The sequence below is a fragment of the Afipia clevelandensis ATCC 49720 genome (assembly GCF_000336555.1).
GTDB classification, from domain to species: Bacteria; Pseudomonadota; Alphaproteobacteria; order Rhizobiales; family Xanthobacteraceae; genus Afipia; species Afipia clevelandensis.
Window position 1 is genome coordinate 3005071 of the sequence record NZ_KB375281.1, and the last position, 56101, is coordinate 3061171.

The following is a 56101-nucleotide window of genomic DNA, read 5'->3' on the forward strand; positions in this document are numbered from 1 at the left end:
CGATGGCGCGGGCATACGCCTCGTCCCGCTGATCTACAAGAATATCGGACGAAGTATTCCGGACAAGGATGTTGCGGGCCGCCTGAAAGGCATCAGCCGCTATACCTGGATCAGAAACAGCTACCGGGTCGATCTCTGCGCGCGTCTGCTCGGTCAGTTGAACAGCAGGGGCGTCTCCTCCGTTCTGCTCAAAGGGAGTGCCCTCATGGCCGGGATCACCGACGATCTCAGCACACGGCAGATGGGCGATTGCGATCTTCTCGTTGCAGACCGGGATAAACACGTCGCCTTTGAAGCGATTGAGCGGGAAGGCATGCGTACGGTTCCGGCAAACTGGGCCGCGTTGAGTGAACCCGAGCGGGAATCGTTTCACGGGCTGACGTTTGAGATTCCCGACAAGCTACAGGACGCTATCGACCTGCACTGGCGCCCGCTGCGTGAAGTCACGAGCCTCGAACTGACGGACCGCTTTTTCAAGCATGCCCGTCCTGTTGTGGTCTATGGCCAGCAGACCCACATTCCCTGCGCCGAGCACATGCTGCTTCACTGCCTGGTTCATGGCGGCGAGGCGGATACTCGTGTGTCTTACGATTGGATCGCCGACGCTTTCCTGATCAGCAAATTTGCCGGTAATAATCTCGACTGGCGCCTGTTCGCAAGAACCGCACTTGACTTCCGGCTTGGCGCACTTGCCCGGCATGCGCTCGAAACCCTTCAGAAAGAAACCACGATCGACGTTCCACAAACTGCATGGGACGAACTTAAGTCCGCCCCGATGACGTTTTCCGACCGGCTGGAAGCAAGGTATCGCGGAAAGCAAGACAAGCAGCACACCGCCGTTACGGAGACGGTTCGGCTGCTGCAATCTGTCCGACGTTCCAGCCCTCAGAATGCCGAGTTGCCGTTCACGCGCGCGCTCGGAAAAATGTGGCGGCTTTTCGCGACCGGATTTGTGGACGCGAGAACCAGCGGCCCGCGCAGCCGGGACGATGAAGTCTCGTATCCGACCGGATGGCACTATCAGGAAAGCACAGGCCGCTGGACTGCGGCCCGGCTGTCATCCGTTTGCCTTTCCAGAAGCCCGGAAAAGGAGTTCGGCGACGTTCTCCGCGTCACGGTCCGGTCGCCGCGATGGCAAGTCTTCGCCATCGCCAGCGGCTGGAGACTTTTAGTTCTGAGGCCGACATTCTCCGGCGGAGAAATTGCCGTCAGCGCGCATCTGCCGCCAACCTTGCGCCGCAAGACCGCCCTCAGCCTGCAATTTTTCGTTCTGCGACTCTGGTCTCCCGCCCGCCGCAGCAGCTCTCGCGATTTACGCTGGCTGGGCATTTTCGTCGGAAACATTCGCACGGCATCTTCCAAACATACTGCTGACTGAAGCATCGTCTCGCGAAGACCGCTACGACGCCTTTTTATCCTTGGCTTTCTTGTCCTTCGCCTCGGCCTTGTCGGCTTTCTTGCGGTTGGTGAAGCGCGCGTTGCCAAGACCGGTGCCGATGGTCAACACGCCCCAGCGCGCGTAATCCTGCATGAAGGGAATTTCGCTCAATCCCTGCACCACGCCATCGTTGTGCATGAGCACCGCCGTATCGTGATCGCCGATGGTGGGGATCAGCTCGATCAGACTTGCCGGCAGATTGAATTTACTGCTCTCCCAGTTTCCCGGCAGATTCTGCGCGCCCTTTTCGATGGAGCCGTCCGCGTTGATCGCGCCGGGACATGACAAGCCAATAAACGGCGCAAGTTTCAGGCCCTCCTCCTCCGCTTCCTTCAGCAATCCCTTCAGCATGTTCGCCAGCTTCTTCACCGCGCCTTCGCGGGTCGGCTCATCGTCCGCGTGGCGCCAGAGCTCGGACTTCCACACCGACGCCTTCGACAAGTCCGGTGTTTTCTTCTGGCGCGTCTCAACCACGCCGCAGCGAATGTTGGTACCGCCGATATCGACGCTAAGGATGCTGTCGTGGCCCTCGAAAATCCACGACGGCGCCAGATGGGCGCATCCGATCAGCGCCGCCTCATCGGGATGAAAGCGGATCGGGATCAGGCTGACCTTCGCGCCATCGGCCTTGAGGATGATGTCGGCCCGGGCAATCGCCAGCTCGCCGATCCGGCTTTGCCGGAAACCACCGCCGACAATGATCGCCTCGGTCTTGTCCCACGCCTTGGTCTTGAGAAAGCGGGACGTGACATAGGCCAGTTCCTGAGCGAATTCCTCGATCGCGCTATGGACCAGCGCCGCCGCCTCGACGTCGTCGCCCACAAGGATGCTGTCCAGGGTCTTCTTGCTGATGTCCTCGGTCGATTTCGCACCGAACGGGTCTTCGTCATTTTTCTTTAATGGTTTCCGCCACTTATCGAGAATATTCTGAAACGCGCCCTTGCTGGCGCGGTCACCCAGGAAGCCGTCCTCGTCCTTGAGCTCGATATTGTAGCTGTCGATATCCACGGACGGCAGCCGCGCCGCCCCATGCTTGCCAATCCCGGCGGTTGCCAGCGTGTCCTCAGCCATCCAGAAAGCCCCTTGTCTGTTGCCGGGGATAACGGCGAGGGAACAGGAAGGTTTCGGGCACCGGATGACCCGGCGGCGCGCCAGCGCTCAAACGCCCGGAAAATCGGCCCAAACCACGCGAAAATGGCCGGTTTTCCGGGCACTTTTCCTTGACTCACCGGTCGCCCCGGCTATAACACCCGCAACCCGGCGCGGGAGTTTCTCGCGCCGTTTGTTTTTGCGTGGCATGGCCTCGACGCCGTAGCGACGCAGATCATTGAACCCTTAGCGACTGAACAAGAAGCCGGCCCGGATCAATCCGAGCGCCGGGATTGAACACGAAGGATAAAAACGATGTTCGCAGTCATCAAAACCGGCGGCCGGCAGTTCCGCGTCGTTCCGGATGATGTCCTTGAGATTGGCAAGATCGCCGGCGATGTCGGCACGATCGTGCAGCTTGGTGAAGTGTTGGTGGTGGGCGGCGACACGCCGGTCCTCGGTGCTCCGTTCGTCAGCGGCGCGTCGGTGGCGGCTGAAGTGCTCGACCACAAGCGTGGCGCGAAGGTCATCGCCTTCAAGAAGCGCCGCCGCAAGAATTCAAAGCGCAAGCGCGGCTATCGCGACGAAATCACGGTGATCCGCGTCACCGAGATTCTGACCGACGGCAAGGCCCCGAGCGTGGGTCCGCGCCCGAAGAAGGCAAAGGCCGAAGCACCAGCCGCTGAGGGTGATGCTCCTGCCAAGGCTGCGAAGAAGGCTCCGGCCAAGAAAGCCGCAGCTCCGAAGGCTGCAGCGAAGGCTCCCGCCAAGAAGGCTGCGCCGAAGGCAAAGAGCGACAAAAAGTGAAATGATTCCGTCAAGGAATCGGTCTATAGACTAGACACAAGTTTGGAGACGGAGCGATGGCTCACAAAAAAGCAGGCGGTTCTTCGCGCAACGGGCGCGACTCGGCTGGCAAGCGCCTCGGTGTGAAGGCGTTCGGCGGTCAGCATGTGATTCCGGGCAATATCATTGCCCGCCAGCGCGGCACGACCTGGCACCCTGGCCAGAACGTCGGCATGGGCACCGATCACACCATCTTCGCCAAGGTCGAAGGCCGCGTGGAATTCCGCGCCAAAGCCAACGGCCGCACGTACATCTCGGTTCTTCCGATGGTGGACGCGGCTGAATAAACGGTAGACACATCGCGTCTGCCGGATCTCGTTGAACCGGCAGAGCGCCAGAAGGCTCGAAAGGGGAGACGGGTAAACCGGCCTCCCCTTTTCGTTTGCGCTCGTGGGGGGCGAGCACATCAAGGAGCCTGACCATGCTGCTGGAAAAGCCGACACCCACCTTGCGGGAATCAAGAGCCGTCGTCCTCGAGACCGATCGGCTGGTCCTTCGTCAGCCGACACTCGCGGACGTAAAAGCCATTGCGCATGTCGTGGGTGACAAGCGCGTGTCGATCAATCTGCGCCGCGTGCCGCATCCCTATACGGCCGAGGATGCCATCAGCTTCGTCACTACCATCGCCGCCACCATCGACACGGTGTTTCTGGTCGAGCGCGAACGCACGGTGGTCGGGCTGGTCGGCGTGAGCTGGGAAGACGAAAGCGCGCCGGAACTCGGCTACTGCTTCGGTGTCGAGCACTGGGGCAAGGGCTATGCCACGGAAGCCGCGCGTGCCGTCATCGACTACGCTTTCGAGGAATTCGCCATCGACCAGTTGCTGGCAGGCGCCCGCGTGCTGAACCCTGCGTCACGCCATGTGCTGGAGAAGTGCGGCTTCCAGTGGACCGGCGTCGAACTGCACCGATTTCTCGCGCTTGGATCGTCGACACCGGTCGACCGCTTCAAGCTGGAGCGCGGCGTGTGGTCGTCGATCAAGAGCTGGCACAACTCGACCAGGCGGTGACATTCGTTTCGTCATCCCGAGTGACGGACTGTAGCTAAGGTTCGTCATGGCCGGATTTATTCCGGCCATCCACGTCTTTTGGCTGCTTTCACAAGGCGTGGATGCCCGGGACAAGCCCGGGCATGACGGAAAAGATATCTTGCCTCCACTCATCGAACAAATTCGTCGCCTTTTGAGTCATATTCTGAGGTGCGAGCGGCGAGAGTGACCGCTAGGGTCACACCACCGTGGGCGGATTGGGCTCCGGCTCGCGGCGGGTCACCTTCTGCTCGCGGATGAAAATATAGATTCCCGCGCAGGCAACGATTCCCGCGCCGAGCATGGTGTTCGCCGATGGCACATCGCCGAACACCAGAAAGCCGAGCACAATGGCCCAGACGATCATCGTGTACTGAAACGGCGCGACCACGCTGGCCGGGGCGAGAATCAGCGAGCGATTGAGACAGAGCACGGCGGCGACGTTGACCACGCCGCTGATCAGCAGCGCCACCACCAGAATCCATGTCGGCTGGACAAAGATGAAGGCCGAAACGATCCCTCCGAACGCGAATGAACCGACCACCTGCGTGGTCGCGAGGAAGATGTTGGAGGTGCCGCGCACATAGCGTGTCACGATCATGAAGATCGACTGGCACAGGCACCCCGCCAGCGCGATCAGCGCTGGCCAGGAGATCGCAGCCCCGGTCGGGCGCAGCGCGATCAGAACGCCGACAAAGCCCGCGGCGACGGCGCTCCAGCGCCGCCAGCCGACATGCTCGCGCAGGAAGATCGCCGAAAACGCCGTGACGAAAATCGGCGCGGCCAGATAGCAAGTGGTGGCGTCGGCGAGCGGAATATATTTGATCGCAGTGAAGAACAGCATGCCGTCCGAAACCGACAGCATCATGCGCAACACCTGCAAGCCGGGTCTCGGCACGTTGCGCACAGCGGCAAAATTCTCTCGCGCGAGAAACGGCAGCAACGTCGCAATCGCCCCGAACCCGCGAATGAAAAAGAGCTGCGCCGGCGGATAGGCCGCCACCATCATCTTGCTGAAGACATTGACCAGCGAAAAGATTGTCATCGCCGCCAGCATGAACAAAATGCCGGAGAGCGCGGACGACAGCGGCGTCGTGCGGCGAAAAAAGCGAGGCGGAAAATTCATCGGCAATGGCAGGCGCTGGACAGGATGAAAGACAACGCAATGACCGCACAACGCAATCGGTCCTGATTAGAAAGCAACCGGTCCGCGCGCAACCGCCAGAAACGCAGCCCGTTTCGCGCGGCCATGCTTTGAAGCAGAGCCTTGCGAGTTTGCCTTGAAAGTTCGCCCTGGGAGTCAGCCCGGCGGCGGCACCACCACCGGCTCCTCCCGCACGAGATCGCGCTCGCGCAGGAAAATATAGAGGCCGGCGAGAATGATGACCGCGGCGCCCACCAGCATCGCCGCTGAGGGCACGTCGCCGAAGACGACATAGCCGAAGATCACCGCCCAGATGATCATGGTGTACTGGTAAGGCGTCACAACGCTGGCGGGCGCCAGCTTGAGCGAGCGGTTGACGCACATCGCCGCTCCGATGGAGATACAGCCCGCGACGGCGAACAATCCGAAGTCCGGCAGGCTCGGCGTGATCCAGCCGAACGGCGCAACCACGATGCCGAACAGCAGCGTTCCGCAGAATTGCGCCGTGGTCAGAACCACGTCCGGCGTACCGCGCAACGAACGGGTGATGATCATCAGCGCGGCGAATGACGCGCTGCCGGCCAGCGCGATCATCGCCGGCCAGCTAAACGCCTGTGTGGACGGACGCAACGCGATCATCACGCCGGCGAAACCGACCATGATCGCACTCCAGCGCCGCCAGCCGACCTTCTCGCCGAGGAAGATCGCCGACGCCGCGGTAACGAAAATCGGGGCTGCAAGATAGTAGGTGATGACGTCCGCGAGAGGCAGATAAACCGACGCCGCGAAAAATGCTGCGACCTCCAGTGTCGACAGCACCACACGAACCACCTGCAGTCCGGGGCGCTGGATGGTCCGGAACGCGGCGCGATTCTGCCAGATCGCCGGCGACAGCAGGACGAGGCTGGCGGCGGCGCGCAGCAGAAGCAACTGGCCGACCGAATAGGTCGCGACGATGAATTTCCCCAGCGCATCGCCGAACGAAAACATCCAGACCGCAAGCAGCATCAGCGCGATGCCCGCAAGCGTGGCGGACCGGTTCCCGGCGTCGGCGGAGATCTTTGCAAGCACGGACATGGGGGCGTTGCCGGATAGCGTTAATTCGTCAAAAAAGCGCGCGGAGGACGTCGTTTAGAAGGCGAATGGCGGTTCGGCAACCGTTACAAATGCAGGCTTTGTCGCCATATCCTGCATGAATGGGTTGCCGCTCGCCCACCCATGGCGCATACACTGGCCTGACACAAAAGCGCGATCTGCCGGAAAAGCCGGGCTTTTGCCGGTCGCGGCATAACGGACACCCGATGAAATTTCTCGACGAAGCCAAGGTCTATATCCGCTCCGGCGACGGCGGAAACGGCTGCGTGGCATTTCGCCGCGAGAAGTTCATCGAGTTCGGCGGCCCCTCCGGCGGCAATGGCGGGCGCGGCGGCGACGTGATCATCGAGGTCGCCGACGGCCTCAACACCCTCATCGACTACCGCTACCAGCAGCACTTCAAGGCGCAGAAGGGCGGCAACGGCATGGGCTCCGACCGCCATGGCGCGGGCGGCAAGGACATCGTCCTCAAGGTGCCGCTCGGCACCCAGATTTTCGACGAAGACCGCGAAACCCTGATCCACGACTTTACCAAGGTAGGCGAGAAATTCGTGCTGGCGACCGGCGGCAATGGCGGCTTCGGCAATGCGCACTTCAAGAGCTCGACCAACCGCGCGCCGCGCAATGCCAATCCCGGGCAACCGGGCGAAGAGCGCTGGATCTGGCTGCGGCTGAAACTGATCGCAGATGCCGGCCTTGTCGGATTGCCGAACGCGGGCAAGTCGACCTTCCTGTCGGTGGTCAGCGCGGCAAAGCCGAAGATCGCGGACTATCCGTTCACAACGCTCCATCCGCAACTCGGCGTGGTGCGCACCGACGGGCGCGAATTCGTGCTCGCCGACATTCCCGGCCTGATCGAAGGCGCGCATGAAGGCGCAGGACTTGGCGACCGCTTCCTCGGCCATGTCGAGCGCTGCCGCGTGCTGCTGCATCTTGTCGATGCGACATCCGAACATGCGGGCAAGGACTACAAGACCATCCGTGCCGAACTCGAAGCCTATGACGCCGATCTCGCCGACAAGACCGAGATCGTGGCATTGAGCAAGATCGACGCAGTCTCACCCGAGCATCTGAAAGACCAGAAGGCCAGGCTGAAGCGCGCGGCGAAAAAGACGCCGCTGCTGCTCTCGAGCGTCTCGCGCGAGGGCGTGCCCGAAGCCTTGCGCGCGTTGCTGGCCTTGATCGGGGAAGCCCCGGTTTCGGCGAACGCAAAGAAGGCGACCGAGTCCGCACAGGAACCAGAACCGGAACAGCCGTCGGGCTGGTCGCCACTTGGCCGCTGAAACTTTCGCACGCATTTTATCACGATCACGTCACGCTGTTGTCCGATGTCGAATCCCAAACTTCAGAATTTCCGCCGCATCGTCGTCAAGGTCGGATCGTCGCTGCTGATTGATTCCGCAGCCGGTGAAGTCCGCGCAAGCTGGCTCGCCGCGCTCGCCGCCGATATCGCCAAGCTTCACAAAGCAGGCAAGGATGTGCTCGTGGTGTCGTCCGGCTCGATCGCGCTCGGTCGCAGCCGCCTCAAGCTACCGGGCGGCGCACTCAAGCTGGAAGAAAGTCAGGCCGCCGCCGCGGTGGGCCAGATCGAGCTCGCGCGCATCTGGTCCGGCGTGCTTGGCGATCACGGCATTGGCGCGGGACAGATTCTGGTCACGTTGCAGGACACCGAGGAGCGCCGCCGTTATCTCAACGCACGCTCGACCATCGCCAAACTTCTCGAATGGCGCGCGGTGCCGGTGATCAACGAGAACGACACCGTCGCCACCAACGAAATCCGCTACGGCGACAACGACCGTCTCGCGGCGCGCGTCGCCACCATGACCAGTTCGGATCTTCTGATCCTGCTGTCGGACATCAACGGCCTCTACACCGCGCCGCCCTCCGCCAATCCGAACGCGAAGCTCATCCCGGTTGTCGAAGCCGTCACCGCCGACATCGAAGCCATGGCGGGCGCGGCGGAATCCGAACTATCGCGCGGCGGCATGCGCACCAAGATCGAGGCTGCGAAGATCGCAACCAGCGCGGGCACGCATATGCTCATTGCGTCGGGCAAGATCGAGCACCCGCTGCAGGCCATCGCCGATGGCGGACCCTGCACATGGTTTCTCACGCCCGCCAATCCGGTCACCGCGCGCAAGCGCTGGATCGCAGGATCGCTGGAGCCGAAGGGCACGCTCACCATCGACGCGGGCGCCGTCGCGGCGCTGCGCGCCGGCAAGAGCCTGCTCCCCGCCGGGGTGATCCGGGTGGATGGCCAGTTCGCGCGCGGTGATGCCGTGATCGTGCGCGGCCCGGACACCCATGAAATCGGGCGCGGCCTTGTGGCTTACGACGCGGAGAACGCCGAACTGATCAAGGGCCGGTCATCTTCCGATGCTGCGCAGATCCTCGGGATCAGCGGCCGGGCCGAGATGATTCATCGCGACGATCTGGTGGTGGGTGGCCCGCGCGGCGGGACCGAGAGCGCGAAATAACAACCCGGCCAATGACCTAGCAGCGCCCTCGGCCATTGGCCGAGCCGCGAATCCCGGTGTTTGGCAGCCATGTTCCCGACGCCTCGCCCGGCCAAAATTTCTGTGCTAGAGCATGGCCTTACGGAAATTGAACCTTACGTAGTGCGACATGTCCGCTCCGCTCAAAGCTCTCGATAGCGCTTCAGACCCGGCCGCCTCCGACCTGGCACGGCTGATGACCGAACTCGGCGCCGGCGCCCGCCGCGCGGCGCGCATGCTGGCGCTGGCCTCGAGCGAGCAGAAGGACGCGGCGCTGTCCGCCATGGCTCAGGCAATCCGCGCCCATGCGGCGCAGATTCTGGCTGCCAATGCTGAAGACGTCACTGAAGCCAAAGCCGGCGGTATGAGCAGCGCCTTCGTGGACCGGCTTGCACTCACGCAGGCGCGCGTCAACGCGATGGCCGACGGCATCGACGTGGTGCGCGCGATTCCCGATCCCGTCGGCAAGGTCACCGAAACCTGGACGCGCCCGAACGGCATGACCATCGAGCGCGTGCGCGTGCCGCTCGGTGTGGTCGGCGTGATCTTCGAGAGCCGCCCCAATGTCGCAGCGGACGCCGGCGCGCTGTGCCTGAAGTCCGGCAACGCCGTGATCCTGCGTGGCGGTTCGGACAGTTTCCGCTCGTGCCGCGCGATACATCAATGTCTGACCGAAGGCCTGCGCAAGGCCGGATTGCCTGAAGAGTCCATTGCGCTGGTCCCGACTCGCGACCGTGCGGCGGTGGGCCTGATGCTCGGCGGCCTCGATGGCGCGATCGACATCATCGTGCCGCGCGGCGGCAAGGGGCTTGTGGCCCGCGTGCAGGATGAAGCGCGTGTGCCGGTGTTCGCCCATCTCGACGGCGTCAATCATGTCTACATCGACAAGGCTGCATCGCTCGACATGGCCAAGACCATTGTACTCAATGCGAAGATGCGCCGTCCCGGCGTCTGCGGCGCGGCGGAAACGCTGCTGGTCGACAAGGCGGCGGCGGAGGCGCAACTCAAGCCGCTGGTGACCATGTTGCTCGATGCCGGCTGCGAAGTGCGTGGCGGCGACGACATCCGCAAGGTCGACGCGCGCGTGAAGCCTGTCACGGAAGACGACTGGGGAACCGAATACGAAGACGCGATCATTTCGGCCAAGGTCGTCAACGGCGTCGACGACGCGCTGGCGCATATCGCACGCTACGGCTCGCACCACACCGATGCCATCGTCACCGAGGACGCGAATGTCGCGCAGAAATTCCTCAACGAGGTGGACTCAGCCATCGTGCTGCATAACGCCTCGACGCAGTTCGCCGATGGCGGCGAATTCGGCTTCGGCGCGGAAATCGGAATTGCCACCGGCAAATTCCATGCGCGCGGCCCGGTCGGCGCGGAGCAGTTGACGAGCTTCAAATACCGCGTGCACGGCACCGGACAAACACGTCCGTGACTTGCGCGCCCGTGAGCGAAGCACGTCTGCCGCGCGCGTTGCCGATTCATGCCGACGGCATGCGGATCGGGCTGCTGGGCGGATCGTTCAATCCGCCGCATGAAGCACACCGCGCCATCAGCCTGTTTGCACTCAAGCGCCTCAATCTCGACCGCATCTGGTGGCTGGTGTCGCCGGGCAATCCGCTCAAGAACAACGGCGCGCTGCATGACCTGCGCGAGCGCATGGCCGCAGCAGCGAAGGTCGCGCACGATCCGCGCATCGACATCAGTTGTCTCGAAACCGTCATCGGCACCCGCTACACTGCAGATACGATTTCCTACTTGCGGCGCCGGTGTCCCGGCGTGCGCTTTGTCTGGATCATGGGCGCTGACAATCTCGCGCAGTTCAATCGCTGGGAGCGCTGGCAGAACATCGCCAGCATGGTGCCGATTGCGGTGGTCGACCGTCCGCCCGACAGCTTCCGCGCCCTCGCCTCTGTTGCCGCGCAGACGCTGATGCCCTATCGGGTCGATGAACGGAATGCGGGCCTGCTCGCGAGCCGCCGTGCGCCGGCCTGGGCATTCCTGACCGGCCTGAAATCGAGCCTGTCCTCCACGCGCCTGCGGAACCCGGACGGGAGTTGGAAGGACACCGGCCCGCAATGACGTTTTCCGGCAACAGCACAGCGCAAATCATCGCGGCCATGTCTGGAACATTGAAACCGTTAACCCCACATGCGTATGATCACAGTGGGCGCCAAGATTCGGCGCTCGCGATACAGTGAAAGGAATGGTCCCTGACCACATCTGTATTGTCCAAAACCGCCTCGTCCAAGCCTCGTGCCAAAGCGATGCCTGTGTCCGCCGACCCGGCCCCCGCCCTCAAGGCGCGGCCTGATGCCGACGAAACACTCAGCCTGATCCTCTCCCGCCTCGACGACATGAAAGCGGAAGAAACGGTCACCATCGACCTTCGCGGCAAATCCTCCATCACCGACTACATGATCGTGACTTCGGGACGGGCCAACCGTCACGTCGGCGCGATCGCGGAGAATGTCGCCAAGGGCCTCAAGGAAAGCGGCGCCCCGGCCCCTCATATCGAGGGACTGCCCAATTGCGACTGGGTGCTGATCGATTCCGGCGATGTGATCGTTCATGTGTTCAGGCCGGAAGTCCGCGAGTTCTACAATCTCGAAAAGATGTGGGACTCCGACAAGCCGGTGAAGAGGGCGCGCTAGGAGCGTTGAAGCGGTGCGTGTTCATGCGTTTGCGCGCATGCTAGTTTGCGCGCCATGCGCATTGTCGTCATCGCCATCGGCCGTCTGAAGCAAGGTCCGGAACGGGAGCTTGCCGAACGATATCGCGACCGGTTCGACGATATCGGCCGCAAGCTCGGTTTTCGCTCTCTCGAAATCCATGAAATTCCGGAAAGCCGGGCGCGCGAGGCTGCAGCCCGCATGACCGATGAAGCCGCCGCGATCTCGGCGCTGATCCCTGACAAATCGTCCATCATTGCCCTCGACGAGCGCGGCGAAACCATCGACAGCGCCGCCTTCGCGCGGCATCTTGGGCGTTGGCGCGACGAATCGGTTCCCACTGCTGTTTTTCTGATCGGCGGGGCGGACGGACTTTCGCCTGAATTGCGGCGCAAGGTGAACCTGAGCGTTGCATTTGGCAAGGCGACGTGGCCGCATCAGATGGTGCGGGTCATGCTGCTGGAACAGATTTACCGGGCCGCGACCATATTATCCGGCCATCCGTACCATCGCGCGTAGGACAAGCTCCCGAAATGCAATCTGTGGTTTTCGGAAGCCTGAGGCCCATCATCCGATCTCGAAAGATCAAACTGCCCGTGGTCAAAGCGACGGTTTCCGAAGCGACTAATCCCGCAGGTCTGCGGCGGCTGACGCGTGGCGCGGCATTGCCGCTGTCCGTGATGCTGGCGGCGTTGCATGTTGCAGGAATTGACGCCGCGAATGCGCAGACCGCGAGCAAACAGGTTGCGGCTCCCGATCCCGAAGCGATCAGGCAGCGCACGCAGGAACTGGAAGCAGCCCGCGAACAGCAGAAGAAAGCTGCGGAGCTTGAACAGAAACTCAAGGCCGATATCGCCGCCATCGGCCAGGATCGCACCAAGCTCAATCAGCAATTGATCGGCATTGCCGCGCAGGTGCGCGATGTCGAAGGCAAGATGGCCGACACCGAGGGCCGTTTGCGTCCGCTGGATGCGCGCGAGTTGCAGATTCGCGCCGCCTTGGAATCGCGCCGCGATGAAATCGCCGAAGTGCTCGCAGCATTGCAGCGCGCCGGGCGCCGCGCGCCGCCTGCGCTGTTCGTCCGGCCGGAAGACGCGCTGAAGTCGCTGCGCACCGCGATGCTGCTTGGCGCGGTCGTGCCCGACATGCGCGCGCGCGCCGCGAAGCTCGCCAGTGACCTCGGCGAACTCGTCAGCCTGCGCAAGAATATCGCGCAAGAGCGCGACCGGCTGGCGGCGGATCGCGACAGGCTCAATGAGGATCGCACCCGCCTCGCCGCACTGGTGCAGGAGCGCCAGAAACAGCAGTCCGACACCGAGAAAAACATGGAGGCGGAGCGCCAGCGCGCCGTCGCGCTTTCCAAACAGACCGAGACGCTGCAGGACCTGATCGCCAAGATGGAGCAGGAGGTTAAGGCGGCGGCCAAGGCTGCCGCGGCTGCCGAATTAAAGGGCACTCCGAGCACGCCGAACGGCAAGCCTAATCTGGCCGCGCTGAAAGACCCCGCCCGCCTCAGCCCCGCCGTCGCCTTCAGTTCGGCCAAGGGGCTTTTGCCGATTCCGGTTAACGGCACCCGGATCCGCGGTTTTGGCGGTTCCGACGGCGCCGGAGGCCAGGAAAAGGGCATTTCCATCGCGACAAGACCCGGGGCGCAGGTCACAACACCTTGTGATGGTTGGGTTGTTTACTCGGGCCCGTTCCGCAGCTACGGACAACTCTTGATCCTCAATGCGGGCGGCGGGTATCATGTCCTGATCGCCGGGATGGAACGTATTTCGGTCACGATCGGGCAGTTTGTTCTGACTGGAGAACCGGTCGCGACCATGGGGACCACGTCTCAGGTCGCGTCAATTCTGGCAGCTTCGTCTAGCCAGCCTGTGCTCTATATCGAGTTCCGTAAGGACGGCACTCCAATCGATTCTGGTCCATGGTGGGCCGCAAGTGAAGGCCAAAAGGTTCGCGGATGATGCGCAAGACTTCCCTGGTTCTCCTCAGCGCCGCAGCAGGCGCCGCGGCTACTCTCTTCCTCACACAGCCGCGTGCGACCCTGATGGGATCGACCGCGCGGGCTGCGTCGTCTGACACGTACCGTCAGCTCAATCTGTTCGGCGACGTGTTCGAGCGGGTGCGCAGCGACTATGTCGAGAAGCCTGACGACAGCAAGCTGGTCGAGACCGCGATCAGCGGCATGCTCACCGGCCTCGATCCGCATTCCAGCTACATGGACGCGAAGAGCTTCCGCGACATGCAGGTGCAGACCCGCGGCGAGTTCGGCGGCCTCGGCATCGAAGTCACGATGGAAGACGGCCTGATCAAGGTGGTCTCGCCGATCGACGAAACCCCGGCCTCCAAGGCCGGCATCATGGCCAATGACATCATCACCAATCTCGACGATGAAGCGGTGCAGGGTCTGACCCTGAATCAGGCCGTCGAGAAAATGCGCGGCCCTGTCAACACCAAGATCAAGCTCAAGATCATCCGTAAGGGTCAGGATAAGCCGCTCGAGATCACGCTGACGCGCGACAACATTCGCGTCCGCTCGGTGCGGGCGCGCGTCGAAAGCGATGACATCGCCTATATCCGCATCACGACCTTCAACGAGCAGACCACCGAAGGCCTCAAGCGCGAGATGGCCAACCTGACCAACCAGATCGGTCCGGACAAGATCAAGGGTTACATCCTTGACCTGCGCAACAATCCGGGCGGCCTGCTCGAGGAAGCCGTGTCGGTTTCCGACGCATTCCTGGATCGCGGCGAGATCGTCTCGACCCGCGGCCGCAACGCCGAGGAAACCCAGCGCCGCACCGCCAAGCCCGGCGATCTCGCCAAGGGCAAGCCGGTGATCGTACTGATCAACGGCGGTTCGGCGTCGGCATCGGAAATCGTCGCCGGCGCGCTGCAAGATCACAAGCGCGCCACGCTGCTCGGCACCCGCTCGTTCGGCAAGGGGTCGGTGCAGACCATTATCCCGCTCGGATCGGGCAACGGCGCGCTGCGCCTGACCACCGCGCGTTACTTCACGCCATCGGGCAAGTCGATCCAGGCCAAGGGCATCACCCCGGATATCGAGGTGCTGCAGGACGTGCCTGACGACCTGAAGGCGAAGACGGACACCAAGGGCGAAGCCTCGCTGCGCGGCCATCTCAAGGCCGAGGGCCAGGAAGAGACCGGCTCGCAGTCCTACGTGCCGCCGGATGCCAAGGACGACAAGGCGCTCAAGATGGCCGCCGACCTCCTCCATGGCATCAAGCAGACCACGTCGGCTCCGGCGCCGACCGAGAAGGCCAACAACAAGGCCGCGAACTGACACCGCGACACAGGAACTGACTGGATCGGGGCGGCTTTCGGGCCGCCCTTTTTCGTGGCCGCAGGCACGAGCGCGAACCGGAACCGCCAGCCTTGACGACCGGCTCCGCCTGACCGTGGTAGGATTCGCGAATTGATTCGCGAGGTTGAACGCCGTGACAACCGACGATCTGAGCGCTCCGCTCGGGCAAGATCGGCCGCGCAAGCGGCGATACAGACTGCCGTTCAGCGCCCCACAGGCCGTCGTGGGCGCGTGCGGGTTGTTTCTCGTGACCTTCCTCGGCTTCGCGATCTTCAATCACAATCCGCTGGGCGGCGAGCCTCTGGCGCGGGTGTCCTACGATCCCGCCACCCTGCCCGGCGAGAAGACAGCAAAATCCGCGAGCCCCGCGCCAGCCACGACAAAGGAGGCCGCAGCGCCGGTCAAGGAACCTCCCGCCGGCCAACAGACCATCACCATCATTGATGGCTCGAGCGGCGCGCGGCAGGACGTCGTTGTCGGCGGGGGTGCGGCCGATATGTCCGAAAAGGCCCCATCACAGACCCCGCTGATGGCCGGCATCAATCCGAAACTGCTGGAGCCGTCGCGCTACGGCATGATTCCGGTGTCCGCTGGCGGCCTGAAATCATTCCGGGCCTACGCCGCCGGCAACGATGCCGACCGGGCCGCCATCGCCAAAAAGCCCGTGATCGCCATCGTCATCACGGGGCTTGGTGTCGGCGCTGCAAAAACCACCGACGCGATCGCCAAGCTCCCCGGCGCGGTGACGCTGGCCTTCACACCGTATGGCGCCGATCCCGGCAAGCTGGTCGAACGCGCCCGCGCGCAAAAACACGAAGTGCTGCTCCAGGTTCCGATGGAGCCGTTCGACTATCCGGACAACGATCCCGGCCCGCAGACATTGCTGACCACGCTCTCCGCGGAGCAGAACGCCGACCGGCTTGCGTGGCATATGAGCCGGTTTCAGGGCTATGTCGGCATCGCCAATTTCATGGGCGGCCGCTTCGTTGCGACAGAGGCTGCGATGCAGCCGCTGGTGAAGGAAGCAGCCCGGCGCGGCCTCGCCTGGCTCGACGACGGCACCGCTCCCCGCAGCATCGCCGGCGTGATCGCGGAAGGTCAGGCCATGCCGTTCGCGCGCGCCGATGTCAGCATCGACACCGTGCCGACACCTGCCGAAATCGACCGGGCGCTGGGCAAGCTCGAAAACCTTGCGAAGGAGCGCGGAACCGCCGTCGGCGTTGCCTCGGCGCTGCCGATTTCCATCGAGCGGATCGCAGGGTGGGCGCGTCAGCTCGAGGCAAGAGGTATCGTCCTTGTGCCGTTGACAACAGCGATGCTCAAACCAAAATCAAGCTAGATGCGCTGCTGGCCGGAACCGGCCGATGAGCGCATGGAGCGGCGGCATGGAAGTGACTCACACGCCTCGTGAGTCGGGGGATCAGAGGTTTTAGCAGGATGACTCGTTACGACGATCTGCCCTATCGGACCTGCGTCGGGATTACCCTGATCAACCCAGAGGGACTTGTGTTCATCGGCCGCCGGGTCGGCGGACCCGAACATGTCGATCAAGCCCATGTCTGGCAGATGCCGCAAGGCGGCGTCGATGCGGGTGAGGACACCTGGGCGGCGGCCAAGCGCGAGCTTTACGAAGAGACCAATGCGCGCTCGGTCGAGAAGCTGGGCGAAGTCTCCGACTGGCTGACCTACGATATTCCGCGCACGGTCGCGGGACGCGCATGGAAAGGCCGGTTCCGCGACCAGAAGCAGAAATGGTACGCGATGCGCTTCACCGGCAAGGACAGCGAGATCAATGTCGCCGCGCCCGCCGGTCACAAGGCCGAGTTCATCGACTGGCGCTGGGAGCCGATGCAGAATCTTCCCGAACTCATCGTGCCGTTCAAGCGCCCGGTCTATGAGCGCGTGGTTCAGGAATTCACGAAGTTTTCCGGCAAGTAAAACCCGGAAGTTCTCCGGATACAAAAAAGCCCCGCGATTGCGGGGCTTTTCCAATTCATCTGGATGGCTCCAGTCAATGCATCGCGGTCGAATTGACGATCTGCCGCTGGATGGTCTTGAAGTGGTCAAGCCGCTCGATCGCCTGATCGAGAACCGAACCTTCCTTTTCCTTCAAATCTTCTTCCATCTGCGCGATCTTGTCGGCGAACGCCACCGCGTCGAGTTCTGCCATCGAGGTCGCGGTATCGGCGAGAACGGTCAGGCCCTTGTCGGAGATTTCGGCGAGGCCGCCGAGCACGATGATCTTCTCGTGCTTGCCGCCAACAGTCACCGTCATGATGCCGGGACGAATGGTCGCGACCAGCGGCGCATGCCCGGCCATCACGCCGAGATCGCCATCGACGCCGGGAATATCGACCTGCTCGACTTCACCCGAGAAGGCGATCTTTTCCGGAGAAACGAGATCGAAGTGAAAGGTGGCCATCGTGATTACGCCGCTTCCGCTGCGAGCTTCTTGCCCTTCTCGACGGCTTCTTCGATCGTGCCGACCATGTAGAAGGCCGCTTCCGGCAGGTGGTCGTACTTGCCTTCCACGAGGCCCTTGAAGCCCTTGATGGTGTCGGCGAGGTCGACGAACTTGCCCGGCGAACCGGTGAAGATTTCAGCGACGTGGAACGGCTGCGACATGAAGCGCTCGACCTTGCGGGCGCGGGCCACGGTCAGCTTGTCCTCTTCCGACAGTTCGTCCATGCCGAGAATCGCGATGATGTCCTGCAGAGCCTTGTAGCGCTGAAGCACCTGCTGCACCTGACGGGCGACAGCGTAGTGTTCTTCACCGACGACCAGCGGCGAGAGCATGCGCGAGGTCGAGTCGAGCGGATCGACCGCCGGATAGATGCCCTTTTCAGCGATCGAGCGCGACAGCGTGGTGGTCGCGTCCAAGTGGGCGAACGAGGTCGCCGGCGCCGGGTCGGTCAAGTCGTCCGCAGGCACGTAAATCGCCTGCACCGAAGTGATCGAGCCCTTGGTGGTGGTGGTGATGCGCTCCTGCAGCGCGCCCATGTCGGTCGCGAGCGTCGGCTGATAACCCACCGCCGAAGGAATACGGCCGAGCAGCGCCGACACTTCCGAACCGGCCTGGGTGAAGCGGAAGATGTTGTCCACGAAGAACAGCACGTCCTGGCCCTTGTCGCGGAAATCTTCCGCGATGGTCAGACCTGTGAGCGCGACGCGGGCGCGGGCGCCCGGCGGTTCGTTCATCTGGCCGAACACGAGGGCGCACTTCGAGCCTTCGCCGCCGCCCTTCTTGTTGACGTTGGATTCGATGAACTCGTGATAGAGGTCGTTGCCTTCACGGGTGCGCTCGCCGACGCCGGCGAACACGGAGTAACCGCCGTGGGCCTTCGCGACGTTGTTGATGAGTTCCTGAATGAGCACGGTCTTGCCGACGCCGGCGCCGCCGAACAGGCCGATCTTGCCGCCCTTGGCATACGGGGCGAGAAGGTCGACGACCTTGATGCCGGTCACAAGGATCTCGGCTTCCGTCGACTGCTCGGTGTACTCGGGAGCGGGCGCGTGGATCGGGCGCTTGCCTTCCGCCTTGACCGGGCCGGCTTCGTCGATCGGCTCGCCGATGACGTTGATGATGCGGCCGAGCGTACCCTCGCCGACGGGCACCTCGATCGGCGATCCGGTGTCCCTGACTTCCTGACCGCGGACCAGGCCTTCGGTGGTGTCCATGGCGATCGCGCGCACGGTGGATTCACCGAGATGCTGCGCAACTTCGAGCACCAGGCGATTGCCGTTGTTGGTGGTCTCGATCGCGTTGAGAATGGCTGGCAGGTGGCCGTCGAACTTCACGTCGACGACGGCGCCGATAACCTGTTCGATGCGTCCGGTCTGGTTGGCTGATGCCATGAGAGTATCTCCTTAAAAGCTCGGTCTGGTCGGCGGTCGGCTCAGAGGGCCTCGGCGCCGGAGATGATTTCGATCAGTTCCTTGGTAATCATCGCCTGACGCGTGCGGTTGTAGACCAGCGTCTGCCTGCGGATCATGTCGCCGGCGTTGCGTGTAGCGTTATCCATCGCGCTCATTTGCGCGCCGTAGAACGACGCGTTGTTTTCGAGCAGTGCGCGGAAAATCTGCACCGCGAGGTTGCGCGGCAGCAGGCTCGAAAGGATTTCGTCTTCGGCAGGTTCGTAGTCGTACACCGCCGACGCGCCGGCCTTGTCGTCCTTCGCCTCGATCACCAGCGGAATGATCTGCTGCGCGGTCGGCACCTGCGAAATCACTGACTTGAAGCGCGAGTAGAACAGCGTGCAGACATCGAAGTCGCCCGCCTCGAACATCGCAATGATCTTCTTGGCGATGTCTTCGGCATTCTTGAAGCCAAGCACCTTGACCGAGCGCAGTTCGACGTTTCCGACAATGTTGCGCTCGAACTGGCGGCGGAGCTGCTCGTAGCCCTTCTTGCCGACGCAGAAAATCTTGACCTCTTTGCCCTGATTGAGCAGCGACAGCGCGCGCTCGCGCGCCAGACGCACGATGGACGAGTTGAACGCACCCGAGAGACCGCGCTCGCCGGTGCAAACCAGCAGCAGGTGAACCTTGTCGCTGCCCGTGCCGGCCAGCAACGCCGGAGCGGAGCCCGAGCCGGAGGCCGCGCCTGCGATATTGCTGATCACGGCGTCCATGCGCTCGGCATAGGGACGCGCCGCTTCGGCCGCGGTCTGGGCACGGCGCAATTTCGACGCCGCAACCATCTGCATGGCCTTGGTGATCTTCTGCGTCGCCTTGGTGGAGGCGATGCGGACACGCATGTCCTTGAGAGACGCCATTCTTTATCTCACCCTGCCGATCCAGCCTGACACCGGATCGCAACCCCGAATTCGCCGCGCACGATCAAGGATCGGCGCGGCGATGATGTTTATGCGAACGTCTTGGCGAAGCCTTCGACAACGCCCTTGAGCTTGGCGGCGTTGTCGTCGGACAGATCCTTCGAGTCGCGGATCGCATTGAGAATGTCGGCGTGCTTGCCGCGCAACAGCGACAACAGGCCGTCCTCGAACGCGCGGACCTTGCTGACAGGCAGCGCATCGAGATAGCCGTTGGTGCCGGCCCAGATCACGGCAACCTGCTCTTCCATCTTCAGCGGCGAGAACTGCGGCTGCTTCAGGAGCTCGGTCAGCCGCGAGCCGCGGTTCAGCAGGCGCTGGGTCGCAGCGTCGAGGTCGGAGCCGAACTGTGCGAAGGCCGCCATTTCGCGGTACTGCGCCAGCTCGCCCTTGATCTTGCCGGCGACCTTCTTCATCGCCTTGGTCTGCGCCGACGATCCGACGCGCGACACCGACAGACCGACGTTCACCGCGGGGCGGATGCCCTGGAAGAACAGATCGGTTTCGAGGAAAATCTGGCCGTCGGTGATCGAAATCACGTTGGTCGGGATGTAGGCCGACACGTCGTTGGCCTGGGTTTCGATGACCGGCAGCGCGGTCAGCGAGCCGTTGCCCTGCTCGTCATTGAGCTTCGCGGCGCGCTCCAGCAGGCGGGAATGCAGATAGAACACGTCACCCGGATATGCTTCGCGGCCCGGCGGACGGCGCAGCAGCAGCGACATCTGGCGATAGGCGACGGCCTGCTTGGACAAGTCGTCGTAAATGATCACGGCGTGCATGCCGTTGTCACGGAAATACTCGCCCATGGTGCAGCCGGTGAACGGCGCAAGGTACTGCATCGGCGCGGGGTCCGACGCGGTGGCGGCGACGACGATGGAGTATTCCAGCGCGCCCTGTTCTTCGAGCACCTTCACGAACTGCGCGACGGTCGAACGCTTCTGACCGACCGCGACGTAGACGCAGTACAGCTTCTGGCCTTCCGGAGCGCCCGCAACGTTGAGCGGCTTCTGGTTCAGAATGGTGTCGAGCGCGATCGCGGTCTTGCCGGTCTGACGGTCGCCGATGATCAGCTCGCGCTGGCCGCGGCCGACGGGGATCAGGGCGTCGATCGCCTTGAGGCCGGTCGCCATCGGCTCGTGCACCGACTTGCGCGGAATGATGCCGGGTGCCTTGACGTCGACGCGCTTGCGTTCGGTCGCCTGGATCGGGCCCTTGCCGTCGATCGGATTGCCCAGCGCGTCGACGACGCGGCCGAGCAGACCCTTGCCGACCGGCGCGTCCACGATGGCGCGGGTGCGCTTGACGGTCTGGCCTTCCTTGATCTCGCGGTCGGCACCGAAAATAACGATACCGACGTTGTCGCTTTCGAGGTTCAGCGCCATGCCGCGCGTACCGTTCTCGAACTCGACCATTTCGCCGGCCTGGACGTTGTCGAGGCCATAGACGCGGGCAATGCCGTCGCCGACCGAGAGAACCTGACCGACTTCAGAGACCTCGGCTTCCTGGCCGAAATTCTTGATCTGGTCCTTGAGGATTGCGGAAATTTCCGCGGCGCGGATGTCCATCAGCCTGCCTCTTTCATCGCGTGCTTGATCGAATTGAGTTTGGTGCGAAGCGAGCTGTCGACCATGCGGCTGCCGAGCTTGACGACAAGCCCGCCGATGATCGACGGATCGACCTTCACGTTGAGATCGACATCCTTGCCCGACACTGATTTCAGCGCGGACTTGAGGGCATCGAGATTGGCGTCGCTGAGGGGCTCGGCGACAGTGACTTCCGCGGTGGCTTCGCCCTTGAATTTGGCGACCAGCGCACGGAACGCCCGGATCAAATCGGCAACGGCGAACAGCCGGCGATTCTTGGTCAGGACCTTCAGGAAATTCGCGGCAATGCCGCCGATGCCGGCCTTGGCGAGAACCGCATCGAGCGCCTTGGCCTGCGCGTCGGCGGTGAACACCGGGCTGCGCACAAGGCGGAGGAGGTCGGGGCTTTCGGTCAGGAGGGCAGAGAACTTGTCGAGGTCCGCCTTGACGGAATCGACGGATTTCTGGTCGCGCGCCAGTTCAAACAGGGCCGTCGCATAGCGGCCGGACACGCCAGTTACGGAAGGATCTTCAGTTGCCACAAAAATCTCTTCTAGCTGTCGAATGCCCAAGAAAAAGACCATCGCTGCGGGGTCGGTGTCAGGGACGACACCAAGCGATCCAAGTCCTTGGAATTCAAGCGGGACTTCGATTTATGGCCGGAGCAACGAACCCAGCAGCCTAAAATCGCGGTTTTGCTATCATAGGGCGCGCGCAGGTGCAACATGACGCCGATTGCGAACGCACTTTTGCTGGCACCGGTTTGTCGCAGACGGCGAGCGGATGCCAGCCGCGCAATCAAGGGACGGCTTCCGCACAACCTCCGGGGCGAATCCCGAGCGCCTTGATTGCTTACAGGCCGAATCGGCCCTTGCTTCCGCAGCCAGGTCCAGAACTGTTTGCTGTAGAAGCTCCCAACAACGCTTCGCAGATTCCATCCGGAAGTAATGCCAAGCTACCCGTATACCGCATGCAGCATTGCAGTATGCGCATGATTGAAACCAATTGGGCGATATTGCGTTTACTTAGCGGAGCCAATAGTTGCGCCAACTATTCAGTATATAAACGTATATACTGCCACCGAAAACTTTGTGAACTGATTACTGTCAAGTAATCACAGTCATCTCTCAAATTCTGAACGAATATGTGACGGCACATGGAACGATTCTTCGTGCCGTGCTTATGCCTCATTATGGAAACATCCATCCGCCCACGCAAGCGGCGGCTCGATTTAGCCAGCCGCTGGATGAATATACCAATTTGAGGGACAACTATATGATTGCCGCTATCAAGCGCATGCCGGGGCGACCCGCGAAGAATCGGAATGCCTCTGTCGCTTTGATCGCCATCGGCCTGCTGGCGCTGGGCGCCACCGCAAGCGAAGCCGGCCACCGCAAAGCTTCTCATGAAAGGTCTTGGCGCGACGCCAATGCCTCTATCGGCCGCAGCTTTTCGGGCAAGGCTTCGTACTACGGCAACGAATCCGGCAGCCGCACCGCGTCGGGCCAGCGCTTCAATCAGGAAGCCATGACCGCCGCCCACCGGACCCTGCCGTTTGGCACCCGCGTCAAGGTCACCCATGCCGGCCGCAGCGTGGTCGTCACCATCAACGACCGTGGCCCGTTCATCAAAGGCCGCGTGCTCGATCTGTCGAAGGGCGCAGCCCGCGCCGTCGGCCTGACCGGTCGTGGCGTCGGCCACGTGGTCGCGGAAGTTCAGTAAGCGTTGCGTTGAGTCAAGTTGCGTAACATGTCGCGTTGAAAAGGCCGATGCCAGTCGCACCGGCCTTTTTCATGGGTACGCTCTCCACTTCGTCATTGCGAGCGAAGCGAAGCAATCCATGGCTCACATGGATTGCTTCGTCGCCATAGACGCGCTTGAACGCGCTAATGGCTCCTCGCAATGACGATCTACAGAAAACTCTGCGGATCGATATCGACCTCGAGCTTGAGATTGCCCTTGGTTGTCGGGCCGGCCGAGAGCCAGTCGCGCATGTAAGCCGACAGGTCGATGCTGCGCACCGATTTCACCAGAATGCGAAAGCGATAGCGGCCCTTGATAACCGCAAGCGGCGCTTCCGCCGGTCCCAGCACCTGAACCCGCTCGTCGAGCGGCGCTGCCGCCGCGAGCTTGCGCGCAAAACCCTCCGCAGTCGGACGATCGCCCGCCGAAATAATCAGCGACGCCAGCCGCCCGAACGGCGGATACAGCGTTCGTTCGCGCGCCTCGATCTCGCTGGCATAGAAAGCCTCGCGATCCGACGCGACCAGCGCCTTCATCACCGGATGCTCGGGCTGATGGGTTTGCAGGAAACCGACGCCGCGGCCCTGCTCGCGTCCGGCGCGGCCGATCACCTGATTGAGCAATTGGAATGTGCGCTCGGCGGCGCGCGGATCGCCGTTGCCAAGACCCAGATCCGCATCGACGACGCCAACGAGATTGAGGCGCGGAAAATTATGCCCCTTCGCCACGAGCTGCGTGCCGATGATGATATCGACGCGGCCTTCCGCGATCTCGTTCAGTTCGGATCGCATGGTCTCGATGTCGGTGATGAGATCGCTCGACAGGACCATGGTGCGCGCATCAGGGAAAAGATTCGCAGCTTCCTCCTGCAGACGCTCGACACCGGGGCCGATGGCGGCGAGCGATTCCTCCGCGCCGCAATGCGGGCACTGATGCGGGCGCGGTGTCGAGAAGCCGCAATGATGACAGACCAGCCGCTGGCGGAAGCGATGATCCACCAGCCACGCATCGCAGATGGTGCAGGCGAAGCGATGCCCGCAGGCACGGCATAGCGTCAGCGGCGCATAGCCGCGGCGATTGAGAAACAGCAGCGCCTGCTCCTTGCGTTCGATCGCGATTCTGATCTCTTCCGCAAGACGCGGCGAAATGAAACGCCCGCGCGCCGGTCCTTCGCGCTTGAGGTCGATGGCTTCGATCTGCGGCATGTGCTGGCCGCCGAAACGCGAGGGCAGCGCCACGCGGCGATAGCGTCCCTTGCGCGCATTGACTTCGGATTCGACGGACGGCGTCGCAGAACACAGCACCACAGGTATCTTCGCAATCGATCCGCGGACCACCGCCATGTCGCGGGCGTGATAATGCGCGCCCTCGTCCTGCTTATAGGCCTGGTCGTGCTCCTCATCGACAATGATGAGGCCGAGATCGGCATAAGGCAAAAAAAGCGCCGAGCGCGCGCCGACAACCACCGGCGCGTCGCCTGCTGCGACAGCCGCCCAGTTGCGCGCGCGGGTGCGCGGCGTCAATTCCGAATGCCACTCAATCGGCCGCACGCCGAAACGCGATGCAAAGCGATCCAGAAACTGTCCGGTCAGCGCAATTTCCGGCATCAGGATCATGGTTTGCCGGCCGCGCCTGATGTTCTCCGCCACCGCCTCGAAATACACTTCCGTCTTGCCGGAGCCTGTCACGCCGTCGAGCAGCGCGACCTGAAACTCGGTCTTTGCAACGAGATCCTTCATTGCGTCCGCTGCGATGCGCTGCTCCGGTGAAAAATCCGGTTCCGCAAATGACGGATCGGGCGCGGGCGGAGCGAGGTCGCGCGGCATCGGCTCGGTGGCGAGCGTGCCTTCATCGACGAGGCCGTCGATCACGCCGGGACTGACGCCCGCTTCCTTCGCTGTTTCGGATTTCGCGTGCAGCAGCCTGTCCGACAGCACCTCGATCACGCGATGACGCGCCGGCGTCATCCGCTGCGGCGGCGTGCCGACCAGCCGCACGCCCATGCGTACGCGCTCGGGTCCCAGGTGCTCGCCCATGCGCAATGTCATGCGCAGCACCATGCCCCGCGCCGACAGCGTATAGTTGGCGACCCAATCGACGAAGCTGCGCAGTTCCGGCTTCAACGGCGGCACGTCCAGCTTGTCGCCGGTGTCCTTGAGGCGGTTGTGCAGCCGGGGATCGGGATTTGGATTCTCGGCCCAGACCACGGCGGTGACCTCGCGCGGCCCGAGCGGCACGCTCACCACATCGCCGGGATTCAGCTCGACGCCATCGGGCACGCGATAGGAATAGGTCTGGTTCAGGGCCACCGGGACAAGAACGTCGACAACTCGTCTTGCCATGGTGAGAGGGGCCCGGATTAAGGAGGATATAAGGAAAAGGGTGCGATAAACCGATTCCTGTCAAGGATCGAACGCATCCGGCATATGATGGTCAAAGCCGCCAAAGCAACCATTTCCAGCGACAGCGATGCGCAGATCACCTGCGCCGCGCCGGACCTCTTGGCCGAAATCGCAAGATGGCAATCCCATCTGCGCGCCGAGCGGCGCCTGTCGCCGAAAACGCTGGAAGCCTATTCGCGCGACCTGCGCCAATGCCTCGTGTTCCTGAGCGGGCACTGGGGCGATCTTGTCACCCTGAAGCAGTTCGCCGCCATCGAGGCGACCGACGTGCGGGCCTTCATGTCGTCGCGGCGCGCGGACGACATCGGCGGGCGCTCGCTGATGCGGGCGCTGGCGGGATTGCGTTCATTCGGCCGTTTTCTGGAACGCGAGGGCAAGGGCAAGGTCGGCGCACTGTCCGCGATCCGCGCGCCCAAGATCGGCAAGAGCTTGCCGAAGCCGATCCAGATGACCGCCGCACGGCAGATGACCGATGCGGATATTCGCGCTGGCGAAAACCGCGAACCATGGATCTGGGCGCGCGATGCCGCCGTGATGGCGCTGCTGTACGGATCGGGCCTGCGCATCTCCGAAGCCCTCGGCCTGAAGCGGCGCGACGTCCCGCTGCCTGGCAAGGGCGACGTGATCACCGTGACCGGCAAGGGTAACAAAACGCGCATGGTGCCGGTGCTGCAAAACGTCCTGTCGCTCGTTCAGGATTATGTCGCGGCCTGCCCGCACACGATTGCGCCGGACGCCCCGATTTTTGTCGGCGCGCGCGGCGGCCCGTTGTCGCCGCGCATCATCCAGCTCACAATGGAGCGTCTGCGCGGCGCGCTCGGCCTGCCCGACAGCGCAACCCCTCACGCACTGCGCCATTCCTTCGCCACACACCTGCTGACGCGCGGCGGCGATCTGCGCGCCATTCAGGAATTGCTCGGCCACTCCTCACTGTCGACGACGCAGATTTATACAGGCGTCGATGCCGACCGGCTGCTTGACGTCTACAAGACGGCCCACCCCCGCGCGTGACATAAATAAGTCGTGTCCTGAATAAGTCGTGCGTTGCCGCCGCCTCGCCCCTTGCGCGCGGACGGCAGTTCGGTCAATCGTGGCGCACATTTCGATCCGGAGGGGATATTCGACATGGGCGCACACGAAAGCATGGAGCATGCGGAGCACGCCGAGCACGCTTCCAGCTCCAACAAGAGCATTGCCTTGCTGATCGCGGTGATCGCGCTGTTCCTGGCGTTCTCCGAAACCCTCGGCAAGGGCGCCCAGACCGAATCCATCAGCAAGAACGTCGAGGCCTCGAATCTGTGGGCCTTCTTCCAGGCCAAGAGCATCCGGCGCACCACGGTTCAGGCCGTCGCCGAACACGCCAAACTCAGCCTTGGCGCGGCAACCGACGAGGCGCAAAAGGCGGCGCTGGCCAAGCAGATCGACGACTGGACCAAGACCGCGGCGCGCTATCGCTCCGAGCCGGAAACCGGCGAAGGCTCCGAACAACTGGCGGCCCGCGCCAAGGAAGCCGAGCACGCCCGCGATCTCGCGATGGCGCGCTATCATCACTATGAAGTCGCCTCGGCCGCATTCCAGATCGGGATTGTGCTGGCGTCCGCGACCATCATCACCGGCATGGTGGCACTGGCGTGGATTTCAGGCGCGCTGGCGCTGGCCGGTCTCGCCTTCACCGCGATCGGCCTGTTTGCCCCGCACGCCGTGCATTTGATGTAGCTAGCGCGACGCCTGTATCCGCCGCCGCAAACGCCGGACAAATCCGGGCGACGCGCGGCGGCGAAGACGATTGACCCAATGCAGAATCCGGATTTTCAGCGGCGCGACAATCGCCAGCGCGCGTACGCGCAGATCGAGCACGAAGTCGTAGAGCGCGCGGAACCAGCCCATCTGCAGCAGCTTCTCGCGCGTCACATCGAACACGAATGCGACGATGCCGACGCCGAGAACCTTCTGAAACACGATCAGCGTCGTTCCGCCGACGAAATACTTGTGCGCCAGCAGCCACGCCGCGACGAAGTTGAGCGGAAACAGAATGATGACCGGCACTGCGAACACCATCAGCGTGAGCGCCGGTGAGAGATGTTCGATCCGGTCCGCCAGCCACGCCTTGAGGCGCGGCAGCGGAATCAGCGCGACAACGCGCGCAATGATCGGCTCGACGCGGTCCCAAAGCCACGCTTCGAGCAGAAAGAGCAGCGCAAGCAGGACCCAGAGCGGGCGAAGCAACCGGCGCATGACGGATTCTCATCCAGCATGACCGGCTGAATGCCGGCCTGTGCTCACATATGGATAGCGCGCTTTGCGACCGCAAGCGCGGCTTCCTTGACCGCTTCCGACCGGGTCGGATGGGCGTGGCAGGTGCGGGCGAGATCTTCCGCCGACCCGCCGAACTCCATCAGCACGCAGCCTTCGTGAATCATCTCGCCGGCTTCCGCGCCGATGATGTGGACACCGAGAACGCGATCGGTCTTTGCATCCGCGAGGATTTTCACGAAACCATCGGTGGTCTGATTGACCTTGGTGCGGCCGTTGGCGGTGAACGGAAACTTTCCGACATTGTACGCGATGCCAGCCTGCTTCAGCTCTTCTTCCGTCTTGCCCACGGATGCGACTTCCGGGAAGGTGTAGATCACCGACGGAATGACATCGTAGTTGGTATGTCCGGCCTGACCGGCAAGAATCTCTGCGACCGCGATGCCCTCGTCTTCCGCCTTGTGCGCCAGCATCGGGCCTGCGATCACGTCGCCGATGGCGTAGATGCCCTTCACGTTGGTGGCGAAGTGACCGTCGGTCTTCACGCGCCCGCGCTGATCGAGTTCGACACCGGCTTCTTTCAGGCCGAGGCCTTCGATGTAAGGCACGCGCCCGATCGCTACCAGCACCACATCGGTGTCGATTATCTCGGATGCGCCGCCGGCCGCAGGTTCGAGCGTCGCCTTCAGCTTCTTGCCGGACGTATCGACGGACGTGACCTTGGTGCCGAGCTTGAAGGTCATGCCCTGCTTCTCAAGGATGCGCTGGAACGAACGCGCGACCTCGCCGTCCATGCCGGGCAGAATCCGATCCAGGAATTCAACCACGGTGACCTCAGCGCCGAGCCGGCGCCACACCGAACCAAGCTCAAGGCCGATCACACCGGCGCCAATCACCAGCATCTTCTCCGGCACCTTTTCGAGCGAGAGAGCGCCGGTGGACGACACGATACGCTTCTCGTCGATCTCGACGCCCTTGAGCCTGGCCACGTCGGAGCCCGTGGCGATCACGATATTCTTGGTCTCGAGAATCTGGGTCTTGCCGTCGGCGCCCTTCACCTCGACCTTGCCCGCACCGAGAATTTTGCCGGTGCCGACATAGGGGTCGATCTTGTTCTTCTTGAACAGGAACGACACGCCCTTGACGTTGCCGTCCACGCCGTCGTCCTTGAACTTCAGCATGGTCGGCAGATCGAGCTTCGGCTTTGCAACGACGACACCCATCTTGGGCAGCATGTGCGAGGCTTCCTCGAAACGTTCGGAGGCCTGCAGCAGCGCCTTGGACGGAATGCAGCCGATGTTGAGACAGGTGCCGCCGAAGGTGGGCCATTTCTCGACCACTGCGACCTTCATGCCAAGCTGCGCCGCGCGGATCGCGCATACATAGCCGCCGGGACCGGTGCCGATAACGATGAGATCATAAGAAGCCATGGGATTTATCCTGTACGCACAGAGAAATGAGAATTAACGGCCGCCCGAAACGTCGATGATGGTTCCGGTGACATAGGATGCGTCATCCGACACCAGCCAGACGACAGCATTGGCGATTTCATCCGCGGTGCCGACACGTTTCATCGGTACCATGTGCGCCAGCCGGTGCGCGCGATCGGGTTCGCCGCCGCTGGCGTGAATTTCCGTGTCGATCAAGCCGGGCCGAATCCCGACAACGCGGATACCTTCGGTGCTGACTTCGCGGGCCAGCCCGACTGTGAATGTGTCGATCGCGCCTTTCGAGGCGGCATAGTCCACATACTGGGCCGGAGAGCCCAGTGTCGCCGCCACCGACGACAGATTGACGATGACCCCGCCTGTGCCGCCATGCTTGCTCGACATGCGCTTGACCGCTTCGCGCGCGCACAGGATGCTGCCGACAATGTTGATGTTCATCATGCGGGCGAGTCGTGCGGCGGACATCTCGTCGACGCGGGCGGTGGCATCGACCACGCCGGCATTGTTAACGAGCGCACCGAGCTTGCCGAAGGCGTCGGCCTTCTTGAACAGATCGAGGATGTCGGCCTCGACGCCGACATCGCATTTCACCGCGATGGCCTTGCCGTTGCTGGCTTCGATCGTCCCGACAACGTCGTCAGCCGCTGCCTTGTTGCTGGCATAGCCGACAACAACCTTGTAACCGCGCTTCGCCAGGGCCAGCGAAGTCGCGCGGCCGATGCCACGGCTTCCTCCGGTGACAATGGCGACGCTGCTCATTCCGGCCCCCGCGATCAGAGGTCGAGAACCAGCCGCGCCGGATCTTCGAGATTTTCCTTGATGCGGACGAGGAAAGTCACAGCTTCCTTGCCGTCGATGACGCGGTGATCGTAGGACACCGCCAGATACATCATCGGGCGGATTTCGACCTTGCCGCCGATGGCGACCGGTCGCTCCTGGATCTTGTGCATGCCGAGAATGCCGGACTGCGGCGCGTTCAGGATCGGCGTCGACATCAGCGAGCCATACACACCGCCATTCGAGATGGTGAAGGTGCCGCCCTGCATTTCCTCGATCTTGAGCTGGCCGTCGCGGGCGCGCTTGCCGAACTCCGCGATGTTCTTCTCGATCTGGGCGATCGACTTGTGATCGCAGTCACGCACCACCGGCACGACAAGGCCCTTGTCGGTGCCGACCGCGACGCCGATGTGGTAGTAGTTCTTGTAAACCAGATCGGTGCCGTCGATCTCGGCATTGACCGCCGGCACATCCTTCAGCGCCTGCACCACGGCCTTCACGAAGAAGCCCATGAAGCCGAGCTTCACGCCGTGCTTCTTCTCGAACACGTCCTTGTAGTGCGTGCGCAGCGCCATCAGCTCGCTCATGTCGACCTCGTTGAAGGTCGTCAGCATGGCGGCGGTGTTCTGCACTTCCTTGAGGCGGCGGGCGATGGTCTGGCGCAGGCGCGTCATCTTCACGCGCTCTTCACGCGCCGCATCGTCGGCGGGCGACGGCGCGCGCACCTGCACGGCGGCGGCGGGCTGGTTGAGCGGCGTCGCCAGCGAGGCGGCCTTTTCGATAGCGGCCAGCATGTCGCCCTTGGTCACACGGCCATCCTTGCCGGAGCCGGGAACGGTGGAGGCATCGACGCCGGATTCGGCGGAGAGCTTGCGCACCGACGGCGCCTGCGGCGCATCGGCGGGCGGCGATTTCTGTGCGGGTGCAGGCGCTGCAGCAGCAGGCGCAGCCGCCTTCGCCGGCTCGGCAGCCTTGGCGGGAGCAGCGGCAGGCTTGGCACCGCCCGCGCCTTCGGTGATCTGACCGAGCAGCGCGCCGACCGCGACCGTCTCGCCATCCTTGGCGACGATTTCCGCGAGCGTTCCCGCAGACGGCGCCGGCACCTCGATGGTCACCTTGTCGGTTTCGAGTTCAACCAAAGGCTCGTCAACGGCGACGGCCTCGCCGGCCTTCTTGAACCAGCGGCCGATGGTGGCCTCGGTGACGGACTCGCCCAGTGTCGGAACGCGAATTTCAGCCATGTCTTAAGTCCCCTTGCGTCATGAGCGGCGGCTTTTGCCGTCAGCGCCTCAAACAAATTGAAATGGAAGAAAATGCCCGCAAGAGGCGGGCATTTTCGATTGATCAGCCGAGAGCTTCTTCGAGGAACGCTTTCAGTTGCTGGAGATGCTTCGACATCAAACCGGTCGCGGTGGCAGCAGCAGCAGCACGGCCCGCATAACGCGGACGCTTGTGCGCGGAGCCGACCTGATTCAGCACCCACTCGAGATAAGGCTCAATGAAGTGCCATGCGCCCATGTTGCGCGGCTCTTCCTGACACCAGACCACCTCGGCCTGCTTGAAGCGTTCGAGCACCTGCACCAGCGTCTTGAGCGGCACAGGATAAAGCTGCTCGACACGCAGCAGATAGATGTCGTTGGTGCCGCGCTTCTCGCGCTCCTCGAACAGGTCGTAATAGACCTTGCCCGAGCAGATCACGACACGGCGAATCTTGTTGTCCTCGACGAGCTTGAACTCGCCTCCGGCTTCCACGTCGTCCATCAGGATGCGATGGAACGAGGTCTCCGGCCCGAATTCGTCGAGCTTCGACACCGCACGCTTGTTGCGCAGCAGGGATTTCGGCGTCATCTGGATCAGCGGCTTGCGGAACTCGCGCTTGAGCTGACGGCGCAGCGCGTGGAAGTAATTCGCCGGCGTCGTAAGATTGACCACCTGCATGTTGTCTTCCGCGCACATCTGCAGGAAGCGCTCGAGGCGCGCCGAGGAATGCTCAGGCCCCTGTCCCTCATAGCCATGCGGCAGCAGGCAGACGAGGCCCGACATGCGCAGCCACTTGCGTTCCGCCGAGGAGATGAACTGGTCGAACACCACCTGCGCGCCATTGGCGAAGTCGCCGAACTGCGCTTCCCACACGGTCAGCGCATTCGGCTCGGCGAGCGAATAGCCGTATTCAAAACCGAGCACCGCTTCTTCGGACAGCAGCGAGTTGATCACCTCGTAGTGACCCTGCTTGTCGCCGAGATGGTTGAACGGCGTATAGCGGCTTTCGTCTTCCTGGTCGAACAGCACCGAATGACGCTGCGAGAAGGTGCCGCGCTCGGAATCCTGTCCCGACAGGCGGACGCGGTGGCCGTCCTTGAGAAGCGTGGAGAACGCCAGCGCCTCGCCGGTCGCCCAGTCGATGCCTTCTCCGTTCTCGATCGACTTCAAACGGTTCTCAAGGAACCGCTGCACGGTGCGGTGAACGCGGAAGCCATCCGGCACCTTGGTGATCTTGCGGCCGATGTCCTTGAGTTCGTCGATGGGCACACCGGTATTGCCGCGGCGCGGATCTTCGCCCATCTCCGCCGACTTGAAGCCGGCCCACTTGCCGTCGAGCCAGTCGGCCTTGTTCGGCTTGTAGCCTGATCCGGCCTCGAGCTCGGCGTCGAGGCGCGCGCGCCAGTCGGCCTTGGCCTTGTCGACTTCGCCCTCGGTGATGACACCGTCAGCGATCAGCCGCTTGGCATAAAGATCGAGCGTGGTCGGATGGGTCGCGATCTTCTTGTACATCACCGGGTTGGTGAAGCCCGGCTCGTCGCCTTCGTTGTGACCGTGGCGGCGATAGCAGAACATGTCGATGACGACAGGCTTGTGGAACTTCTGCCGGAATTCGATGGCGATCTTCGCGGCGAACACCACCGCTTCCGGATCGTCGCCGTTCACATGGAAGATCGGTGCATCGATCATCTTCGCCACATCCGACGGATACGGCGACGAGCGCGAGTAACGCGGATAGGTGGTGAAGCCGATCTGGTTGTTGACGATGAAGTGGATCGAACCGCCGGTGCGATAGCCCTTCAGGTCCGAGAGCGCGAAGCACTCCGCCACCACGCCCTGACCCGCGAACGCCGCGTCGCCATGCATCAGCAGCGGCAGCACGGAAATACGGTTGTCCGGCGCATCGCCGTTCTGGTCTTCCTTGGCGCGGGCCTTGCCGAGCACCACCGGATCGACGATTTCGAGATGCGAGGGATTGGCCGTCAGCGACAGATGGATCTTGTTGCCGTCGAACTCGCGGTCGCTTGACGCGCCGAGATGGTACTTCACGTCGCCCGAACCCTCGACCTCGTCGGGGTTGGCCGAGCCGCCCTTGAACTCATGGAACAGCGCGCGATGCGGCTTGCCCATCACCTGCGTCAGCACGTTGAGGCGGCCACGATGCGGCATGCCGACCACGATGTCGCGCACGCCGAGATTGCCGCCGCGCTTGATGATCTGCTCCAGCGCCGGGATCAGCGATTCGCCGCCGTCGAGACCGAAGCGCTTGGTGCCGGTGAACTTGATGTCGCAGAACTTCTCGAAGCCTTCGGCTTCGATCAGCTTCATCAGGATGGCGCGGCGACCCTCGCGGGTGAAGCTGATTTCCTTGTCCGGGCCTTCGATGCGTTCCTGAATCCAGCTCTTCTGCGCCGGATTGGAGATATGCATGAATTCGACGCCGAGGGTCTGGCAATAGGTGCGCTGGCAGATCGCCACGATGTCGCGCAGCGTCGCGGTTTCCAGACCGAGCACATGGTCGAGGAAGATCTTGCGGTCGAAGTCGGCGTCCGTAAACCCGTAGGAGCGCGGATCGAGTTCCTCGTGATCCTTCTGGCCTTCGATGCCCAGCGGATCAAGGTTGGCATGGAAATGGCCGCGCATGCGGTAGGCGCGGATCAGCATCAGGGCGCGAACCGAATCGCGGGTCGCCTGCTGAATCTCTGCAGGCGACGGCATCGGAGCGCCCGACGTCTGGGCCTTGGCGGCGATCTTGTTGCCGACGACCTTCTCGACCTGGGCCCAATTGCCGTCCAGCGCCGACGTCAGCTCGTCGCTTGGCGTGGCGGGCCAGTTGGTCTTCCCCCAGGACGGGCCTTCCGCGTTTTTCGCGACGTCCGCCGGCTGATCCTTCAGCGACTTGAAGAAATCGACCCAGTCCGGATCGAGCGATGACGGGTCTTTCTCGTACTGCGCGTAAAGCTGGTCGATGTAGGTGGCGTTGGCACCGTCGAGAAAGGATGTGAGGGCGAAATTGGCGTTCGCGTCCTGGCGAGACATGAGGTCGTCCTGAGGTTTATCGCGCGGAGAAATCGGGAGAAATCGTCCGATTTAGTATCGGCATCGTATTTGTGCCGGACCTTTTACCCTATTTAGGGCAAAACTTCGCGCGGAAAAGAACCAAGGACTGAACTAGGCCTTCAACCTTTCGAGAAGCGTGGTGCCAAGACGCGCGGGCGACGGCGAGACCGTGATTCCCGCCGCTTCCATCGCCGAGATCTTGGATTCCGCATCGCCCTTGCCGCCCGAGACGATCGCACCGGCATGGCCCATGCGGCGGCCCGGAGGCGCGGTGCGCCCGGCAATGAAGCCGACCATCGGCTTCTTGCGGCCGCGCTTGGCTTCGTCCTTCAGGAACTGGGCGGCGTCTTCCTCGGCCGATCCGCCGATCTCGCCGATCATGATGATCGACTGGGTCTTGTCGTCGGCCAGGAACATTTCCAGCACGTCGATGAATTCGGTGCCCTTGACCGGATCGCCGCCGATACCGACCGCGGTGGTCTGGCCGAGGCCCGCCTGGGTGGTCTGGAACACCGCTTCGTAGGTCAGGGTGCCGGAGCGCGACACGATGCCGACATTGCCGGTCTTGAAGATGTTGGTCGGCATGATGCCGATCTTGCATTCCCCGGCGGTGACCACGCCCGGGCAGTTCGGCCCGATCAGGCGCGACTTGGAGCCCGAGAGCGAGCGCTTCACCCGCACCATGTCCAGCACCGGAATGCCCTCGGTGATGCAAACGATCAGCGGCACCTGCGCGTCGATGGCCTCGCAGATCGCGTCCGCGGCGCCCGGAGGCGGCACATAGATCACCGATGCATCGGCGCCGGTCTTGCTGACCGCCTCGGCGACGGTGTCGAACACCGGCAGGCTGAGATGCGTGCTGCCGCCCTTGCCGGGCGCGACGCCGCCAACGACCTTGGTGCCGTAGGCAATGGCCGCTTCCGAATGGAAGGTGCCGTTCTTGCCGGTGAAGCCCTGGGTGATGACCTTGGTGTTCTTGTCGATCAGGACGGACATCGGCTTACTTTCCCTTCACGGCGTTGACGATCTTCTGCGCGGCATCGTCGAGATCGTCGGCGGGCAGAACGTTGAGACCGGATTCACGGATGATGGTCTTGCCTTCCTCGACATTGGTGCCTTCGAGGCGAACCACCAGAGGCACCTGCAGGCCGACCGCCTTCACCGCGGCGATCACGCCGCGCGCGATGACGTCGCACTTCATGATGCCGCCGAAGATGTTGACCAGGATGCCCTTCACGTTCGGATCGGCGGTGATGATCTTGAACGCCGCGGTCACCTTCTCTTCCGTCGCGCCGCCACCGACGTCGAGGAAGTTGGCCGGGCTTTCACCATAGAGCTTGATGATGTCGAGGGTGGCCATCGCGAGGCCCGCGCCGTTGACCATGCAGCCGATGGTGCCATCGAGCGCGATATAGGCGAGATCGTACTTCGAGGCTTCGATTTCCTTGGCGTCTTCTTCCGTGGTGTCGCGCAGCGCGACAATGTCCGGATGCCGATAGAGCGCATTGGAGTCGAAGGAAATCTTGGCGTCGAGGCAGCGCAGGTCGCCCTGCTTGGTGATGATCAGCGGATTGATCTCCAGCATCGCCATGTCCTTGGCGACGAAGGCCGTATAGAGTTGCGCGATCAGCTTTTCCGCCTGCTTGGCGAGATCGCCCTTCAGGTTCAGCGCCTGCGCGGCGGTGCGGCCGTGATGCGGCATGATGCCGGTGGCCGGATCGACCGAGAAGGTCACGATCTTTTCCGGCGTGTCATGCGCCACCTTCTCGATGTCCATGCCGCCTTCGGTCGAGACGACAAAGGCGATCTCGGAGGTCTCGCGATCGACCAGCGCCGAGAGATAAAGCTCCTTCTCGATGTCGGAGCCCTCCTCGATGTAGAGCCGATTGACCTGCTTGCCGGCAGGGCCGGTCTGGATCGTCACCAGCGTCGCGCCAAGCATCTGCCGGGAGAATTCCTTGACCTCATCGACCGACTTGGCGAGACGCACGCCGCCCTTGTCGCCCGCCGAGGCTTCCTTGAACTTTCCCTTGCCGCGTCCGCCGGCATGAATCTGGCTCTTCACCACCCACAACGGGCCGCCAAGCTCCTTCGCCGCAGCTTCCGCCTCGGACGCTTTCAGGATCGGCACGCCGCGCGACACCGGCACGCCGAATTCCTTCAGCACCGCCTTGGCCTGGTATTCGTGGATATTCATGGATTGCCCCAGAGATCAAAGAAGGGATCGGAGAAGAGACGAAGGGAATTCCGGCGTGTGACCCGAAGCGAACATCTCCGGATCACACGCTGATGACAGCGTGGCTGCCTTACTTGCCGAGCAGATCGGGCGCGATCTTCTTGCAGGCATCGACCAGACCCTGCACCGCGCCGACCGACTTGTCGAAGCCTTCGCGGTCCTTGCCGGCCAGTTCGATCTCGACAATGCGCTCAACGCCCTTCGCGCCGATCACGACCGGCACGCCGACATACATGTCCTTCACGCCGTACTCGCCGTTGAGGTAGGCGGCGCAAGGCAGCACGCGCTTCTTGTCGCGGAGATAGCTTTCCGCCATCGCGATGGCCGACGCAGCTGGCGCGTAGAAGGCCGAGCCGGTCTTGAGCAGGTTGACAATTTCGGCGCCGCCGTTGCGGGTGCGGTCGACGATCTCGTCGATGCGGGCCTGCGAGGTCCAGCCCATCTTCACAAGGTCCGGCAGCGGAATGCCGGCGACGGTGGAATACTTGGTCAGCGGCACCATGGTGTCGCCGTGGCCGCCGAGCACGAAGGCGGTGACGTCTTCCACCGAGACGTTGAACTCGTCGGCAAGGAAGTAGCGGAAGCGCGCCGAGTCGAGCACGCCGGCCATGCCGACCACCTTCTTCGGCGGCAGGCCGCAGGCCTTCTGCAGCGCCCAGACCATGGCGTCGAGCGGGTTGGTGATGCAGATCACGAACGCATCGGGGGCGTACTTCTTGATGCCCGCGCCGACCTGCTCCATGACCTTGAGGTTGATGCTGAGAAGGTCGTCGCGGCTCATGCCCGGCTTGCGCGGCACGCCGGCGGTGACGATCACCACGCTGGCGCCTTCGATCGCTTCATAGGAATTGGCGCCGGTGAACCTGGCGTCGAAGCCGTCGACCGGCGAGGACTGCGCGATGTCGAGCGACTTGCCCTGCGGGATGCCCTCGGCGATGTCGAACATCACCACGTCGCCCAGTTCTTTCAGGCCGACGAGGTGCGCCAGTGTGCCGCCAATCTGACCTGAACCAATCAAAGCAATCTTGTCACGCGCCATGGGAAATCTGTCCTTTGGATGTCGACGAAAGAGGAAGGGGAAAACTCTGGAGGGCTGGTTAGACCTTTCGCGGCAAGCGTTCAAGTCGCCGTTCGCTCAATCGCGCACCACAGCCCAATGCGGAGGCAGCCGCGGCGGCTTTCATGTCGGGCTTTCGCGAACCTCCGAGCCGAAACATAAAGCGAACCTTCTTCAGGTCTCGACCAGACCGGTGGTCGAACCGCTGGCGGCGGAGTCGCTGCGGCCATGAGGCAGGGCCAGATATGATTCCGAGCCCATCTCGACCAGCCGCGACGAGGTGCGCTTGAACTCGTTGGCCTCGACGCCGTCGCTCGCGCTGTAGAGCGAGAGCGGATCGGTGTCCGCCGATGCCATCAGCTTCACCGCATTGTCGTAGAGCGTGTCGATAAGCGTGATGAACCGCTTGGCGGCATTGCGGTCCTCGTACTTCATCGCCGGAATCCGGTCGATGATCAGCGTGTGATAATCGTGCGCCAGCCGCAGATAGTCCGATGCACCGAGCGGCTTCTCGCACAACTGCGCAAACGTGAACCGCGCAACGCCATGGGCGGAGTGCGGGATATGCAGCGCGCGGCCTTTCACCGTGATGTCGCGCGGCTGATCCTTCGCGCCACCGGTCAGCTTGGTCCAGGCCTTGTCCAGCGCCACATCCGCTGCAGCATCGGCGGGCACCAGCCACATCTTGATGCCTGCAAGTTTTTCCATCCGGAAATCGGTGCGGGCATCGAGGCGCAGCACATCCATCCGCTCCTTAAGCTGACCGATGAACGGCAGGAACAGCGCGCGGTTGAGGCCGCCCTTGTAGAGATCGTCAGGATCGACATTCGAGGTCGCAACGACAACGGTGCCCAGCTCGAACAGACGGCCGAACAGGCGTCCGAGGATCATGGCATCGGCAATGTCGGTGACGTGGAATTCGTCAAAACACAGCAGCCATGCTTCCTCGAAGATCGAGGCCGCTGTCAGCTTTACCGGATCGGTATCGGCGATTTCATGCCGCGCGATCTTCTGGCGGAAGCCGTGAATCCGCTCATGCACATCGGCCATGAATTCGTGGAAATGCGCGCGGCGCTTGTGGATCACCGGACTGTCGTTGAAGAACAGGTCCATCAGCATGGTCTTGCCGCGTCCGACATCGCCATAAATGTAGAGCCCGCGCGGCGCGGCCGCGTCCTTGTCGGCGAACAGGCGCTGCAAAAGCCCGCCACGGCCCGGCCGGTAGCGAACAAGGCGCGCTTCCAGCGCCGAATAGGCTTCGACGGCCTGGGCCTGCGCCGGATCGGCCTCGATGGTGCCCGCGGTGACGAGCGCCTGATAGTGCCGACGGAACGAGGCAGGAGTAGGAGCATTCATGGTCCGCTACCCGCCAGAACGAGGCGGAAAATGCAAGACCACAAGGCGAAGAATGCTGCTCTATGCGCTCAACGCATAGGCGTCTTCGACCACATAGGGCCCGCCCCCGACAGAGGCGCGGGACGAGAACAGCACAAACCGGGACGCGGTGAAGCTGCGGGTGGGGAAATACCCCCGCACCGACAGATAATCGGCAACATCCTGATTTGAGGCATCCCGCAGCCGCGCCAGCGTCACATGCGGAATGAATTTGCGGCCCTCGGGATCGAAGCCGAAGCGCTGCATCAGGCGTTCAAGCTCCGCCTGCAGTTCCATCAAGGGACGGCTTGGTACAACCGATGCCACGACCGCCCGCGGTTTCTTGCCGCCGAAGCTGGAGAGACCCTGCAGAGCCACCTCGAACGGCTTGCGGTTGATCCGCTCCAGCGTCGAGGCGATTTCATTGGCGGCTGGGCCGTCAATGTCGCCGATGAAGCGCAACGTGACGTGATAGTTTTCGGGGTCGATCCAACGGGCGCCCGGCAGGCCCCCGCGCAAGCTCGAGAGCGTCTGGCCGATATCCGGGGGAATTTCCAGCCCGGTAAACAAGCGAGGCATCACGAATCTCCTCGATGCTGGAGAGGATAGCGAATCACCCTGATATCGTTTGTACCGCAGCCACATGACAGTGCGAAGCGTCGATCGCAGCAGCGGTGACTAACCTTCTCAGGGCTTGCTTAATTGCGACGCACGATTTTTCAGAAACGCCTCGACCGTAGGCAATATCCGCTCCACCACGACATCCACGCCCTCGGCCGTCGGATGCAGTCCGTCGGGCTGGGTCAACTTCGCGACCGTCGCAACGCCATCCAGAAAGAACGGGTACAGCGGCACGTTGTGACTTTTGGAAAGCTCGGGATAGATGCTGTTGAACTTCGCCGTGTAGTCCGCGCCGTAATTCGGCGGCGCATACATGCCGCACAATAAAACAGCGATGTTGCGCGCCTTCAGCTTGGTGAGGATATCGTCGAGCGCGCCGCGCGCGACCTTGGGATCGACGCCGCGCAAAGCATCGTTGGCGCCAAGCTCGACAATCACGGCTTCAGTGCCCGGCGGGATCGACCATTCGAGCCGGGCAAGGCCGCCGGTCGTGGTATCACCGGACACGCCCGCATTGTGGATCGTGGTCGCGATGCCCTTGTCGGCGAGCGCCTTCTGCAGACGCACCGGAAACGCCGCCGGGGCCGGCAGGCCATATCCGGCGGTGAGGGAATCGCCCAGAACCGCGACCTTGATCGGCTTCACATCTGCGACATTTGCGGTTTGGGCCGACACCGGCCCCGACATCGCCATCATTGCCCCCGCTGCTGCGGCAAAGAACACGCGCGAGAGCCTCTCGACCGCACGGCCATAGCCCCCATATGAAAGACCCATGGACAGTCTCATTGAACCCTCGCAGCGTGCCGGTCTCGAACCGGACACCATTTCCATCTCGAACGTCAATCTCTCGCTGGGCTCCGGCGCCGCGCGCGTTCACATCCTCAAGGATGTCGATCTGCGCGTCGCGCCCGGTGAAGCGGTCGGCCTGATCGGACCGTCAGGTTCGGGCAAGTCCACGCTCCTGATGGTGATGGCGGGGCTCGAACGTCCTGACAGCGGAGAGGTGGTGGTCAACGGCGCCTCGTTCAATGCCCTCGATGAGGACGGCCTCGCACGTTTCCGTGGCCGCCACGTCGGCATCGTGTTTCAGTCGTTTCATCTGATCCCGACCATGACGGCCCTTGAGAATGTCGCGGTGCCGCTCGAACTCGCGGGCCGCAGCGACGCAGCGGAACGCGCGGCAAAAGAACTCACCGGTGTCGGACTTGGCGAACGGCTGCATCACTATCCCTCGCAACTCTCCGGCGGCGAGCAGCAGCGCGTCGCGCTCGCGCGCGCCATGGCGCCCGATCCGGCGATCCTTGTGGCGGACGAGCCGACCGGCAATCTCGACGAGTCCACCGGCAAGCAGATTGTCGACCTGCTGTTCGCAAAACATCTGGAGCGCGGCATGACGCTGGTGCTGGTGACGCACGATGCCTCGCTGGCGCAGCGCTGCGACCGCGTGGTGCGGCTGCGCTCCGGCCGCATCGACGGCCCTGCGACCGACCGGCACTGGATCGAGACGGCCTCCCGATGAGCGAGATCGCAGACACGTCACGCCGCGGCACATTATCGCTCGCGGTTCGCTATGCCCTGCGCGAGTTGCGCAGCGGCCTGCGCGGATTCTATGTGTTCATCGCCTGCATCGCGCTTGGCGTGATGGCTATCGCCGGCGTCGGCTCGGTGGCGGGCAGCCTTAGCGCGGGGCTGGAAAGTCAAGGGCGCACGCTACTCGGTGGCGACGCCTCTTTTGCGCTGATCCAGCGCGAAGCGACCAAGAAGGAGCGCGCCTTCCTCGATGCCAACGGCAAGGTGTCCGCCACCGCGATCATGCGCGGCATGGCGCGCGCATCGAACGGCGAATTCGCGCTGGTCGACCTGAAATCGGTCGACGGCAACTATCCGATGTTAGGTGAGCTTTCGCTTGAGCCGCGCATATCCATTCCGGATTTGCTGGCGCAGCGCGACGGCGTGTTCGGCGCGGGCGCCGATGCCGTCCTGCTCGCGCGCCTCGGCCTGAAGATTGGGGACCGCATCACCGTCGGCAACGCGGCGTTCGAGATCCGCAGCACCGTCGTTGCCGAACCGGACAAGCTCGCGGGCGGCGTCGGCCTCGGGCCGCGCCTTCTGATCAGTGAAGACGCCTTGCGGGCCACGGACCTCCTGCAGCCCGGCACGCTGGTGCGCTGGACTTATCGCCTGTTGCTGCCGGATGCGGCGGTCAATGACCGCGCGACGCAGGCGGTTGTGGATGCCGCGCAGAAGGCGCTGCCGGAAGCGGGTTGGGAAGTCCGCACCCGTGGCAATGCCTCGCCGCAGCTCGAGCGCAACATCACACGCTTCACGCAATTCCTCACGCTGGTCGGTCTGGCCGCGTTGCTGGTGGGTGGCGTCGGGGTCGCCAATGCGATCAAGAGTCATCTCGACGAGCGGCGCGACGTGATCGCGACCTTCAAGGCCATCGGCGCCACCGGCCGCGAGGTCTTCACCATTTATCTGACGCAGGTGATGGCGCTGGCGACGCTGGGATCGCTGATTGGCCTCGCCATCGGCGCGGCGTTGCCGTTTCTCATTGTCGGCCTGTTCGGAAGCATCCTGCCGCTTCCTGTCGAGGCCACCTTCCATGCCGGCGAGCTGGCGCTGTCGTTCGTCTACGGGCTTTTGACCGCCCTCGCCTTCGGCCTGTGGCCGCTCGGCCGCGTCCACGACGTGCCGGTAGCAGCGCTGTTTCGCGAGGGTGTGGCGTCGGAATTTCACTGGCCGCGCCGCCGCTATCTGATCCTGATGGCGGCGGTGATTGCCGTGCTGGTCAGCGTCGCGATCGGACTGGCCTACGACAAGCGCGTCGCCGCCGTGTTCGTGGCCTCATCGGTCGGGGTGTTCGCCCTGCTCCGGCTTGTCGCGGCGATCCTGATGGGCGTGGCGCGCCGGCTGCCCCGGCCACGGCTGACCATGCTGCGGCTGGCCATCGCCAACATCCATCGCCCCGGCGCTCTAACACCATCTGTCGTCATGTCGCTTGGCCTCGGCCTTGCCGTGCTTGTGACCATCACCCAGATCGACGGCAACCTGCGGCGGCAGTTCATGGCCGCCCTGCCCGAACATGCGCCATCGTTTTTCTTCATCGACATTCCCGCCGCCGAGGCGCCACGGTTCAGCGAATTCCTGCAGAAAGCTGCACCGGCAGCGCATGTGGAAACCGTGCCCATGCTGCGCGGACGCATTGCTGCCGCCAAGGGCATCAAGGCCGAAGACCTCAAACCCTCGAACGATTCGGCCTGGGTGCTGCAGAGCGACCGTGGCCTGACCTATACCGGCGAGGTGCCGCGGGGCTCGAAGGTGGTCGAAGGCACCTGGTGGGACGCGGGTTACAGCGGCCCGCCACTGGTCTCGCTGGAGAAGCGGATCGCCGACGGCCTCGGCGTGAAGGTCGGCGACGATCTCACTGTCAACGTGCTGGGCCGCGATATCACCGCGAAGATCAGCAACCTGCGCACCGTGGACTGGCAGAGTCTGGGCATCAACTTCGTGCTGGTGTTCTCGCCGACGGCCTTCGCCGGCGCGCCGCATACCGACATCGCGACGCTGTCGGAAGCACAGTCGGACGCCGCAACCGACGCCAGGCTGATCAAGGACATCGCCGCCGCCTTCCCGATGGTGACCAGCGTGCGCGTCCGCGAGGCGCTCGACTCCATCGGCAAGATGGTCACCAACCTCGTGCTCGCGATCCGGGGCGCGAGTTCGATCACCCTGATCTCGGCGATTCTGGTACTCGGCGGCGCGCTCGCCGCCGGTCACCGGCACCGGGTTTATGACGCGGTGATCCTCAAGACTCTCGGCGCCACCCGGGCGCGGCTGCTCGGCGCCTATGCGCTGGAGTACCTTTTAATCGGCCTTGCCACCGCCTTATTCGGAGTGGCCGCCGGATCGGTCGCCGCATGGCAGATCGTGACCCGGCTGATGACCCTCAGTTTCGTCTGGCAGGCCGGCAGCGCCGCCCTCGTGGTGCTGGCCGCGCTTGCCGTCACGGTCGGGCTGGGGCTTGCCGGAACATTACTGGCGCTTAACCAAAAACCCGCCTCCGTCCTGCGAAACTTATGACAATTTGTAGCAGCGAAGAACGGGTTTTGCGACAAACAGCCGCGCGGGCGAGGTTGCACCGGATGTGTTAGTTTCCCACATACCGAGCGGGTTCAGAATCCGGCTTGATACCGTCCCGAGATGGTTTCAGATACGGTTCTGGGAAATGCTTATAGCTGGCGGCGCAGACCCTTCGCCATCGCCAGTCAACAACGAGGTTTCGACGATGTCGGACTTGGACCGTAACTATACGTCACCTTTCGGCCGGGCCGCCGGGCGCGCTGACGCCGCGACCGTCGATGCCGGTCTGCGCTCGTACATGCTCAAGGTCTACAACTACATGGCGATCGGCCTGGCCATCACGGGCCTTGCCGCGCTCGGCGTGTATATGGGCGCCGTAACACCTGACTCTGCCGCAGCCGCCGGCCGGATCGGCAAGCAGTATCTGACGTCATTCGGCGTCGCGATGTTCGTGAGCCCGCTCAAGTGGGTGTTCATCCTCGCGCCGCTGGTGATGGTGTTCGCCATCTCCTTCGGGATCAATCGCCTCAAGCCGGCGACCGCCCAGCTCCTGTTCTGGGTGTTCGCAGCGCTGATGGGTGTGTCGCTCTCGTCGATCTTCCTGGTGTACACGCACACCTCGATCGTGCGCGTGTTCTTCATCACGGCGGCTTCGTTCGGTGCCTTGAGCCTTTACGGCTACACCACCAAGCGCGACCTGACCGGGATGGGATCGTTCCTGATGATGGGCCTGTTCGGCATCATCCTCGCCAGCCTGGTGAACCTGTTCCTGGCAAGCTCGATGCTGCAGTTCGTCGTCTCGGTGATCGGCGTGCTGGTGTTCGCCGGCCTCACCGCCTGGGACACCCAGCGCCTGAAGAACGACTACATCTACGGTTACGCCGCGCAGGGCGGAGACGTGGCAGAGAAGGCCGCCATCACCGGCGCACTGTCGCTCTACCTGAACTTCATCAACCTGTTCACGCTGCTGCTGCAGCTTCTTGGACAGCGCGACTGATCTGATCGTGGCTGATCGATAACTTGCGAAAGCCCCGGCCAAAAGCCGGGGCTTTTGTTTTGCGCCGGTTCGCTGCTAGGACTGCGGGATAGCCGCTCCGGCACAATGCTCCATGACCCGACATGCCTCAGGTTCATATCCGGCCCGCCGCCCTCGCCGACCTTCCCGCCATCACCGCGATCTACCAGGACGCGGTTCTGCACGGCACCGCGACGTTCGAGCTCGATCCGCCCGATCTCGTGGAAATGACCCGCCGCTTTGAGGCGCTGACCGGCAACGGCTTTCCGTATCTGGTGGCGGTGAGGGAAGATGTTGTGGTGGGTTATGCCTATGCCGGGCCCTATCGCCCGCGCCCGGCCTACCGCTTCACGGTCGAAAATTCGGTCTACCTCGATCCTGCGGCGCGCGGACAGCGGATCGGAACGCGGCTGATGCAGGAGCTGATCGCCGCCTGCGAGGCGCGCGGCTATCGCCAGATGATCGCGGTGATCGGCGACTCCGCCAACCTCGCCTCGGTCGGCGTCCACGCACGCGCGGGATTTGAGATGATCGGCACCCACCGCAATGTCGGCTTCAAGTTCGGCCGCTGGCTCGACACTGTGATGATGCAGCGCGCCCTCGGCGAGGGTGGTGCAAGCCTTCCGAAGGACCCGATGTCGTGAGCATGATCCGATCCGGAAACCGGTTGGCCCATTTCGGGATCATTCCCTAAACCAGCGCGAGCTTGCGGTCGATCACCAGCAGCACACGATCGAGGTCATGGCCGCGGCGCAGGATCTGCCCGCTGGCACCGATCACACTGTAGGCGCCCTGCTTGCGGGCGAGGCGCGGATCTTTCTCGATGCGATAGATCGGCACTTCGGAGGCGCGGCGGAAGATCGAGAACACCGCGCGGTCCTTCAGGAAGTCGATGGCGTAGTCACGCCATTCTCCGTCAGCCACCATGCGTCCATAGAGATTGAGAATGCGGTTGAGTTCGACGCGGTTGAACGTCACGCTCTGGGGCGGGAGCTGCGTGGTGCTGCGCTCCAGCCCCCGGCTCTCGCTTGGATCGATGTCGCCCGACACTGAGCTCATCGGCGCCTCCTGTCATCTCGACGACATGATCCACCCGTCTGGCAGCCCCTGCAAGCCTGATTTCAATTGCTTGCACCGGATCATCCCGGCGGCGGGGCATCACGCGGACGTTAGACAAACCATAATGCCGCCCGATTTCGGTCAATTCCCCGCCCTTGTGGACTGCGATCAAGTCTCTACTGCGTTGACCCGGTCCTTTCGGCACCGGATTCCTCAGCCCCCAGCCCCCCGGGGTCGTCAGGATCGGGTCTAGTTCTTCGCAGCAGAATCCCCATCCTTCGGGCCAGCGAGAGCTGGCCTTTTTTGTTGGCAATCGGACTCGAATGGACGCGCAAACAGACGCGAGCGCGGCATCGGCCGCGACAGCCCTGTCCGATTGAACGCCTGAAATCAGTTCAGTGAGGTAAAGGCAGCGCCCAGCATCGGACCCGGCTTGTCGCGGTTGCCGTCCTGAATGTAGACGGCGGCCGCATCGACGCCGTCGCGCGTGATGTTTTCAAGCGGCACGGTCCAGCTTCCGGCCTTGCCGTTCCAGTCGCCGACCTTCAGCACGTTACGCACCACGTTGTGATAGGTGATCTGCTGACCGCGATTCTCGCCGCGCGAGATGGTGATCGGCACCTGCTTCGACACCGCGCAGATCCAGATCTCTCCGCTCTTGCCGCCCGCTTCCGCCACCGACACCTTGATCTGACCGCTGCCCTGCGTCACCGTAACCGGCACCGACATCACGCCGTCGACGTTTTGAGTGCGTTTGGCCGCATTCTCGATTCCGGCGCGGTCACTGCCGAGCACATCGGTGGTGCCGTTGACGACGGCCTGCGGTGTGTAAACGCCGCGATTGCCGCGCATATGCGAGTAGGCTTTCTGGCGCGCGCTGAACCGCGAGTCGGCGAGCGTGTCCTTCCAGCCGAGATAGTCCCAGTAATCAATCGGCAGGCTGAGTGCGATGACGGACTTGTCCTGCGCGAGTTCGCCGAGCACCTTGTCCGCGGGCGGGCACGACGAGCAGCCTTGCGACGTGAAGAGTTCGACCACCGCGCGCGGGTCGGCGCAGACCGGCGTCACCACCGTGAAGACCGCGCAGACACCCAGCGTCCGCGACAGGCGCGACACGATTGCCGCGGCTGTCGCCGTTTTCGGTTCTGGCAGATCAGACATGCCGTCAATCCCTCGGATGCATGATGCCCCATCAGCAGAAAGGCGGCCCATTGATAGGCCGCCCCCTGCATGGTCGCTAGTCACGTCGCGGTGAGCCTGTTCACGGATGCGTTTCTGGCCGGATCAGGCGGCCAGTTTACGCAGCACGTAATGGAGAATGCCGCCGTTCCGGTAGTATTCGAGCTCATCGAGGGTATCGATGCGGCACAGCAGCGGCACCTGCTGCAGCGAGCCGTCAGCGGAGACGATTTCCGCCGTCAGCTTCTGACGCGGCCTCAGTTCGCCCTGCAGACCGCGAATCGTGACCTTCTCGTCGCCCTTAAGACCGAGCGACTGCCACGACGTGCCGTCCTCGAACGTCAGCGGCAGCACGCCCATGCCGACGAGATTCGAGCGATGGATGCGCTCGAAGCTCTGCGTCACCACGGCGCGCACGCCAAGCAGGCGCGTGCCCTTCGCGGCCCAGTCACGCGATGAGCCGTTGCCGTATTCGGCGCCGGCGAACACAACCAGCGGGACCTGCTCCTGCTGATACTTCATCGCGGCGTCGTAAATCGACATCTGCTCGCCATCGGGCCAGTGCTTGGTGTTGCCGCCTTCCGGAATGTTGCCGTCGGCGCCCTTGAGCATGAAGTTCTTGATGCGGATGTTGGCGAAGGTGCCGCGCATCATCACTTCGTGGTTGCCGCGGCGCGTGCCGTACTGGTTGAAGTCGGCCGGACGCACCTGATGTTCGGACAGATACTTGCCCGCAGGCGAGGTCAGCTTGATCGAGCCGGCCGGCGAGATGTGGTCGGTGGTGATCTTGTCGCCGAACAGCGCGAGGATGCGCGCATCCACGATGTCGGTCGTGGGCTCGGGCTGCATCTTCATGCCCTCGAAGTACGGCGGGTTCTGCACATAGGTCGAGCTCATGTTCCACTTGTAGGTGTCGCTCGACACCGTCTTGATCTTGCGCCAGTTGGTGTCACCCTTGAACACGTCGGCATACTTCTTCTTGAAGATCGTCGAGGTGACGTACTTCTTGATGAAGGCATTGATCTCCTTCGCCGTGGGCCAGATGTCCTTCAGATAAACCGGCTTGCCATCCTTGCCGGTGCCGATCGGCTCGATATCGAGATTCTTCGTGACCGTACCGGCCAGCGCATGGGCGACGACCAGCGGGGGCGAGGCAAGATAGTTCGCCTGCACGTCGGGCGAGACGCGGCCTTCAAAGTTGCGGTTGCCCGAGAGCACGGCCGCGGCAACGATGCCGTTGTCGTTGATCGACTTGGAAATCTCCTCCGGCAGCGGTCCGGAATTGCCGATGCAGGTGGTGCAGCCGAACCCGACCAGGTTGAATCCGACCTTGTCGAGATCCTTCTGCAGGCCGGAATCCGCGAGATACCCGGCGACCACCTGGCTGCCCGGCGCAAGCGAGGTCTTTACCCACGGCTTCGCCTTGAGACCCTTGGCGGCCGCCTTGCGCGCCAGCAGACCCGCGGCGATCAGCACACTCGGATTCGAGGTGTTGGTGCAGGAAGTGATGGCGGCGATCACCACGTCGCCATGGCCGAGATCTTCCTTGCGGCCCTCGACCGGGAAGCGCGCATTGTGATCGGTCGGCTTCTTGTATTCGACGGTCAGCGCATCGTCGAACAGGCTGGCAACCGTCGGCAGCGCGACGCGGCCTTCCGGACGCTTCGGGCCTGCGAGCGAAGGCACAACGTCGCCGAGGTTGAGGGTAAGCAATTCGGTGAACACCGGATCGGGCGACTTCGAGGTGCGGAACAGGCCCTGCGCCTTGGCATACTTCTCAACCAGCGCGACGCGCGCCGATGCGCGGCCCGAGGTCTTAAGATAATCCAGCGCCGCCTTGTCGACCGGGAAGAAGCCGCAGGTCGCGCCGTATTCCGGCGCCATGTTGGCGATGGTGGCCTTGTCGGCCACCGACAGATGGTCGAGACCGGCGCCGAAAAATTCGACGAACTTGCCGACCACGCCAAGCTTGCGCAGCATCTGGGTGACGGTGAGCACGAGGTCGGTCGCGGTGACGCCTTCCTTGAGCTGGCCTTCGAGCTTGAAGCCGACCACGTCCGGCAGCAGCATCGACAGCGGCTGGCCGAGCATGCAGGCTTCCGCCTCGATGCCGCCGACGCCCCAGCCGAGAACCGCAAGGCCGTTGACCATGGTGGTGTGCGAGTCGGTGCCGACCAGCGAATCCGGATAGGCAACTTCAAAGGTGGCGGTCTTCTTGCCGACGGTCATCTTCTCCTTCCTGGTCCAGACGGTCTGGGCAAGATATTCGAGATTGACCTGATGGCAGATGCCGGTGCCGGGCGGCACGACGGAGAAGTTCGAGAACGCCTTCTGGCCCCACTTCAGGAATTCGTAGCGTTCCTGGTTCTGCTTGTACTCTTCGGCGACGTTCTTGCCGAACGCCTTGTTGTCACCGAAGAAGTTCACGATCACCGAGTGATCGATCACCAGATCGACCGGCACCAGCGGATTGATCTTCTCGGCGTCGCCGCCGAGCGCCTTCATCGCGTTGCGCATGGCGGCGAGATCGACCACCGCGGGCACGCCGGTGAAATCCTGCATCAGCACGCGCGCGGGACGGAATGCGATTTCGTGTTCGAGGGTCTTCTTGCTCGCCCACTTCGAGAAAGCGACGATGTCCGCCTTGGTGACGGTGCGGTCGTCCTCGTTGCGCAGCATGTTCTCGAGCAGCACCTTCATCGAGTAAGGCAGCTTTGAAATGCCCTTGAGGCCGTTCTTTTCAGCGGCAGGCAGGCTGTAATAGACGTAAGTCTTGGCACCGACCTTGAGGGTTTTCCGGCATTTGAAGCTGTCGAGCGAGGGCATGTGAACGATCCCAGTTCAGAAGTTGGAGATACCCGGCAAAAGGTATCGGAACACCGTCAAAAGCGAGGGAATCAGGGCTGAACCGTGCTGTTTCCGGCGGCTGATTGTGTGCTGCACCAAGTTCCGGTTTTATAGAATCTTTCCAGTCTGTCCACCACACCTCCTATGGATTGTCGCCCTCTCATGCCTGCCACGACTGGAACCGCATTGCCTGACCGCAAGCCCATGGTGAAGCTCTCATGAGGCTCGCAGGGCAGAGCCTGCGCTGTGTCAGGGGCGGGCGGGATATCTTTGACGGTCTCGATTTTTCAGTTCCTGCCGGACAGGCTTTGGCCGTCACCGGCATCAACGGCGCGGGCAAATCCTCGCTGCTCCGGCTGGTCGCGGGCCTGCTGCCCGCAGCTTCCGGCGCGGTGACACTGGAAGGCGGAGAAGCTGACCTCACGCTGCCCGAACAGGCGCATTATCTCGGCCATCGCGATGCCCTGAAACCGGCGCTGACGGTGCTGGAAAATCTCGATTTCTGGCGGGAGTTTCTCGGCGGACAGGCCATTGACGGAATGGCCGGCCTGGAGACCGTCGGCCTCGGCCACGCCGCGCATCTGCCCGCCGCCTTTCTGTCAGCCGGCCAGCGCCGCCGACTCTCGATCGCCCGGCTGATCGCGGTCAATCGGCCGGTCTGGCTGCTGGATGAACCGACCTCGGCGCTGGACACATCGGGACAGGCGATGATCGCGAACCTGATGGACGCGCACCTGCGCAGCGGTGGCATCATTCTCGCCGCAACCCACGGGCCGCTTGGAATCGCCGCACGGGAATTACGAATCGGCGGTGACGCATGACCGCGCTCGTTGCCCTCATTCGCCGCGACATCGGCGTCGGTCTGCGCGCCGGCGGCGGCGCGCTGATCGGTGTGCTGTTCTTTGTCTCCGTCGTGGTGGTGATGCCGTTCGCGCTCGGACCTGATCTGGCTTTATTGAAACGCATCGGTCCGGCGATCCTGTGGTTAGGGGCCATGCTTGCGAGCCTGCTGACGCTGGACCGCCTGTTTACCGCGGATCAGGATGACGGTTCGCTCGATCTGATTGCGATGAGCCGCACGCCGCTGGAACTGATCTGCGCGGCGAAAGCGCTGGCGCACTGGATCGCAGCGGGCGTCCCGCTGATCGTCGCAACACCGTTGATCGGCATCCTGCTCAACCTGGATGCCCCCGCGACATTTGCCGTTGCATTGACATTGCTGGTCGGCACGCCGGCATTGACCTTTACCGGCATGATCGGCGCTGCGCTCGCGGTGACCTTGCGGCGGGGCGGACTGCTGCTCGCCGTGGTGGTGCTGCCGCTGTCGATCCCGATCCTGATTTTCGGCGTCGCGGCCTCGAACGCCGCCCTGAGCGAGCAGGTATCCTTCGGAACGCCGTTTTCGATCCTGTGCGCGCTGTCGCTGTTTACGCTGGTGATCGGACCGTTTGCAGCAGCCGCCAGCCTTCGGCAGGGGCTCGACTGATGCGACATCGCGACCGATCAACTTTTGCAGAAACGCGGCACCGCAAGGCTGGCGCACATTGCCTCGCGCGCCTGCGGCCATTATCAGGACCATTATGAGCCTTATCGACCTCGCCAATCCGACTCGGTTCCTTGCGCTTGCGGAGCGGGTGCTGCCATGGCTTGCGGCCGCGACCGCGATCCTGCTCGTGGTCGGCCTGTATCTATCGGCGATGGCGCCGGATGATTACCAGCAGGGCGCGACCGTGAAGATCATGTTCATCCACGTTCCCAATGCGTGGCTGTCGATGTTCGTGTGGGGCATCATGAGCATGGCCGCGCTCGGCACCTTGGTGTGGCGGCATCCGCTGGCGGACGTCGCCGCAAAAGCTGCCGCGCCGCTCGGTGCGGCCTTCACGTTCCTCGCACTGGTGACCGGATCGCTGTGGGGACGCCCGATGTGGGGCACCTATTGGGAATGGGATGCGCGGCTGACCTCGGTGCTCATTCTATTCCTCATGTATCTCGGCATCATGGCGCTGTGGCGCGCGGTGGAAGATCCCTCACGCGCCGCGCGCGCCGCCGCGATCCTGACGCTGGTCGGCGCCATCAACATTCCGATCATCAAGTTCTCGGTCGACTGGTGGAACACGCTGCATCAGGGCGCATCGGTCATTCGCGCCGGAGGGCCGACCATGGATCGCGCATTCCTGATTCCGCTGCTCGTCATGGCGGTGGCGTTCTCGCTGCTGTTCCTGACGCTGCATATCGCCGCGATGCGCAACGAGGTGCTGCGGCGGCGGGTGCGCAGCTTGCAGATGATGCAAGCCAGCAGGCCGGCAGCGTGATCGTCATGGCGCTTGCATCGCTCGGTCCCTACGCCTCCTTCATCGTGACGTCGTATCTGCTGGTCGGCCTTGTGGTCGCTTGCCTCATTGTGTGGGTGGGGTCCGATTACAAACGGCAAAAGCAGATTCTGCGCGATCTCGAGGCGCGCGGCGTCACCCGACGCTCGGCGCAGCCGCCCGGCTCGTCATCATGACGAACAGCAACGCAACTTCGCCAAGCCGCCGTTCCTGGCTGGTCGCGCTGCCGCTGATCGCCTTCGCTGTGCTCGCCGGACTGTTCTGGTTTCGGCTCGGCTCGGGCGACCCGGCGCGGATTCCCTCCGCGCTTATTGGGCGCCCGGCGCCGCAAACATTGCTGCCGCCGCTGGAGGGCCTCACCGCCAACGGCGCGCAGGTGCCCGGCCTCGATCCGGCTGCGTTCAAAGGCCAGGTCAGCGTGGTCAATGTCTGGGCGTCATGGTGCGTGCCCTGTCATGACGAAGCACCGCTGCTGGTGAAGCTGGCGCAGGACAAACGCATCCGTGTCATCGGCATCAACTACAAGGACTCCGCGGACAACGCCCGCCGCTTCCTCGGCCGTTATGGCAATCCGTTCGCAGCCGTCGGCACCGACGCCAATGGCCGGGCTTCGATCGAGTGGGGCGTTTACGGCGTGCCTGAGACCTTCGTGATCGGCCGCGACGGCGCGATCGCCTACAAGCTGATCGGCCCGATCACGCCGGAGAACATCGACAGCGCTCTCAAGGCCGAGATCGAAAAGGCGCTGCGCAAGTCCTGATCCAGGCCTCTCCGGCGGCAGAAAATAATTTCGCGCTTTTATCTGCCGTTCATTTTGGAGCCATGGCGCAGCCACGAATTCGCACATACGCTAAGGGCGTTGCAATCACTGTCCTGGAGGGACACCCATGCGTTATGCGAAACTTGCTTCATTGACTGCCGCGACCCTCGCTCTCGGTTTGCTCGCGTCGTCGCCATCGTTCGCGCAGGCGACCCAGCCTGCCACCGGCGGCAAGATGGCGCCACCGCCTGCCGCTGCGCCGAAAGCCGACTCGAAGATGGCGCCCGCGCCGAAGGCAGACACCAAGGCGGCGGCCCCGAAGGCCGATCTGCTCGACATCAACTCGGCGACGGCCGATCAGTTGAAGGCGCTCAAGGGCATCGGTGACGCCTACTCCGCCGCGATCATCAAGGGCCGCCCCTACAAGGGCAAGGATGATCTGGTGCAGAAGAAGATCATCCCCGAGAAAACCTACGCCGAGATCAAGGACAAGATCATCGCGAAGCAGAAGTAATTCTTCTGAACTAATCTGACAAAAGCGCACCGGCAGCGATGCCGGTGCGCTTTCTTTTCGTCATTGCGAGCGAAGCGAAGCAATCCACTCATGGAAACAAAGTTGGAGTGCTTCGTCGCTGACGCTCCTCGCAATGACGGATTACACTAACTCTTGGTAATATCGCCGCGCTCGGTGTCGCCGGCTTCATCCGTCGCGGGTTCGATGCTAAAGCGTTTGATCAGCGACGTCTGCAGCATCGCGAAGACAGCGGTGATCGGGAGCACGCCGAAGGCCTTGAACGACACCCAGAAGTCCGTGGTCTGTGTGCGCCAGACGATCTCGTTCAGCACCGCCATGCCGGCGAAGAAAAACATCCAGCGGATGGTGAGCAGCCGCCAGCCTTCCGGCGTCAGATTGAACATCTGGTCGAACATGATGGCGATGAAGGAGCGCCCCATCAGCAATCCGATGCCGAGTGTCAGCGCGAACAGCGCATAGATGATCGTCGGTTTGATCTTGATGAAGAGTTCGTCGTGGAAGAACAGCGTCAGCCCGCCGAACACCAGTACGATCACCGCGGTGACGATCGCCATCAGCGGCACATGTTTCGTGACGACATAAGATGCAACGATCGCGGCAACGATGGCCACCATGAAGGCTGCCGTCGCGACGAACAGCCCGAACTTCGCATTGGCACCGAAGAAGATAATCAGCGGTCCGAGTTCGGTCGCGAGCTTGAACAGCGGATGCGGTGCGGGTTTGTCCGAAGCAGTCATGGTTAACTATCCTGTCCTGCAATCGCGCGGGCAAAGTCATGCGCGGTGAACGGCGCCAGATCGTCGATGCCCTCGCCGACGCCGATGAAATGCACCGGCAGCTTGTACTTCTCGGACAGCGCCACAAGGATGCCGCCGCGCGCGGTGCCGTCCAGCTTGGTCATCACCAGACCGGTCACGCCCGCCGTCCTGTGAAACGCATCGACCTGCGACAGTGCGTTCTGTCCCACGGTGGCGTCGAGCACCAGCAGCACCGCATGCGGCGCGGTGGAATCGACCTTGCCGATCACGCGGCGCACTTTTTCCAGCTCGACCATCAGTTCGGTCTTGTTTTGCAGGCGGCCGGCGGTGTCGATCAATAGCACGTCGATATTCTGCGCCTTCGCGGCCTCGACCGCCTCGAAGGCGAGGCTCGCCGAATCCGAGCCTTGCGCCTTTGCAACCACCGGCACCTTGTTGCGCTCGCCCCACACTTTCAATTGCTCGATAGCTGCGGCGCGGAATGTGTCTCCTGCCGCCAGCATCACCTTGCGGCCCTCGGCGGTGAGTTTCGCGGCGAGCTTGCCGATGGTTGTCGTCTTGCCAGAGCCGTTGACGCCGACCACGAGAATGACAAACGGCTTGTGCGCGGTGTCGATCTCAAGCGGCCTCGCCACCGGAGACAGCACCTTCTCGACTTCGGTTGCAACAATCGTGGTGACATCCTCCGCCGACACATCCTTGTCGTAGCGGCCCTTCCCGACAGCCTCCGCAATCCGCGCAGCGACTTCGGTTCCAAGATCGGCGCGCAGCAACACATCCTCGATGTCCTCGAGCATGGCGCGGTCGAGCTTGCGCTTCGTCACCAGCGCGGCGACCGCGCCGCCGATCGAACTGGAGGTGCGCTTGAGGCCGGCGGAAAGGCGCTTCCACCAGCTTTGTTTGGGTTCTTGCGGACTGTCACTCATGAGGAGGGTGTGTTACCCGGTTCAGACTGCAAACGAAAGACGCTCGATACTGATGGATACCCCGCAGCCCACGCCCGAGGAGATGCAGGCCCGCGTGCTTCACCGCGACGGCCTGATGCTGGTGATCGACAAGCCGGCCGGGATCGCCGTGCACAAGGGGCCGAAGGGCGGGCCCAATCTCGAAGCCTCGTTCGACGCGCTGCGCTACGGCCTGCCGCGCCCGCCCGTGCTGGCGCATCGGCTTGACCGCGACACCTCCGGCTGTCTCGTGCTGGGACGCCATCGCAAGGCCACCGCATCGCTCGGCCTGCTGTTCAAGCATGGCAAGATCGACAAGACCTATTGGACCGTGGTCGAAGGCGGACCTGACGCGAGCGAAGGCGAGATCGACATTCCACTGGGACGTTTGGACGCAGAACGCGGCTGGTGGCAGAAGCCGGACCCGAACGGCCTGCCGTCGAAAACGGTGTGGAAGGTTCTCGGACGTGGCACCGATGCAGGCGGTGCAAAGCTGACCTGGCTCGCCATGGAACCGATCACCGGACGCACGCATCAATTGCGCGTGCATTGTTCGGCGAGCGGTTGGCCGATTGTCGGCGACAACATCTATGGCAATGGACCCAGATTCGGCGAACCGTCGCTGCACTTGCATGCGCGCGAGATCGTGATCCCACTGTCAAAGAACAAGCCGCCGGTGCGTGTGGTCGCGCCCGCGCCGGTGCATCTGCATGAGCGATTGAAAGCATGCGGATGGAATGGAGAGGAAATGGACGTTCCTCCCGTCATTGCGAGCGAAGCGAAGCAATCCATTCTTGGATAAAAAGCT

53 protein-coding genes (1 of these 53 cut by a window edge) are annotated in these 56101 nt (G+C 63.0%); 28 read left to right on the plus strand and 25 right to left on the minus strand.

The window, feature by feature from the left end; translation table 11 throughout:
* On the plus strand, positions 1–1378 hold the 3' portion of the coding sequence (locus HMPREF9696_RS14350) for a nucleotidyltransferase family protein (RefSeq protein ID WP_002713753.1). It extends 113 nt beyond the left edge of the window; the window shows 1378 of its 1491 coding nt (coding positions 114–1491); the start codon falls outside the window, past its left edge; the stop codon is at positions 1376–1378.
* Between the two features lie 21 nt (positions 1379–1399).
* Here the strand turns inward: HMPREF9696_RS14350 and HMPREF9696_RS14355 are convergent, their stop codons facing one another.
* The gene (locus HMPREF9696_RS14355) at positions 1400–2509 is read right to left on the minus strand and encodes an ROK family protein (protein WP_002713754.1); all 1110 of its coding nucleotides are present in this window, start codon (positions 2507–2509) and stop codon (positions 1400–1402) included.
* 333 nt (positions 2510–2842) lie between these two features.
* On the opposite strand from HMPREF9696_RS14355, the gene rplU reads away from it, so the two are divergent.
* From rplU to HMPREF9696_RS14370, 3 genes are all read left to right on the plus strand, one after another.
* Complete coding sequence (gene rplU, locus HMPREF9696_RS14360) at positions 2843–3334, plus strand: 50S ribosomal protein L21 (RefSeq protein ID WP_002713755.1); 492 nt, start codon at positions 2843–2845, stop codon at positions 3332–3334.
* Between the two features lie 56 nt (positions 3335–3390).
* Positions 3391–3660, plus strand: coding sequence for a 50S ribosomal protein L27 (gene rpmA, locus HMPREF9696_RS14365; protein ID WP_002713756.1), 270 nt, complete (start codon positions 3391–3393; stop codon positions 3658–3660).
* Positions 3661–3794: 134 nt separating this feature from the next.
* Complete coding sequence (locus tag HMPREF9696_RS14370; RefSeq protein ID WP_002713757.1) at positions 3795–4382, plus strand: GNAT family N-acetyltransferase; 588 nt, start codon at positions 3795–3797, stop codon at positions 4380–4382.
* A gap of 217 nt (positions 4383–4599) precedes the next feature.
* On the opposite strand, the gene HMPREF9696_RS14375 is transcribed toward HMPREF9696_RS14370, so the two are convergent.
* Positions 4600–5526 carry a DMT family transporter gene (locus HMPREF9696_RS14375; protein ID WP_002713758.1) on the minus strand — a complete coding sequence of 309 codons (927 nt, stop codon included), beginning with the start codon at positions 5524–5526 and terminating at the stop codon, positions 4600–4602.
* A 174-nt stretch (positions 5527–5700) separates the two neighbouring features.
* Positions 5701–6621 carry a DMT family transporter gene (locus HMPREF9696_RS14380; RefSeq protein ID WP_002713759.1) on the minus strand — a complete coding sequence of 307 codons (921 nt, stop codon included), beginning with the start codon at positions 6619–6621 and terminating at the stop codon, positions 5701–5703.
* A gap of 224 nt (positions 6622–6845) precedes the next feature.
* Here HMPREF9696_RS14380 and obgE point away from each other — a divergent pair, with 224 nt between their 5' ends.
* The 10 genes from obgE (at position 6846) to HMPREF9696_RS14430 (ending at position 17075) form a co-directional block, all read left to right on the plus strand.
* On the plus strand, positions 6846–7922 hold the full coding sequence (gene obgE, locus HMPREF9696_RS14385) for a GTPase ObgE (protein ID WP_002713760.1): 1077 nt from the start codon (positions 6846–6848) through the stop codon (positions 7920–7922).
* A gap of 45 nt (positions 7923–7967) precedes the next feature.
* Positions 7968–9116, plus strand: a complete 1149-nt coding sequence (gene proB, locus HMPREF9696_RS14390; RefSeq protein ID WP_002713761.1) for a glutamate 5-kinase — start codon at positions 7968–7970, stop codon at positions 9114–9116.
* Between the two features lie 148 nt (positions 9117–9264).
* Positions 9265–10572, plus strand: coding sequence for a glutamate-5-semialdehyde dehydrogenase (locus HMPREF9696_RS14395; RefSeq protein WP_002713762.1), 1308 nt, complete (start codon positions 9265–9267; stop codon positions 10570–10572).
* Positions 10573–10583: 11 nt separating this feature from the next.
* Positions 10584–11219 carry a nicotinate-nucleotide adenylyltransferase gene (locus tag HMPREF9696_RS14400; protein WP_081602408.1) on the plus strand — a complete coding sequence of 212 codons (636 nt, stop codon included), beginning with the start codon at positions 10584–10586 and terminating at the stop codon, positions 11217–11219.
* Between the two features lie 185 nt (positions 11220–11404).
* Positions 11405–11791, plus strand: coding sequence for a ribosome silencing factor (gene rsfS / locus HMPREF9696_RS14405; protein WP_002713764.1), 387 nt, complete (start codon positions 11405–11407; stop codon positions 11789–11791).
* A gap of 54 nt (positions 11792–11845) precedes the next feature.
* Positions 11846–12328 carry a 23S rRNA (pseudouridine(1915)-N(3))-methyltransferase RlmH gene (rlmH, locus tag HMPREF9696_RS14410; protein ID WP_002713765.1) on the plus strand — a complete coding sequence of 161 codons (483 nt, stop codon included), beginning with the start codon at positions 11846–11848 and terminating at the stop codon, positions 12326–12328.
* 14 nt (positions 12329–12342) lie between these two features.
* Positions 12343–13776 carry a murein hydrolase activator EnvC family protein gene (locus HMPREF9696_RS14415; RefSeq protein ID WP_002713766.1) on the plus strand — a complete coding sequence of 478 codons (1434 nt, stop codon included), beginning with the start codon at positions 12343–12345 and terminating at the stop codon, positions 13774–13776.
* Positions 13773–15116 carry a S41 family peptidase gene (locus tag HMPREF9696_RS14420; RefSeq protein ID WP_002713767.1) on the plus strand — a complete coding sequence of 448 codons (1344 nt, stop codon included), beginning with the start codon at positions 13773–13775 and terminating at the stop codon, positions 15114–15116. The genes HMPREF9696_RS14415 and HMPREF9696_RS14420 overlap by 4 nt, the downstream gene beginning before the upstream one ends.
* Before the next feature lie 154 nt (positions 15117–15270).
* Positions 15271–16476 (plus strand): divergent polysaccharide deacetylase family protein, encoded by a 1206-nt coding sequence (locus HMPREF9696_RS14425; protein WP_002713768.1) that lies wholly within the window; start codon positions 15271–15273, stop codon positions 16474–16476.
* A gap of 98 nt (positions 16477–16574) precedes the next feature.
* The gene (locus tag HMPREF9696_RS14430) at positions 16575–17075 is read left to right on the plus strand and encodes an RNA pyrophosphohydrolase (RefSeq protein WP_002713769.1); all 501 of its coding nucleotides are present in this window, start codon (positions 16575–16577) and stop codon (positions 17073–17075) included.
* Positions 17076–17148: 73 nt separating this feature from the next.
* Here HMPREF9696_RS14430 and HMPREF9696_RS14435 read toward each other — a convergent pair whose 3' ends face one another.
* The 5 genes from HMPREF9696_RS14435 to HMPREF9696_RS14455 form a co-directional block, all read right to left on the minus strand.
* A complete protein-coding gene (locus HMPREF9696_RS14435; protein WP_002713770.1) occupies positions 17149–17559 on the minus strand; it encodes a F0F1 ATP synthase subunit epsilon in 411 nt (136 codons plus the stop codon).
* A 5-nt stretch (positions 17560–17564) separates the two neighbouring features.
* Positions 17565–18992 (minus strand): F0F1 ATP synthase subunit beta, encoded by a 1428-nt coding sequence (gene atpD / locus HMPREF9696_RS14440; protein WP_002713771.1) that lies wholly within the window; start codon positions 18990–18992, stop codon positions 17565–17567.
* A gap of 41 nt (positions 18993–19033) precedes the next feature.
* Positions 19034–19912 carry a F0F1 ATP synthase subunit gamma gene (locus HMPREF9696_RS14445; protein ID WP_002713772.1) on the minus strand — a complete coding sequence of 293 codons (879 nt, stop codon included), beginning with the start codon at positions 19910–19912 and terminating at the stop codon, positions 19034–19036.
* Between the two features lie 89 nt (positions 19913–20001).
* Entirely contained in the window at positions 20002–21534 is a 1533-nt protein-coding gene (atpA, locus tag HMPREF9696_RS14450; RefSeq protein WP_002713773.1) for a F0F1 ATP synthase subunit alpha, read from the minus strand.
* Complete coding sequence (locus tag HMPREF9696_RS14455; protein ID WP_040301478.1) at positions 21534–22094, minus strand: F0F1 ATP synthase subunit delta; 561 nt, start codon at positions 22092–22094, stop codon at positions 21534–21536. Before HMPREF9696_RS14455 ends, atpA begins: the two co-directional genes overlap by 1 nt.
* A 733-nt stretch (positions 22095–22827) precedes the next feature.
* On the opposite strand from HMPREF9696_RS14455, the gene HMPREF9696_RS14460 reads away from it, so the two are divergent.
* Positions 22828–23274, plus strand: coding sequence for a septal ring lytic transglycosylase RlpA family protein (locus tag HMPREF9696_RS14460; protein WP_002713775.1), 447 nt, complete (start codon positions 22828–22830; stop codon positions 23272–23274).
* Between the two features lie 188 nt (positions 23275–23462).
* Here the strand turns inward: HMPREF9696_RS14460 and HMPREF9696_RS14465 are convergent, their stop codons facing one another.
* Complete coding sequence (locus tag HMPREF9696_RS14465; protein WP_002713776.1) at positions 23463–25637, minus strand: primosomal protein N'; 2175 nt, start codon at positions 25635–25637, stop codon at positions 23463–23465.
* A gap of 84 nt (positions 25638–25721) precedes the next feature.
* On the opposite strand from HMPREF9696_RS14465, the gene HMPREF9696_RS14470 reads away from it, so the two are divergent.
* Both HMPREF9696_RS14470 and HMPREF9696_RS14475 read left to right on the plus strand, forming a co-directional pair.
* Complete coding sequence (locus HMPREF9696_RS14470) at positions 25722–26708, plus strand: tyrosine recombinase XerC (protein ID WP_040301480.1); 987 nt, start codon at positions 25722–25724, stop codon at positions 26706–26708.
* Between the two features lie 114 nt (positions 26709–26822).
* Positions 26823–27413, plus strand: coding sequence for a DUF4337 domain-containing protein (locus HMPREF9696_RS14475; RefSeq protein WP_002713778.1), 591 nt, complete (start codon positions 26823–26825; stop codon positions 27411–27413).
* Here HMPREF9696_RS14475 and HMPREF9696_RS14480 read toward each other — a convergent pair whose 3' ends face one another.
* The 11 genes from HMPREF9696_RS14480 to HMPREF9696_RS14530 form a co-directional block, all read right to left on the minus strand.
* Positions 27414–27932, minus strand: coding sequence for a hypothetical protein (locus tag HMPREF9696_RS14480; protein ID WP_002713779.1), 519 nt, complete (start codon positions 27930–27932; stop codon positions 27414–27416).
* A 44-nt stretch (positions 27933–27976) separates the two neighbouring features.
* The gene (lpdA, locus tag HMPREF9696_RS14485; protein ID WP_002713780.1) at positions 27977–29380 is read right to left on the minus strand and encodes a dihydrolipoyl dehydrogenase; all 1404 of its coding nucleotides are present in this window, start codon (positions 29378–29380) and stop codon (positions 27977–27979) included.
* A gap of 33 nt (positions 29381–29413) precedes the next feature.
* On the minus strand, positions 29414–30157 hold the full coding sequence (locus HMPREF9696_RS14490) for an SDR family oxidoreductase (RefSeq protein ID WP_002713781.1): 744 nt from the start codon (positions 30155–30157) through the stop codon (positions 29414–29416).
* Positions 30158–30171: 14 nt separating this feature from the next.
* Entirely contained in the window at positions 30172–31416 is a 1245-nt protein-coding gene (odhB, locus tag HMPREF9696_RS14495) for a 2-oxoglutarate dehydrogenase complex dihydrolipoyllysine-residue succinyltransferase (protein ID WP_002713782.1), read from the minus strand.
* A 103-nt stretch (positions 31417–31519) separates the two neighbouring features.
* Positions 31520–34474: a 2-oxoglutarate dehydrogenase E1 component gene (locus HMPREF9696_RS14500; RefSeq protein ID WP_002713783.1), complete on the minus strand. Its 2955-nt coding sequence runs from the start codon at positions 34472–34474 to the stop codon at positions 31520–31522.
* A 132-nt stretch (positions 34475–34606) separates the two neighbouring features.
* Complete coding sequence (sucD, locus tag HMPREF9696_RS14505) at positions 34607–35491, minus strand: succinate--CoA ligase subunit alpha (RefSeq protein WP_002713784.1); 885 nt, start codon at positions 35489–35491, stop codon at positions 34607–34609.
* A 4-nt stretch (positions 35492–35495) separates the two neighbouring features.
* Positions 35496–36692, minus strand: a complete 1197-nt coding sequence (gene sucC, locus HMPREF9696_RS14510; RefSeq protein ID WP_002713785.1) for an ADP-forming succinate--CoA ligase subunit beta — start codon at positions 36690–36692, stop codon at positions 35496–35498.
* Positions 36693–36801: 109 nt separating this feature from the next.
* Positions 36802–37770: a malate dehydrogenase gene (mdh, locus tag HMPREF9696_RS14515; protein ID WP_002713786.1), complete on the minus strand. Its 969-nt coding sequence runs from the start codon at positions 37768–37770 to the stop codon at positions 36802–36804.
* A 192-nt stretch (positions 37771–37962) separates the two neighbouring features.
* On the minus strand, positions 37963–39144 hold the full coding sequence (gene zapE, locus HMPREF9696_RS14520; RefSeq protein WP_002713787.1) for a cell division protein ZapE: 1182 nt from the start codon (positions 39142–39144) through the stop codon (positions 37963–37965).
* Between the two features lie 60 nt (positions 39145–39204).
* On the minus strand, positions 39205–39741 hold the full coding sequence (gene thpR, locus HMPREF9696_RS14525) for an RNA 2',3'-cyclic phosphodiesterase (RefSeq protein WP_002713788.1): 537 nt from the start codon (positions 39739–39741) through the stop codon (positions 39205–39207).
* A gap of 108 nt (positions 39742–39849) precedes the next feature.
* Positions 39850–40557: an arylesterase gene (locus tag HMPREF9696_RS14530; RefSeq protein WP_085946816.1), complete on the minus strand. Its 708-nt coding sequence runs from the start codon at positions 40555–40557 to the stop codon at positions 39850–39852.
* On the opposite strand from HMPREF9696_RS14530, the gene HMPREF9696_RS14535 reads away from it, so the two are divergent.
* From HMPREF9696_RS14535 to HMPREF9696_RS14550, 4 genes are all read left to right on the plus strand, one after another.
* Positions 40556–41302, plus strand: a complete 747-nt coding sequence (locus HMPREF9696_RS14535) for an ABC transporter ATP-binding protein (protein ID WP_002713790.1) — start codon at positions 40556–40558, stop codon at positions 41300–41302. The genes HMPREF9696_RS14530 and HMPREF9696_RS14535 overlap by 2 nt on opposite strands.
* Entirely contained in the window at positions 41299–43866 is a 2568-nt protein-coding gene (locus HMPREF9696_RS14540; protein WP_002713791.1) for an ABC transporter permease, read from the plus strand. The genes HMPREF9696_RS14535 and HMPREF9696_RS14540 overlap by 4 nt, the downstream gene beginning before the upstream one ends.
* Positions 43867–44071: 205 nt before the next feature.
* Positions 44072–44863, plus strand: coding sequence for a Bax inhibitor-1/YccA family protein (locus HMPREF9696_RS14545; protein WP_002713792.1), 792 nt, complete (start codon positions 44072–44074; stop codon positions 44861–44863).
* A gap of 122 nt (positions 44864–44985) precedes the next feature.
* Positions 44986–45525: a GNAT family N-acetyltransferase gene (locus HMPREF9696_RS14550; protein ID WP_002713793.1), complete on the plus strand. Its 540-nt coding sequence runs from the start codon at positions 44986–44988 to the stop codon at positions 45523–45525.
* A 46-nt stretch (positions 45526–45571) separates the two neighbouring features.
* On the opposite strand, the gene HMPREF9696_RS14555 is transcribed toward HMPREF9696_RS14550, so the two are convergent.
* The 3 genes from HMPREF9696_RS14555 to acnA all read right to left on the minus strand — a co-directional run bounded on the left by HMPREF9696_RS14555 (position 45572) and on the right by acnA (position 49945).
* A complete protein-coding gene (locus HMPREF9696_RS14555; protein WP_002713794.1) occupies positions 45572–45940 on the minus strand; it encodes a DUF2794 domain-containing protein in 369 nt (122 codons plus the stop codon).
* 390 nt (positions 45941–46330) lie between these two features.
* Positions 46331–47101, minus strand: coding sequence for a DUF1223 domain-containing protein (locus HMPREF9696_RS14560; RefSeq protein ID WP_002713795.1), 771 nt, complete (start codon positions 47099–47101; stop codon positions 46331–46333).
* A gap of 123 nt (positions 47102–47224) precedes the next feature.
* The gene (acnA, locus tag HMPREF9696_RS14565; RefSeq protein ID WP_002713796.1) at positions 47225–49945 is read right to left on the minus strand and encodes an aconitate hydratase AcnA; all 2721 of its coding nucleotides are present in this window, start codon (positions 49943–49945) and stop codon (positions 47225–47227) included.
* A 239-nt stretch (positions 49946–50184) separates the two neighbouring features.
* Between acnA and ccmA the strand changes: the two genes are divergently transcribed.
* The 6 genes from ccmA to HMPREF9696_RS14595 all read left to right on the plus strand — a co-directional run bounded on the left by ccmA (position 50185) and on the right by HMPREF9696_RS14595 (position 53570).
* Positions 50185–50787 (plus strand): heme ABC exporter ATP-binding protein CcmA, encoded by a 603-nt coding sequence (ccmA, locus tag HMPREF9696_RS14570; RefSeq protein ID WP_002713797.1) that lies wholly within the window; start codon positions 50185–50187, stop codon positions 50785–50787.
* Positions 50784–51452: a heme exporter protein CcmB gene (ccmB, locus tag HMPREF9696_RS14575; protein ID WP_002713798.1), complete on the plus strand. Its 669-nt coding sequence runs from the start codon at positions 50784–50786 to the stop codon at positions 51450–51452. Before ccmA ends, ccmB begins: the two co-directional genes overlap by 4 nt.
* 94 nt (positions 51453–51546) lie before the next feature.
* Entirely contained in the window at positions 51547–52278 is a 732-nt protein-coding gene (locus HMPREF9696_RS14580) for a heme ABC transporter permease (RefSeq protein ID WP_002713799.1), read from the plus strand.
* 5 nt (positions 52279–52283) lie between these two features.
* Entirely contained in the window at positions 52284–52472 is a 189-nt protein-coding gene (ccmD, locus tag HMPREF9696_RS14585) for a heme exporter protein CcmD (protein ID WP_040302065.1), read from the plus strand.
* Positions 52469–53056 (plus strand): DsbE family thiol:disulfide interchange protein, encoded by a 588-nt coding sequence (locus tag HMPREF9696_RS14590; RefSeq protein WP_002713801.1) that lies wholly within the window; start codon positions 52469–52471, stop codon positions 53054–53056. The genes ccmD and HMPREF9696_RS14590 overlap by 4 nt, the downstream gene beginning before the upstream one ends.
* 127 nt (positions 53057–53183) lie before the next feature.
* A complete protein-coding gene (locus HMPREF9696_RS14595; RefSeq protein ID WP_002713802.1) occupies positions 53184–53570 on the plus strand; it encodes a ComEA family DNA-binding protein in 387 nt (128 codons plus the stop codon).
* Between the two features lie 146 nt (positions 53571–53716).
* Here HMPREF9696_RS14595 and HMPREF9696_RS14600 read toward each other — a convergent pair whose 3' ends face one another.
* Both HMPREF9696_RS14600 and ftsY read right to left on the minus strand, forming a co-directional pair.
* Entirely contained in the window at positions 53717–54328 is a 612-nt protein-coding gene (locus HMPREF9696_RS14600; RefSeq protein ID WP_002713803.1) for a septation protein A, read from the minus strand.
* A 2-nt stretch (positions 54329–54330) separates the two neighbouring features.
* On the minus strand, positions 54331–55275 hold the full coding sequence (gene ftsY / locus HMPREF9696_RS14605) for a signal recognition particle-docking protein FtsY (protein WP_002713804.1): 945 nt from the start codon (positions 55273–55275) through the stop codon (positions 54331–54333).
* Positions 55276–55327: 52 nt separating this feature from the next.
* Between ftsY and HMPREF9696_RS14610 the strand changes: the two genes are divergently transcribed.
* Complete coding sequence (locus HMPREF9696_RS14610; RefSeq protein ID WP_002713805.1) at positions 55328–56095, plus strand: RluA family pseudouridine synthase; 768 nt, start codon at positions 55328–55330, stop codon at positions 56093–56095.
* Positions 56096–56101 lie beyond the last annotated feature (6 nt).

Coding starts and splice junctions, on each gene's coding strand:
- ccmB (WP_002713798.1), top strand. CDS start 50,784: ATGACCGCGCTCGTTGCCCTCATTCGCCGCGACATCGGCGTCGGTCTG.
- HMPREF9696_RS14460 (WP_002713775.1), top strand. CDS start 22,828: ATGATTGCCGCTATCAAGCGCATGCCGGGGCGACCCGCGAAGAATCGG.
- odhB (WP_002713782.1), bottom strand. CDS start 31,416: ATGGCTGAAATTCGCGTTCCGACACTGGGCGAGTCCGTCACCGAGGCC.
- HMPREF9696_RS14430 (WP_002713769.1), top strand. CDS start 16,575: ATGACTCGTTACGACGATCTGCCCTATCGGACCTGCGTCGGGATTACC.
- acnA (WP_002713796.1), bottom strand. CDS start 49,945: ATGCCCTCGCTCGACAGCTTCAAATGCCGGAAAACCCTCAAGGTCGGT.
- sucD (WP_002713784.1), bottom strand. CDS start 35,491: ATGTCCGTCCTGATCGACAAGAACACCAAGGTCATCACCCAGGGCTTC.
- HMPREF9696_RS14560 (WP_002713795.1), bottom strand. CDS start 47,101: ATGTCTGATCTGCCAGAACCGAAAACGGCGACAGCCGCGGCAATCGTG.
- ftsY (WP_002713804.1), bottom strand. CDS start 55,275: ATGAGTGACAGTCCGCAAGAACCCAAACAAAGCTGGTGGAAGCGCCTT.
- mdh (WP_002713786.1), bottom strand. CDS start 37,770: ATGGCGCGTGACAAGATTGCTTTGATTGGTTCAGGTCAGATTGGCGGC.
- HMPREF9696_RS14480 (WP_002713779.1), bottom strand. CDS start 27,932: ATGCGCCGGTTGCTTCGCCCGCTCTGGGTCCTGCTTGCGCTGCTCTTT.
- HMPREF9696_RS14475 (WP_002713778.1), top strand. CDS start 26,823: ATGGGCGCACACGAAAGCATGGAGCATGCGGAGCACGCCGAGCACGCT.
- HMPREF9696_RS14445 (WP_002713772.1), bottom strand. CDS start 19,912: ATGGCGTCTCTCAAGGACATGCGTGTCCGCATCGCCTCCACCAAGGCG.
- HMPREF9696_RS14395 (WP_002713762.1), top strand. CDS start 9,265: ATGTCCGCTCCGCTCAAAGCTCTCGATAGCGCTTCAGACCCGGCCGCC.
- HMPREF9696_RS14545 (WP_002713792.1), top strand. CDS start 44,072: ATGTCGGACTTGGACCGTAACTATACGTCACCTTTCGGCCGGGCCGCC.
- HMPREF9696_RS14490 (WP_002713781.1), bottom strand. CDS start 30,157: ATGAGCAGCGTCGCCATTGTCACCGGAGGAAGCCGTGGCATCGGCCGC.
- rplU (WP_002713755.1), top strand. CDS start 2,843: ATGTTCGCAGTCATCAAAACCGGCGGCCGGCAGTTCCGCGTCGTTCCG.
- HMPREF9696_RS14590 (WP_002713801.1), top strand. CDS start 52,469: ATGACGAACAGCAACGCAACTTCGCCAAGCCGCCGTTCCTGGCTGGTC.
- rsfS (WP_002713764.1), top strand. CDS start 11,405: ATGCCTGTGTCCGCCGACCCGGCCCCCGCCCTCAAGGCGCGGCCTGAT.
- HMPREF9696_RS14375 (WP_002713758.1), bottom strand. CDS start 5,526: ATGAATTTTCCGCCTCGCTTTTTTCGCCGCACGACGCCGCTGTCGTCC.
- HMPREF9696_RS14415 (WP_002713766.1), top strand. CDS start 12,343: ATGCAATCTGTGGTTTTCGGAAGCCTGAGGCCCATCATCCGATCTCGA.
- HMPREF9696_RS14550 (WP_002713793.1), top strand. CDS start 44,986: ATGCCTCAGGTTCATATCCGGCCCGCCGCCCTCGCCGACCTTCCCGCC.
- HMPREF9696_RS14420 (WP_002713767.1), top strand. CDS start 13,773: ATGATGCGCAAGACTTCCCTGGTTCTCCTCAGCGCCGCAGCAGGCGCC.
- HMPREF9696_RS14435 (WP_002713770.1), bottom strand. CDS start 17,559: ATGGCCACCTTTCACTTCGATCTCGTTTCTCCGGAAAAGATCGCCTTC.
- atpA (WP_002713773.1), bottom strand. CDS start 21,534: ATGGACATCCGCGCCGCGGAAATTTCCGCAATCCTCAAGGACCAGATC.
- obgE (WP_002713760.1), top strand. CDS start 6,846: ATGAAATTTCTCGACGAAGCCAAGGTCTATATCCGCTCCGGCGACGGC.
- HMPREF9696_RS14380 (WP_002713759.1), bottom strand. CDS start 6,621: ATGTCCGTGCTTGCAAAGATCTCCGCCGACGCCGGGAACCGGTCCGCC.
- atpD (WP_002713771.1), bottom strand. CDS start 18,992: ATGGCATCAGCCAACCAGACCGGACGCATCGAACAGGTTATCGGCGCC.
- ccmD (WP_040302065.1), top strand. CDS start 52,284: ATGGCGCTTGCATCGCTCGGTCCCTACGCCTCCTTCATCGTGACGTCG.
- HMPREF9696_RS14500 (WP_002713783.1), bottom strand. CDS start 34,474: ATGTCTCGCCAGGACGCGAACGCCAATTTCGCCCTCACATCCTTTCTC.
- rpmA (WP_002713756.1), top strand. CDS start 3,391: ATGGCTCACAAAAAAGCAGGCGGTTCTTCGCGCAACGGGCGCGACTCG.
- HMPREF9696_RS14580 (WP_002713799.1), top strand. CDS start 51,547: ATGAGCCTTATCGACCTCGCCAATCCGACTCGGTTCCTTGCGCTTGCG.
- rlmH (WP_002713765.1), top strand. CDS start 11,846: ATGCGCATTGTCGTCATCGCCATCGGCCGTCTGAAGCAAGGTCCGGAA.
- thpR (WP_002713788.1), bottom strand. CDS start 39,741: ATGCCTCGCTTGTTTACCGGGCTGGAAATTCCCCCGGATATCGGCCAG.
- HMPREF9696_RS14370 (WP_002713757.1), top strand. CDS start 3,795: ATGCTGCTGGAAAAGCCGACACCCACCTTGCGGGAATCAAGAGCCGTC.
- lpdA (WP_002713780.1), bottom strand. CDS start 29,380: ATGGCTTCTTATGATCTCATCGTTATCGGCACCGGTCCCGGCGGCTAT.
- HMPREF9696_RS14555 (WP_002713794.1), bottom strand. CDS start 45,940: ATGAGCTCAGTGTCGGGCGACATCGATCCAAGCGAGAGCCGGGGGCTG.
- proB (WP_002713761.1), top strand. CDS start 7,968: ATGTCGAATCCCAAACTTCAGAATTTCCGCCGCATCGTCGTCAAGGTC.
- HMPREF9696_RS14540 (WP_002713791.1), top strand. CDS start 41,299: ATGAGCGAGATCGCAGACACGTCACGCCGCGGCACATTATCGCTCGCG.
- zapE (WP_002713787.1), bottom strand. CDS start 39,144: ATGAATGCTCCTACTCCTGCCTCGTTCCGTCGGCACTATCAGGCGCTC.
- HMPREF9696_RS14595 (WP_002713802.1), top strand. CDS start 53,184: ATGCGTTATGCGAAACTTGCTTCATTGACTGCCGCGACCCTCGCTCTC.
- HMPREF9696_RS14610 (WP_002713805.1), top strand. CDS start 55,328: ATGGATACCCCGCAGCCCACGCCCGAGGAGATGCAGGCCCGCGTGCTT.
- HMPREF9696_RS14530 (WP_085946816.1), bottom strand. CDS start 40,557: ATGGGTCTTTCATATGGGGGCTATGGCCGTGCGGTCGAGAGGCTCTCG.
- ccmA (WP_002713797.1), top strand. CDS start 50,185: ATGAGGCTCGCAGGGCAGAGCCTGCGCTGTGTCAGGGGCGGGCGGGAT.
- HMPREF9696_RS14355 (WP_002713754.1), bottom strand. CDS start 2,509: ATGGCTGAGGACACGCTGGCAACCGCCGGGATTGGCAAGCATGGGGCG.
- sucC (WP_002713785.1), bottom strand. CDS start 36,692: ATGAATATCCACGAATACCAGGCCAAGGCGGTGCTGAAGGAATTCGGC.
- HMPREF9696_RS14600 (WP_002713803.1), bottom strand. CDS start 54,328: ATGACTGCTTCGGACAAACCCGCACCGCATCCGCTGTTCAAGCTCGCG.
- HMPREF9696_RS14465 (WP_002713776.1), bottom strand. CDS start 25,637: ATGGCAAGACGAGTTGTCGACGTTCTTGTCCCGGTGGCCCTGAACCAG.
- HMPREF9696_RS14470 (WP_040301480.1), top strand. CDS start 25,722: ATGATGGTCAAAGCCGCCAAAGCAACCATTTCCAGCGACAGCGATGCG.
- HMPREF9696_RS14535 (WP_002713790.1), top strand. CDS start 40,556: ATGGACAGTCTCATTGAACCCTCGCAGCGTGCCGGTCTCGAACCGGAC.